The organism is Devosia elaeis (genome assembly GCF_001650025.1).
In the GTDB taxonomy this organism is placed as follows: Bacteria; Pseudomonadota; Alphaproteobacteria; order Rhizobiales; family Devosiaceae; genus Devosia; species Devosia elaeis.
Genome location: NZ_LVVY01000024.1, coordinates 1 through 57,305, shown reverse-complemented (window position 1 = coordinate 57,305; position 57,305 = coordinate 1). Strand labels below are relative to the sequence as shown.

52 protein-coding genes and 1 tRNA gene (1 of these 53 running past the window's edge) are annotated in these 57,305 nt (G+C 65.7%); 29 read left to right on the top strand and 24 right to left on the bottom strand.

Annotation, left to right across the window (positions count from 1 at the left end):
• The 11 genes from A3840_RS01435 to A3840_RS01385 form a co-directional block, all read left to right on the top strand.
• Positions 1-124: the end of a phosphoribosylanthranilate isomerase gene (locus A3840_RS01435; protein ID WP_067450790.1), read on the top strand. It extends 524 nt beyond the left edge of the window; 124 of the gene's 648 nt are visible here — the last part of the coding sequence; its start codon lies beyond the left edge, outside the window; its stop codon occupies positions 122-124.
• A gap of 138 nt (positions 125-262) precedes the next feature.
• Positions 263-1,486, top strand: a complete 1,224-nt coding sequence (gene trpB, locus A3840_RS01430) for a tryptophan synthase subunit beta (RefSeq protein ID WP_067450787.1) — start codon at positions 263-265, stop codon at positions 1,484-1,486.
• Positions 1,483-2,307, top strand: coding sequence for a tryptophan synthase subunit alpha (gene trpA, locus A3840_RS01425; RefSeq protein WP_067450784.1), 825 nt, complete (start codon positions 1,483-1,485; stop codon positions 2,305-2,307). Before trpB ends, trpA begins: the two co-directional genes overlap by 4 nt.
• Positions 2,308-2,419: 112 nt before the next feature.
• Entirely contained in the window at positions 2,420-3,400 is a 981-nt protein-coding gene (locus tag A3840_RS01420; protein WP_067450782.1) for an acetyl-CoA carboxylase carboxyltransferase subunit beta, read from the top strand.
• A gap of 78 nt (positions 3,401-3,478) precedes the next feature.
• Entirely contained in the window at positions 3,479-4,141 is a 663-nt protein-coding gene (locus tag A3840_RS01415; protein ID WP_245676527.1) for a nucleotidyltransferase family protein, read from the top strand.
• Positions 4,138-7,155: a double-strand break repair protein AddB gene (gene addB / locus A3840_RS01410; protein WP_067450775.1), complete on the top strand. Its 3,018-nt coding sequence runs from the start codon at positions 4,138-4,140 to the stop codon at positions 7,153-7,155. The genes A3840_RS01415 and addB overlap by 4 nt, the downstream gene beginning before the upstream one ends.
• On the top strand, positions 7,152-10,589 hold the full coding sequence (addA, locus tag A3840_RS01405; protein WP_067450772.1) for a double-strand break repair helicase AddA: 3,438 nt from the start codon (positions 7,152-7,154) through the stop codon (positions 10,587-10,589). Before addB ends, addA begins: the two co-directional genes overlap by 4 nt.
• 144 nt (positions 10,590-10,733) lie before the next feature.
• On the top strand, positions 10,734-11,057 hold the full coding sequence (gene trxA / locus A3840_RS01400; protein WP_067450769.1) for a thioredoxin: 324 nt from the start codon (positions 10,734-10,736) through the stop codon (positions 11,055-11,057).
• Between the two features lie 909 nt (positions 11,058-11,966).
• Complete coding sequence (locus A3840_RS01395) at positions 11,967-13,637, top strand: glycoside hydrolase family 3 protein (protein ID WP_425388827.1); 1,671 nt, start codon at positions 11,967-11,969, stop codon at positions 13,635-13,637.
• Between the two features lie 221 nt (positions 13,638-13,858).
• Positions 13,859-15,166 carry a nicotinate phosphoribosyltransferase gene (gene pncB, locus A3840_RS01390; RefSeq protein WP_067450763.1) on the top strand — a complete coding sequence of 436 codons (1,308 nt, stop codon included), beginning with the start codon at positions 13,859-13,861 and terminating at the stop codon, positions 15,164-15,166.
• Between the two features lie 215 nt (positions 15,167-15,381).
• Entirely contained in the window at positions 15,382-15,639 is a 258-nt protein-coding gene (locus tag A3840_RS01385; RefSeq protein WP_067450760.1) for a hypothetical protein, read from the top strand.
• A gap of 9 nt (positions 15,640-15,648) precedes the next feature.
• Here the strand turns inward: A3840_RS01385 and A3840_RS01380 are convergent, their stop codons facing one another.
• The 4 genes from A3840_RS01380 to tsaB form a co-directional block, all read right to left on the bottom strand.
• On the bottom strand, positions 15,649-16,452 hold the full coding sequence (locus tag A3840_RS01380; RefSeq protein ID WP_067450757.1) for a lysophospholipid acyltransferase family protein: 804 nt from the start codon (positions 16,450-16,452) through the stop codon (positions 15,649-15,651).
• Positions 16,453-16,467: 15 nt separating this feature from the next.
• Complete coding sequence (locus A3840_RS01375; RefSeq protein WP_067450821.1) at positions 16,468-16,848, bottom strand: Fur family transcriptional regulator; 381 nt, start codon at positions 16,846-16,848, stop codon at positions 16,468-16,470.
• Between the two features lie 90 nt (positions 16,849-16,938).
• On the bottom strand, positions 16,939-17,418 hold the full coding sequence (gene rimI / locus A3840_RS01370) for a ribosomal protein S18-alanine N-acetyltransferase (protein WP_067450754.1): 480 nt from the start codon (positions 17,416-17,418) through the stop codon (positions 16,939-16,941).
• Positions 17,415-18,023: a tRNA (adenosine(37)-N6)-threonylcarbamoyltransferase complex dimerization subunit type 1 TsaB gene (gene tsaB, locus A3840_RS01365; protein WP_067450751.1), complete on the bottom strand. Its 609-nt coding sequence runs from the start codon at positions 18,021-18,023 to the stop codon at positions 17,415-17,417. Before tsaB ends, rimI begins: the two co-directional genes overlap by 4 nt.
• A 297-nt stretch (positions 18,024-18,320) precedes the next feature.
• Between tsaB and lnt the strand changes: the two genes are divergently transcribed.
• On the top strand, positions 18,321-19,937 hold the full coding sequence (gene lnt / locus A3840_RS01360) for an apolipoprotein N-acyltransferase (protein ID WP_067450748.1): 1,617 nt from the start codon (positions 18,321-18,323) through the stop codon (positions 19,935-19,937).
• 11 nt (positions 19,938-19,948) lie between these two features.
• Positions 19,949-20,323, top strand: coding sequence for a VOC family protein (locus A3840_RS01355; protein WP_067450745.1), 375 nt, complete (start codon positions 19,949-19,951; stop codon positions 20,321-20,323).
• 52 nt (positions 20,324-20,375) lie between these two features.
• Here A3840_RS01355 and A3840_RS01350 read toward each other — a convergent pair.
• Positions 20,376-20,460: transfer RNA gene (locus A3840_RS01350), tRNA-Leu, on the bottom strand.
• Positions 20,461-20,517: 57 nt separating this feature from the next.
• Positions 20,518-20,880: a GFA family protein gene (locus A3840_RS01345; protein WP_067450743.1), complete on the bottom strand. Its 363-nt coding sequence runs from the start codon at positions 20,878-20,880 to the stop codon at positions 20,518-20,520.
• A 150-nt stretch (positions 20,881-21,030) separates the two neighbouring features.
• Between A3840_RS01345 and A3840_RS01340 the strand changes: the two genes are divergently transcribed.
• Positions 21,031-22,029: a complex I NDUFA9 subunit family protein gene (locus A3840_RS01340; RefSeq protein WP_067450741.1), complete on the top strand. Its 999-nt coding sequence runs from the start codon at positions 21,031-21,033 to the stop codon at positions 22,027-22,029.
• A 173-nt stretch (positions 22,030-22,202) separates the two neighbouring features.
• Positions 22,203-22,913: a PadR family transcriptional regulator gene (locus tag A3840_RS01335; RefSeq protein ID WP_067450739.1), complete on the top strand. Its 711-nt coding sequence runs from the start codon at positions 22,203-22,205 to the stop codon at positions 22,911-22,913.
• Between the two features lie 176 nt (positions 22,914-23,089).
• On the opposite strand, the gene A3840_RS01330 is transcribed toward A3840_RS01335, so the two are convergent.
• The 4 genes from A3840_RS01330 to A3840_RS01315 form a co-directional block, all read right to left on the bottom strand.
• Positions 23,090-23,779 carry a TetR/AcrR family transcriptional regulator gene (locus A3840_RS01330; protein ID WP_165603100.1) on the bottom strand — a complete coding sequence of 230 codons (690 nt, stop codon included), beginning with the start codon at positions 23,777-23,779 and terminating at the stop codon, positions 23,090-23,092.
• Entirely contained in the window at positions 23,727-25,253 is a 1,527-nt protein-coding gene (locus A3840_RS01325) for a tripartite tricarboxylate transporter permease (protein WP_067450733.1), read from the bottom strand. The genes A3840_RS01330 and A3840_RS01325 overlap by 53 nt, the downstream gene beginning before the upstream one ends.
• A gap of 11 nt (positions 25,254-25,264) precedes the next feature.
• Entirely contained in the window at positions 25,265-25,795 is a 531-nt protein-coding gene (locus A3840_RS01320) for a tripartite tricarboxylate transporter TctB family protein (protein WP_067450730.1), read from the bottom strand.
• Positions 25,796-25,998: 203 nt separating this feature from the next.
• Positions 25,999-27,039 (bottom strand): Bug family tripartite tricarboxylate transporter substrate binding protein, encoded by a 1,041-nt coding sequence (locus A3840_RS01315; RefSeq protein ID WP_067450727.1) that lies wholly within the window; start codon positions 27,037-27,039, stop codon positions 25,999-26,001.
• Between the two features lie 215 nt (positions 27,040-27,254).
• Here A3840_RS01315 and A3840_RS01310 point away from each other — a divergent pair, with 215 nt between their 5' ends.
• From A3840_RS01310 to A3840_RS01295, 4 genes are all read left to right on the top strand, one after another.
• Positions 27,255-28,001: a sulfite exporter TauE/SafE family protein gene (locus A3840_RS01310; RefSeq protein ID WP_165603099.1), complete on the top strand. Its 747-nt coding sequence runs from the start codon at positions 27,255-27,257 to the stop codon at positions 27,999-28,001.
• A gap of 103 nt (positions 28,002-28,104) precedes the next feature.
• Complete coding sequence (locus A3840_RS01305; RefSeq protein WP_067450723.1) at positions 28,105-29,256, top strand: Gfo/Idh/MocA family protein; 1,152 nt, start codon at positions 28,105-28,107, stop codon at positions 29,254-29,256.
• A 155-nt stretch (positions 29,257-29,411) separates the two neighbouring features.
• A complete protein-coding gene (locus A3840_RS01300; RefSeq protein ID WP_067450719.1) occupies positions 29,412-30,581 on the top strand; it encodes a dihydrodipicolinate synthase family protein in 1,170 nt (389 codons plus the stop codon).
• Complete coding sequence (locus tag A3840_RS01295; RefSeq protein WP_067450716.1) at positions 30,578-31,402, top strand: sugar phosphate isomerase/epimerase family protein; 825 nt, start codon at positions 30,578-30,580, stop codon at positions 31,400-31,402. Before A3840_RS01300 ends, A3840_RS01295 begins: the two co-directional genes overlap by 4 nt.
• Positions 31,403-31,473: 71 nt before the next feature.
• Here the strand turns inward: A3840_RS01295 and A3840_RS01290 are convergent, their stop codons facing one another.
• The 8 genes from A3840_RS01290 to A3840_RS01255 all read right to left on the bottom strand — a co-directional run bounded on the left by A3840_RS01290 (position 31,474) and on the right by A3840_RS01255 (position 38,471).
• Positions 31,474-31,857 carry a DUF2147 domain-containing protein gene (locus A3840_RS01290; RefSeq protein WP_131798206.1) on the bottom strand — a complete coding sequence of 128 codons (384 nt, stop codon included), beginning with the start codon at positions 31,855-31,857 and terminating at the stop codon, positions 31,474-31,476.
• Positions 31,858-31,967: 110 nt separating this feature from the next.
• The gene (locus tag A3840_RS01285) at positions 31,968-33,161 is read right to left on the bottom strand and encodes a class I SAM-dependent RNA methyltransferase (RefSeq protein ID WP_067450712.1); all 1,194 of its coding nucleotides are present in this window, start codon (positions 33,159-33,161) and stop codon (positions 31,968-31,970) included.
• A gap of 487 nt (positions 33,162-33,648) precedes the next feature.
• Positions 33,649-34,215 carry a NifU family protein gene (locus tag A3840_RS01280; protein ID WP_067450709.1) on the bottom strand — a complete coding sequence of 189 codons (567 nt, stop codon included), beginning with the start codon at positions 34,213-34,215 and terminating at the stop codon, positions 33,649-33,651.
• 131 nt (positions 34,216-34,346) lie between these two features.
• Positions 34,347-35,855: an RNA polymerase factor sigma-54 gene (gene rpoN, locus A3840_RS01275; RefSeq protein ID WP_067450706.1), complete on the bottom strand. Its 1,509-nt coding sequence runs from the start codon at positions 35,853-35,855 to the stop codon at positions 34,347-34,349.
• Between the two features lie 124 nt (positions 35,856-35,979).
• Complete coding sequence (lptB, locus tag A3840_RS01270) at positions 35,980-36,735, bottom strand: LPS export ABC transporter ATP-binding protein (protein ID WP_067450703.1); 756 nt, start codon at positions 36,733-36,735, stop codon at positions 35,980-35,982.
• Positions 36,732-37,193, bottom strand: coding sequence for an LptA/OstA family protein (locus tag A3840_RS01265; protein ID WP_067450700.1), 462 nt, complete (start codon positions 37,191-37,193; stop codon positions 36,732-36,734). The genes lptB and A3840_RS01265 overlap by 4 nt, the downstream gene beginning before the upstream one ends.
• A 5-nt stretch (positions 37,194-37,198) precedes the next feature.
• Positions 37,199-37,843 carry a hypothetical protein gene (locus tag A3840_RS01260; protein WP_131798205.1) on the bottom strand — a complete coding sequence of 215 codons (645 nt, stop codon included), beginning with the start codon at positions 37,841-37,843 and terminating at the stop codon, positions 37,199-37,201.
• A 13-nt stretch (positions 37,844-37,856) separates the two neighbouring features.
• Positions 37,857-38,471, bottom strand: coding sequence for a ribonuclease D (locus tag A3840_RS01255; protein WP_067450694.1), 615 nt, complete (start codon positions 38,469-38,471; stop codon positions 37,857-37,859).
• A 243-nt stretch (positions 38,472-38,714) separates the two neighbouring features.
• Between A3840_RS01255 and metK the strand changes: the two genes are divergently transcribed.
• From metK to A3840_RS01240, 3 genes are all read left to right on the top strand, one after another.
• Entirely contained in the window at positions 38,715-39,971 is a 1,257-nt protein-coding gene (metK, locus tag A3840_RS01250) for a methionine adenosyltransferase (protein WP_067450691.1), read from the top strand.
• A 178-nt stretch (positions 39,972-40,149) separates the two neighbouring features.
• Positions 40,150-40,854: a tRNA (guanosine(46)-N7)-methyltransferase TrmB gene (gene trmB / locus A3840_RS01245; protein WP_067450688.1), complete on the top strand. Its 705-nt coding sequence runs from the start codon at positions 40,150-40,152 to the stop codon at positions 40,852-40,854.
• Positions 40,855-40,956: 102 nt separating this feature from the next.
• Complete coding sequence (locus A3840_RS01240; protein ID WP_067450685.1) at positions 40,957-41,319, top strand: winged helix-turn-helix transcriptional regulator; 363 nt, start codon at positions 40,957-40,959, stop codon at positions 41,317-41,319.
• A gap of 50 nt (positions 41,320-41,369) precedes the next feature.
• Here the strand turns inward: A3840_RS01240 and A3840_RS01235 are convergent, their stop codons facing one another.
• Positions 41,370-41,651, bottom strand: coding sequence for a hypothetical protein (locus A3840_RS01235; RefSeq protein ID WP_067450682.1), 282 nt, complete (start codon positions 41,649-41,651; stop codon positions 41,370-41,372).
• 242 nt (positions 41,652-41,893) lie between these two features.
• On the opposite strand from A3840_RS01235, the gene A3840_RS01230 reads away from it, so the two are divergent.
• The 6 genes from A3840_RS01230 to A3840_RS01205 all read left to right on the top strand — a co-directional run bounded on the left by A3840_RS01230 (position 41,894) and on the right by A3840_RS01205 (position 49,083).
• On the top strand, positions 41,894-42,559 hold the full coding sequence (locus A3840_RS01230) for a ferredoxin reductase domain-containing protein (RefSeq protein ID WP_067450679.1): 666 nt from the start codon (positions 41,894-41,896) through the stop codon (positions 42,557-42,559).
• Positions 42,560-42,671: 112 nt separating this feature from the next.
• Positions 42,672-43,298, top strand: a complete 627-nt coding sequence (rimP, locus tag A3840_RS01225) for a ribosome maturation factor RimP (RefSeq protein ID WP_067450677.1) — start codon at positions 42,672-42,674, stop codon at positions 43,296-43,298.
• A complete protein-coding gene (gene nusA / locus A3840_RS01220; protein ID WP_067450674.1) occupies positions 43,299-44,903 on the top strand; it encodes a transcription termination factor NusA in 1,605 nt (534 codons plus the stop codon).
• 45 nt (positions 44,904-44,948) lie between these two features.
• The gene (locus A3840_RS01215; protein ID WP_082903558.1) at positions 44,949-45,620 is read left to right on the top strand and encodes an RNA-binding protein; all 672 of its coding nucleotides are present in this window, start codon (positions 44,949-44,951) and stop codon (positions 45,618-45,620) included.
• Between the two features lie 101 nt (positions 45,621-45,721).
• Positions 45,722-48,403, top strand: coding sequence for a translation initiation factor IF-2 (infB, locus tag A3840_RS01210; protein ID WP_425388828.1), 2,682 nt, complete (start codon positions 45,722-45,724; stop codon positions 48,401-48,403).
• 89 nt (positions 48,404-48,492) lie between these two features.
• Positions 48,493-49,083 (top strand): YcxB family protein, encoded by a 591-nt coding sequence (locus tag A3840_RS01205; RefSeq protein ID WP_067450665.1) that lies wholly within the window; start codon positions 48,493-48,495, stop codon positions 49,081-49,083.
• A 653-nt stretch (positions 49,084-49,736) separates the two neighbouring features.
• Here A3840_RS01205 and A3840_RS01200 read toward each other — a convergent pair.
• From A3840_RS01200 to A3840_RS01180, 5 genes are all read right to left on the bottom strand, one after another.
• Entirely contained in the window at positions 49,737-50,384 is a 648-nt protein-coding gene (locus A3840_RS01200; protein ID WP_082903557.1) for a L,D-transpeptidase, read from the bottom strand.
• Positions 50,385-50,610: 226 nt separating this feature from the next.
• Positions 50,611-52,746, bottom strand: coding sequence for a polyribonucleotide nucleotidyltransferase (gene pnp, locus A3840_RS01195; RefSeq protein WP_067450662.1), 2,136 nt, complete (start codon positions 52,744-52,746; stop codon positions 50,611-50,613).
• A 370-nt stretch (positions 52,747-53,116) separates the two neighbouring features.
• Positions 53,117-53,470, bottom strand: a complete 354-nt coding sequence (gene rpsO, locus A3840_RS01190; protein WP_082903556.1) for a 30S ribosomal protein S15 — start codon at positions 53,468-53,470, stop codon at positions 53,117-53,119.
• A gap of 64 nt (positions 53,471-53,534) precedes the next feature.
• Positions 53,535-55,238, bottom strand: coding sequence for a sensor histidine kinase (locus A3840_RS01185; protein WP_067450655.1), 1,704 nt, complete (start codon positions 55,236-55,238; stop codon positions 53,535-53,537).
• Positions 55,239-55,274: 36 nt separating this feature from the next.
• Positions 55,275-55,472, bottom strand: a complete 198-nt coding sequence (locus A3840_RS01180; protein ID WP_067450652.1) for a hypothetical protein — start codon at positions 55,470-55,472, stop codon at positions 55,275-55,277.
• Between the two features lie 91 nt (positions 55,473-55,563).
• Between A3840_RS01180 and miaB the strand changes: the two genes are divergently transcribed.
• Entirely contained in the window at positions 55,564-56,973 is a 1,410-nt protein-coding gene (gene miaB / locus A3840_RS01175; protein ID WP_067450650.1) for a tRNA (N6-isopentenyl adenosine(37)-C2)-methylthiotransferase MiaB, read from the top strand.
• Positions 56,974-57,305: the final 332 nt, after the last annotated feature.

Genomic DNA, 57,305 nt, shown 5'->3' with positions numbered 1-57,305 from the left:
CGAGGCCATAACGAGCGTGCGGCCACTGGGCGTCGATGTGTCCTCGGGGGTGGAAACCGCCCCGGGCGTCAAGGACCGCAAGCTCATCGAGGCCTTCATCCGCAATGCGAGGGCCGCCGGATAGCGGTTGCCACAGATGGGTATGAGGTCTTAAGGAGACCTCATGGTGAGCCTGTCGAACCACGCGGCCGGACTCGCCGGACCTCGTCCATCGACAGGCCGGGATGAGGTCCTCCTTGGACTTCGTGGGAGGACGATTGCCTTGAGCATCCAGAAGACCAATTCCCTGCGCAACGGCCCGGACGAGCATGGCCGCTTCGGCATTTATGGCGGCCGCTTCGTCGCCGAAACGCTGATGCCGCTGATCCTGGACCTCGAACAAGAATATCGCGCCGCCAAGGCCGACGAGGCCTATATCGCCGAACTCAAGGATCTGGCGACCCATTATGTCGGCCGCCCCAGCCCGCTCTATTTCGCCCAGCGCACCACCGAGCATCTGGGTGGCGCAAAGGTCTATCTCAAGCGCGAAGAGCTGAACCATACCGGCAGCCACAAGATCAACAATTGCCTGGGCCAGATTCTCCTGGCCAAGCGCATGGGCAAGACGCGCATCATCGCCGAGACCGGCGCCGGCCAGCATGGCGTGGCCACCGCCACCGTCTGCGCCAAGTTCGACCTGCCCTGCACCATCTTCATGGGCGCCACCGATGTCGAGCGGCAGATGCCCAACGTGTTGCGCATGAAGATGCTGGGCGCCGAAGTCCGCCCCGTCACCGCCGGCGCCGGCACGCTCAAGGACGCCATGAACGAGGCCCTGCGCGATTGGGTCACCAATGTGGAAACCACCTATTACCTGATCGGCACGGCGGCCGGGCCGCATCCCTATCCGGAAATGGTCCGCGATTTCCAGTCGGTGATCGGCACCGAGATCAAGGAACAGTTCCTGGCGCTCGACGGCAAGCTGCCCGATGCGGTGGTGGCCTGTGTCGGCGGCGGCTCCAATGCCATCGGCACCTTCCACGCTTTCCTCGATGACGCCGATGTCACCCTTTACGGCGCCGAGGCCGGCGGCCACGGCATCGAGGTTGAGAACGGCCATGCCGCCTCCATGACCGGCGGCCGTCCCGGCGTGCTGCATGGCAACCGTACCTATCTGCTGCAGGACGATGACGGCCAGATCCTGGAAGGCCATTCCATTTCCGCCGGTCTCGATTATCCCGGCGTCGGTCCCGAACATTCCTACCTGCATGATTCCAAGCGCGTCACCTATGCGCCCGTCACCGACAAGGAGGCGCTGGACGCCTTCCAATTGCTCACCCGGCTGGAAGGCATCATCCCGGCGCTTGAATCGGCCCATGGCCTGGCGCAGCTGATGAAAATCGCCCCGACAATGGGCAAGGACCAATCCATCGTCCTCTGCCTTTCCGGTCGCGGTGACAAGGACGTGGAAAGCGTCGGCAAATATCTGGGAATGCTGAACTCATGACCACCCGCATCGACGCCCGCTTTGCCCAGTGCAAGGCAGAGAACCGTCCGGCCCTCGTCACTTATGTCATGGGCGGCGATCCCGACCTCGCCACCGGCCAGGCCATTCTCAACGCCCTGCCGCAGGCCGGCGCGGACATTATCGAATTGGGCATGCCCTTCTCCGATCCGATGGCCGACGGCGTCGCCATCCAATTGGGCGGCCAGCGCGCTTTGGCGGCCGGGCAGACCATGCTCGGCGTGCTCGGCATGGTGGAGGAATTCCGCCGCAAGGACGAGAATACGCCCATCGTGCTCATGGGCTATTACAACCCCATCTATTCCTTCGGGGTCGACCGCTTCATCGCGGCGGCCAAGGAGGCCGGTGTCGACGGTTTGATCGTCGTCGACCTGCCGGCCGAGGAAGATGCGGAACTCTGCATCCCCGCCCTCAAGGCCGGCCTCAACTTCATTCGCCTCACCACCCCGACCACCGACGACAGGCGCCTGCCGGTCGTGTTGGAGAACACGTCGGGCTTCGTCTATTATGTCTCGATGAACGGGGTGACCGGTTCGGTGATCAAGTCGCGCGGCGCGGTGGGCGAGGCCGTCGATCGCATCAAGGCCCATACCGACCTGCCGGTCGCCGTCGGCTTCGGCATCAAGACGGCCGAAGATGCTGCCGAAATCGGCAAGCATTCCGACGGCATCGTGGTGGGCTCGGTTCTGGTCGATGCGGTTGCCAGATCGCTGGAAAACGGCAAGGCGACCGACAAGACGGTTGCCGCGATCCGTGACATCGTCGCCGACCTGGCCGGCGGCGTGCGGCGGGCCCGGAACTGACGCTGTCCACAGGCGCGCCGGGCCCCGGCTTTGCGGGCCGGCGCGGACCCTGATAGAATTGCCACAATTGAAGATTACGTGATCCCGCACGATCACCGCGAAAGGCCGCGCCATGAACTGGATCGACAATTTCGTCCGCCCCAAGATCCGCTCGATCCTCAATCCCAAGCGGGATACGCCGGAAAATCTCTGGGTCAAGGACCCCGAATCCGGGGAAATGGTGTTCTATCGCGACCTGGAAGCCAATCAATGGGTGGTGCCCAATTCCGGCTACCACATGAAGATCAAGCCGGTGGACCGGCTGGCGACCTTTCTCGACGATGGCAAATACGATCTGGTTCCGGTGCCTTCCGCGCCGCAGGACCCGCTGAAATTCCGCGCCCAGAAGCGCTATATCGACCAGCTCAAGGAAAACCGCGCCAAGACCGGCTATGACGATGCCGTCCTGGTGGCCACCGGCAAGCTCTATGAGCGCGCCGTGACCGTGGCGGTGCAGGATTTCGATTTCCTCGCCGGCTCGCTGGGCATGGCCGCCGGGCAGGGGATCATTACCGGCCTCGAAACCGCCGTGCGCCTCAAGACCCCGTTCATCCTCTTCGTCGCCTCGGGCGGCGCGCGCATGCAGGAAGGCGTCCTGGGTCTGATGCAGATGCCGCGCACCACCGTGGCGGTACTGCGCCTGCGCGAAGCGGGCCTGCCCTTCTTCGTGGTCCTGACCAATCCCACCACCGGCGGCGTCACCGCCTCCTATGCCATGCTGGGTGATGTGCATCTGGCCGAGCCCGGCGCCTTGATCGGCTTTGCCGGCCAGCGCGTCATCGAGCAGACCATCCGCGAAAAGCTGCCCAAGGGCTTCCAGCGCTCCGAATATCTCTATCAGCACGGCATGGTGGACATGGTCGTGCATCGCCACAATCTGCGCTCCACCATCGGCTCGCTGGCGGCCATCCTCACCAAGGCGCCGCCCAATGACGCCATCACCGCGTCCAGCACCAAGGCCATCACCGCCCAGGCCAGCCTGCGCGATGCGGCCATGGCGGCCGAAGGCGACGACGATATCGAGCCGCCCGCCGCTGCCGCTCACGCCGAATAAAGCGCTCCCCGCTGGACAAGAAAGGCTGCGCCCTTTCTTATCCGGCCCATGGAGAAAGCCGCCCGATTCCCCGATGTGATGTTGCTGGCCGCCGGCCTCGGCACGCGATTGCGCCCGCTGACCGAGACGCTGCCCAAGCCGCTCGTGCCAGTGGCCGGCACCCCGCTGATCGAGCGGGTGATGGCCAATGCGCGCGCCGAGGGCGCGACGCGCTTCGTCGCCAATGCCCATTATCGCGCCGATCAGGTCCTGGCCCATTTCGGGGGGCTGCTGAAGGTCAATCGCGAGGAGACGCTGCTGGGCACGGGTGGCGGCGTCAAGGCGGCCCTGCCCATGCTGCATTCCGACCCCGTCCTGGTCGTGAATACCGATGCGTTCTGGCCCGCCGGCGCCGACCAACCCCTGGCGCGCATGCAGGCCCGCTATGGCGGGGAAGGCGATATCGTCCTGCTCTGCGTGCAGCCCCATCGCGCCCATGGCTTTGCGCGCAGCCATGATTACTGCCTCGACCCCATGGGCCGGGTGACGCGCGATTATGGCGCGCCCATCATCTATGGCGGCGTCGCCCTGCTCGGTCGCGCGCTGTTCGCGGACAGTCCCGACGGCGCCTTTCCGCTCGACCTGCTCTTCGATGCCGCGCTGGAAGAGGAGCGGCTTTTCGGCGTGGTGCTCGATGCGCCCTGGTTCCATGTCGGCGATGCCGCCGGTCTGGCGGCGGCCGAACGGGCGCTGGCGCCATGAGCGTTTTTTCCATCGCCCCGGCGACGCCTTTCCTGCCCTGCCTGGCCGATGCGGTGATGGATGGGCGCCTGCTGGGCGATTGGGACCGCTCCGGTCCCTTCTGGCTCAGCGACGTCACATTGATCGTGCCCACCCAGCGGGCCCGGCAGAAACTGGCCGACGCTTTCGCCGCCCATTCCCGCTTCACCGGCCTCCTGCCCGATATCCGCACCTTCGGCGGGGAGGAGGCGGACGAGGAGCCCTTCCTGCCGCCCTTCGATGCCCCGGCCCTGCCACAGGCGGCCAGCGGGCCGATGCGGCGGCTGACGCTGTCGCGCCTCGTCGCGCAATGGGCCCATAGCGAACGCGGGCGGCTGGCCTTTTCCACCCCGCCCAGTGCGGCGGAAATCTTTTCCATGGCCGATTCGCTCGGCCGGGTGATCGACGACCTGCTGATCGAGGAGCGCAGCCCCGCCGACCTGCGCGCCATCGGCGACGGCCTGGCCCAGGAACTGGGCGAATATTGGCAGCAGACCCTGGCCTTTCTCGATATCGCGCTGACCCTCTGGCCCGAAATGCTGCGCAGCGGCAATCTCAGCGATCCGGCGGCGCTGCGCGGGGCCAGGCTCGATCGGCAGGCCCTGGCAGCCCGGCATCTTTACGGCGACAGGCCGGTGATCGCGGCGGGCTCCACCGGCTCCATCCCGGCCACGGCCCGGCTGCTTGCCGCCATTGCCGGCCTGCCGCGCGGCGCCGTGGTGCTGCCCGGGCTCGACATGGACATGGGCGCCGACACCCTGGCGGCCCTGCGCCTTCCGGACCAAAATCCCCATGGCCATCCCCAATATGGCTTGGCCCGCCTGTTGCAGGTGCTGGGCGTGACCCTGGATGCGGTGACCGAATTATGTCCCGCGCCGCATAGGCGCACCGCCCTGGTCAATCACGCCCTGGCCCTGACCGGCGACACCGCCCATTGGGCCCGGAACCGGCCCGGCCGGGACTTCCTGGACGCGGCCTTGTCCGGCGTCTCCATCATCCAGGCGCGCCATGAGGACGAGGAGGCGCGGGCCATTGCCCTGGCCGGCCGCGCGGCCCTGGCCGCCGGCAGGAGCGTCGGCATCGTCACCCCCGACCGCAACCTGGCGCGGCGCATCGCGGCTGAGCTCAGGCGCTTCGCCATCCATGTCGACGATGCTGCCGGTTCCCCCCTGTTCCATGCGCCGGCCGGGCGCCTGGCCCGGCAAATCCTCAGCCTGGCGGCCAACGGTCTGGCGCCGGTGGACCTGATGGCGCTGCTGCGCAACCGGGCCGCCACCTTCGGGCGCGAGCGTGCGGCCATTGCCGAGGCGGCCGGACGGCTGGACCTGCGCCTGTTGCGCGGTCAGCGGCCCGGACCCGGCATGGCCGGTTTGCGGGCGCTCCTGGCCCTGCGCAGCGCCGAGGGGCCCAGAAGCCGACGCCGGCCGCTCGGGGCCGAGGATGCGGAGACCATAACGAGCCTGTTCGATGCGGTGGAGGCGGCCCTGGCCCCGCTTCTGACCCTGTTGCAGCAAAAGGACATGGATGCCGCCCAGCTCGCGGCGGCGCTGCGCAGCGCCCTCGATGCGGTCAGCGCCGGCGCGCCGCTGCACGGCCGCGACGAATTTTCCGCCTGGGCCGCCGAGATGGCGCGGTTGGCGGGGCAGGGGCACCGTTTCGGCCCCTTCGGGCTCGACGAAGTGCTCTTCGCCCTGATGAGCGGTTTCGAAGTCCGCAATCACGAGGAGCGGCGCGACGACATCGCCATCTGGGGTCAGCTCGAGGCCCGCCTGATGAGCCCGGACGTGCTGATCCTGGGCGCGCTCAACGAGGACAAATGGCCCGGCCCGGCCGATCCCGGCCCCTGGCTCAGCCGCGGCATGCGCCTGGCCGCCGGGCTGGAACCGCCCGAGCGCATGCAGGGCCTGGCCGCGCATGATTTCGCCCAGGCCCTGGGCAATGCCGAGGTGATCATCGCCTATGCCGACCGGGTCGGATCGAGCCCGGCTTTGCCGTCGCGGCTGGTGCAGCGGCTCGATGCCTTTATCGGTGCGCCCCATGCCGGCCTCTTGCGGGAGCGGGGTCAGGTCTGGCGCGATGCTGCCCGGGCGCTGGACGCCGTGGCCCTGGTGAAACCCGCGAGCCGGCCGGCGCCCAATCCTGCCTTCACGCCCCGCCTCACGCGCCTCTCGGTCACCGAAATCGAGACGCTGATGCGCTCGCCCTACGATCTTTACGCCAAGCACGTGCTGCGCCTGCGCCCGCTCGACGCCTTGGGCGAGGACCCCGATGCGCGCGAGCGCGGCACCATCATCCACGCCATCTTCGCCCGCTTCGTCAATGAGGGTCATGACGTTCTGGCGCCACAAGCTTTTGATACGATTATGGAAATCGCCAATGCGGAATTTGCCGGGCTCGACATGATCGGCGAGCGCCGCGACATCTGGCTGCGCCGCTTCGCGAGTGCGGCGGCGCAATTTCTCGATTTCGAGCGCGGCCGCAATGCGCGGGTGCGGGCCCGGCATGCGGAAATCCGCGGCGAATGGCGGGTGCCCCTAGGCCCGGGCTTCCTCATCACCGGCGAAGCCGACCGGGTGGACGAACTCCTTGATGGCACTCTGGAAATTCTCGATTTCAAGACCGGCGCGCCGCCCAGTCCGGCCAGCATGAAGGCGTTCGAGGCGCCGCAATTGCCGGTCGAGGCCCTGATGGCGCGGGCCGGGGCCATGCGCGATATCGCGGCCGCCCCCTCCTCGGCGCTGACCTATATCAAGATCGGGCTGGGGCCCGAGGCCTTCAAACCCAGCGGCTTCGCCATGGCCGACGGCATGGATGTGATGGCGGCAGCCGACGAGATCTGGCGGCGCATGCAGGGCCATATCGACTTCTTCCTGCTGCGCGAAAATCCCCTGCCGGCGCGGTTGCTGCCGCTCAAAACCCAAAGATTTCCAGGCCCTTACGACCATCTCGCCCGCATGGCCGAATGGATCGCGGTGGACGGGGAGGACGAGGCATGAGCGAGCGGGGCGAGCTCGATATTCCCTACGATACCCGCAACAGCCAGGCCCGGGCCAGCGATCCGGACTATTCGATCTGGGTGGAGGCCAATGCCGGCTCGGGCAAGACCTATGTGCTAACCCACCGTGTCCTAAGGCTTTTATTGGCCGGGGTGCGGCCGCAATCGATCCTTTGCCTCACCTATACCAAGGCGGCGGCGGCCGAGATGCGCAAGCGCGTCGGGGCGCGGCTGGCGCAATGGGCCTTGGTGGACGATGCCACATTATTCAACGATATCAACGACTTGACGGGATCCGTCCCGAGCCCTGAAATGCTGCGCGATGCCCGCACGCTGTTCGCCCGGGCGCTGGAAACGCCGGGCGGCCTGCGCATCCTGACCATCCACGCCTTCTGCGAGGCGGTGCTGCATCGCTTTCCCATCGAGGCCGGCGTGCCCTTCGACTTCGCCGTCATCGAGGACGAGCGGCAGGTGCAGATGGTGCTTTCGGCGCGGGAAAGCGTGCTGGCGGAAGGACTTAGGGGCGGAGCCCATGCCGAGGCGGTGGAGGTTCTGTTCGGCCTTCTGAGCGACGACGCCATCGCCAAGGCCATCAATTCGGCCCTGGCCGAGGGCGCGCGGCTGAAGCCGGTCCTGGCCGATAGCGCCGGAGCCAAGCGACGGCTGCGCGATCTGGTCGGCCATGACGGCACCAGCGCCGAAGCTATCCTCGAGGGCGTTCTCGCTAACAGACTGTTAACGCCGGAGCGCCTCAAAGAGCTCATAACGTGCCTCAAAGGCGATCCGGCGGGGAATAGCCGCTGCGCCGACCTGCTGGCCCGGCTCGATCCGGACTATCCGAGCGTCGACGGCCTGCGCGCCGCCTTCTTCACCGGCAAGGGCGAGCCGCGATCGCGGCTGATGCTGAAAAAGGAAATCGAGACCTATCCGCACCTCCATGACCTGCTGCGCGCCGAGCAGGAGCGGCTGATCGCCATCGAGGCAAAACTCAACGCGGCGCTGCTGGTGGCGCGCAGCGAGGCGGTGCTGGATGTGGTGGCGGCGATCCGGGGGCGCTACGAGGACGAGAAGCGGCGCCATTCGCTGCTCGATTTCGACGACCTGATCGAAAAGCTCGGCGACCTCTTCGACAACAGCGCCATCGCGCCCTGGGTGCAATACAAGCTCGATGCCGGGATCGACCATATCCTGGTCGATGAGAGCCAGGACACCAATGCGCGGCAATGGCGGGTGGTGCGGGCCCTGGCCGAGGAATTCTTCGCCGGCGCCGGCGCGGTGGAACGGCCTCGCTCCATCTTCGCGGTGGGCGACCAGAAACAATCGATCTATTCCTTCCAGGGCGCCCAGCCCGTCCTGTTCGGGGAAACCGGGCGGGACATGGAGCGGCGCGCCCGGGCCGCGGCAAGACCCTTCGAACAGGTGCGCCTGCATACCAGCTTCCGCACGCTTAAGGCCATTCTGGACGCGGTGGACCGGGTTACCGGGCGCGAGGATATAAGGCAGGCGCTGCTGTCGCTGGACCGGGTGATCCACCAGGCGGCGCGGGTGCAGGACGGCGGCAGCGTGACGCTGTGGCCGCCGCTCCAGGAGGCCAGGACCGAGCGCGATATCAGCCAATGGCCCAAACAGGCCCTCGAGGCCGAGCAGAGCGCGGCCCGGCAGGTGGCGACGCGCATTGCGCGCGAAATCCGCGCCTGGATCGACCAGGGCCGGGTGCTGGGTCAGCGCAACCGCGCCATCGTCGCCGACGACGTGCTGATCCTGGTGCAGAAGCGCGGCGCTTTCTTCCAGGAAATCATCCGCGCCCTGCGCGCCGAGAACCTGCCCACGCCCGGCGCCGACCGGCTGGCGGTGACCGGCCATATCGCCGTGCTCGACCTGCTGGCGCTGATCGACGTGCTGCTCAATCCGGCCGACGACCTGCAATTGGCGGCGCTGCTGCGCTCCCCGCTCTTCGATATTTCCGAGGACGACCTCTATGCCCTGGCCCATGGCCGGGCGGAGGGCGAAACGCTCCATGCCGCGCTCCTTGGTTCCGGCCTGCCGGCGGCGCGGGCGGCGGCCGGGCAATTGGCGCGCTGGCGCGCCCGGCTCGACATGGAGCGGCCCTTCGAATTTCTGGCCGGAATCCTCTATGCCGAAGGCGGGCTGCGGCTGTTCCATGCCCGGCTCGGCACCGAAGTGGACGAGGTGCTGTCCGAATTGCTGGAACTGGCCCTGGCCCATGAGCAGGGCGGGCAGCCTTCGCTGCTGGGCTTTGCCGTGGAAATGCGCCGCCGCTCGGTGACCATCAAGCGCGAACTCGCCGAAAGCGGCGGTGGGGTGCGGGTGATGACCGTGCATGGCGCCAAGGGGCTGGAAGCGCCCATCGTCATCCTCGCCGACGCCACCGCCAAGCCCTCCGCGCAGATGATCGGCAAGCCGGTCTATGTGCTGGAGGCCGCGCCCGGCCCGCTGCTGGTGCATGCCGCGGCCAGGAGCCAGCACGATCCGGCCAGCCTGCCGATCAAGGAAGCGGCCGATGCGGCGCTGGCCGAGGAATATTGGCGGCGGCTCTACGTGGCCATGACCAGGGCCGAGGACGAGCTCTATGTCACCGGCACGCTCAGCGCCGCCTCGGCCATCGACACCCAGCTCGAGGGCAGCTGGTACCAGGCCATCGAACAGGCCCTGCAACCGGACCTGGCCGAACGGCGCGACGATGAGGGCAATCTCCTGGCCCTGGCCTATCCGCGGCTCGAGACGCCGCTTCATGCCGGCGCCGCCTCGGCCGTCGCGGCGCCGGGCGGGGGTTTCGCGGCCGGGCCGGTGCCCGAGCCGGCACGGGAACGGCTGATTTCCCCCTCGCGCGCCGGAACCGGCGCGGGGCCGGCCCCGATCCTGCAGAGCCTGGCCGAGCAGGCGCGCGATGCCGAAGGCGCGCGCAAGGAGGGCCTGGCGCTCCATGCGCTGCTCCAGCATCTGGGCAAGGTGGCGCGGGCGGATTGGGCGCGGGTCGCGCCCCGGGCGCTGGAAACGCTGCTGCCCGACCATCCCCATCGTCACGAAGCCGTGACGGCCCGGGCCCTGTCGCTGCTGTCACGGCCGGACCTGGCCCATCTCTTCGGCCCCGATAGCCGGGCGGAAGTGCCCTTCCTGGTGCCGGCTCTGCAGGATGGCGCGCCGGTGCGCCTCACCGGCCGCATCGACCGGCTGGTGGTTGACGACTCAGCCGTGCTGGTGGTCGATTACAAATCCGACGCAGCGGCGCCCCGGCGGATCGCCGATGTGCCGGGGAACTACCTGACCCAGCTGGCGCTTTATGCACTGGTTGCAGGCCAGCTGTTCCCGGGCCGAAAGGTCTCTGCGGCGATCCTGTGGACCGAGTTGGAATCATTGATGAATCTGCCGCCCGAGCTCTTGGGGACCGCCCGGTCCGGCTTCACCCTCAGGTGATGCCGGCTTGAACCGGGGCTGGACTCTCCCCAGCTTTGGGAGCAAAGACACCGCCGCTTGCCGGAGCCTCTTCCCGGCACTGAAATTTTTGCGCTGTGCCATCCCCGGCGGGGAGAATGCAGCGCCCCAAAGGAAGGCAAGACCATGACCAAAGCCGTTTCCGAAGCCAATTTCGGCCAGGAAGTCCTCAATTCCAGCGAGCCCGTCCTCGTCGATTTCTGGGCCGAATGGTGCGGCCCCTGCCGGGCCATCGCCCCGGTTCTCGACGAGATTTCCACCGAGCTCGAGGGCAAGGTGAAGATCGTCAAGCTCAATGTCGACGAGAATCCCGGCATCGCCGCCCAATATGGCGTGCGCTCCATCCCCACCATGATCCTGTTCAAGGGCGGGGAAGCGGCCGACATGAAGATCGGCGCCGGCACCCCCAAGGCGGGCCTGACCAAATGGCTCGAAGGCCACGCGGCCTAAAGGCCCCGCCGGCCCGAGCCGGTGACCGATAGCGACTGAACAGACACCGCCGGAGCGATCCGGCGGTGTTTTTGTTTGGGGGGTTGAGGGGGCCGACGTCTTAAGGGGGGTTGAGGGGTGGGCATCAGTGGATGCCTCACCCACGGATCGTCACCCTCGGGCCTGACCCGAGGGTGACGAAGTGTGGGGTGGCGATGGCGCATATCGTTCGGCGCTCGCCTCTTGTTCCTCTCCCCCTCGGGGAGAGGGTGGATCGGGCGCAGCCCGAGACGGGTGAGGGGGATGGGCGGCAGGGTGTTTGATTTCTAACGCTGTTGCCTGCCGGCACCCCCTCCCAGCTTCGCTAGGCCTTTGGCCAAGCTGCGCTACCTCCCCCATCAAGGGGGAGGTTGGGGTCGGTGCTTGGGGCGGCTCCCCGCCATTCGCGCATAGCGCTCATGGCCTTCTCGCCTCAAATCTCTCCACGGAGAGATTTGCCCTTCGGGACGGCTCGAAGCCCGTCAGGGGGGAGGTGGGTTCGGTGTTTGCCGCACCCACAGATCGTCAGCTCCATCGCCTCCCTCCCCCTTGAGGGGAGGGAATGAGGGTGGGGGTCCATCAGCGGATCACTGAACGACCCCCACCCCGGCCCTCCCCTCAAGGGGGAGGGGGGCAAAGAACCGGGGCCCGTCGCGCAAGCCGCACCACCCCACCCCCAGCCACAGATCGTCACCATCGGGCTCGACCCCGAGGGCGTTTGCCATGCACCCAAACCGAAGAACCCTCGGGTCAGGCCCGAGGGTGACGATCCGGGTTGGTTAGAGCCCTTAAAACAGTCGGCATGACCGGACCTTCCGCATTGCCTTGTTCCTGTCCCATCCGTGCTGTTAAGCATTGCGGCGATAACGAAACCGTGACGGGAGCCTGTCCTTGGCCGCCATCGATCTTGCCGCCGCCCCCTTCCATCTCGATGATGCGGGCATGGCCTGGGTGCACGAGACGCGGGACCGGCTGTCGCCGCGCGACAAGCTGGCCCAGCTTTTCGTGCTGCTGTCGCGCGAGGCGCCGGAAACGGCCATGGAGGGATTGCGCAGCTTCAAGCCGGGCGGGATCACGCGCCTCTATAGCGGGGATCTGGCCGCCGAAATCGGGCTGATGGGCCAGATCGACAGCGCCGGCCCGGTGCCCATGCTGGTCAGCGCCGATCTCGAAGGCAGCCGCATGAGCCTGCCCTTCGGCAGCGAAGTGCCCAATCCGCTGGGCCTGGCCGCCGTGGATGATGTCGAGGCGACCACGGCGATCTCCACCATCATGGCCGAGGAGGCCCGGGCCGTGGGGCTCAACTGGAGCTTTACCCCGGTCATCGATATCAACCAGGCTTGGCGCAGCGCCATTGTCGGCACCCGGTCCTATGGCTCGGACCCCGAGCGGATCGCCCGGCATGCCCTGGCCCAGATCGCCGCCTTCCAGAAACAGGGCGTCGCCGCCACGGTCAAGCACTGGCCCGGCGAAGGCTATGACGATCGGGACCAGCACCTGGTCACCACGGTCAATCCGCTGACGCTCAAGGAATGGGAAAAGACCTTCGGCCGGCTCTATCGCGCCGCCATCGCGGCGGGGGTGATGAGCGTCATGTCCGCCCATATCGCCTTTCCCGCCTTCGTGCGCGACCTGGATCCCGATGCCGGCGCCGAGGCCTTTCGCCCGGCGACGCTGAGCCCGGTGCTGAACCAGACGCTGCTGCGCGAGAAACTGGGCTTCAACGGCCTCATCGTCTCCGACGCCACGCCCATGGCCGGCTTCGGCGATTGGGGCCCGCGCGAAGAGACCATTCCGCAAGCCATCATTGCCGGCTGCGACGTGATCCTGTTCTCCGACGATCCCAATGCCGACCTCATGTATCTGGTGAAGGCCGTGGCCGATGGGCGGCTGAGCCAGGAGCGGGTGGACGAGGCGGTGACGCGGGTGCTGGCGCTCAAGGCCGCCCTGGGCCTGCATCGGGAGCGCGATCCGCTGTCGCTGAGCCGGGCGGAAGTGATCATGGCCCGGTCGCAGAGCAAGGAGACGACGCGGCAGGTGACGGCGCGCGTGCCCACCCTGGTCAAGGATACCGCCAAGCTGCTGCCGCTGTCGCCGGCGCGGCACAGGCGGGTGCTGATCTTTTCGACCGGCGCGGTGCAGCCCTTCGCGCCCGCCCCGCTGCCGCTCTCCATCCCCGACCTGCTGCGCCAGGAAGGGTTCGAGGTGACCGAATATGGGCCGGGCATGGCGGTCGATCCGAAACAGTTCGACCTGGTGCTCTATCTGCTGGCCGAGGAAACCCTGCTGACCCGGCAGCGCATCTTCCTCAACTGGAAGGACCTGACCGGCTCGGTCTTCGGGGCGATGAAGCGCTATTGGCACGACGTCCCCACTTTGATGGTGTCGCTGGGCTTTCCCTATTACCTCCACGATGCGCCGCGCGTGCCCACCTATGTCAATGCCTATGGCTCCAACGAGGACATGCAGGCCGCCGTCGTGGAGGCGCTGCTGGGCCGGATCGAATTTACCGGCACCAGCCCGGTGGACCCCTTCTGCGGCAGCGAGCAGGGGAAATATTGAGCGTAGAGACGGGGCCAGATGGCGCAACACGCGCGATGGGCACCCTCCCTTGACGGGGGAGGGTTGGGGAGGGATGCTCCCACGCGCGGACATCGAGGCTCCCGCACCCCCTCCCATCCTCCCCCGTCAAGGGGGCGGTGCCGCATCGGGGCGTGTCGAAAGGCCGACCTTCCCAATCCTGATCTCTGCGCGCTACAACATTGGCGCGAAGTGGGGCGAATATGGCTACTTTTACCGATATTGCGCGCCGGGTGTACAACCACACCTGGAAGCTCGATCCGATCATCCGCTCGCTGCTCGATACCGATTTCTACAAGCTGTTGATGCTGCAGATGATCTGGGGGCTCTATCCCAAGGTCGACGCCACCTTCAGTCTCATCAACCGCACCCGCTCGGTGCGACTGGCCGAGGAGATCGATATCGAGGAATTGCGGGCCCAGCTCGACCATTGCCGCACGCTGCGCTTTTCCAAGAAGGAAATGATCTGGCTGGCCGGTAACACCTTTTATGGGTCCAAGCAGATCTTCCAGCCCGGCTTCCTGCGCTGGCTGGAGAATTTCCAGCTCCCCGAATACCGGCTGGAGCAGCGCGACGGGCAATTCGTGCTCGAATTTCCCGGGCTCTGGCTCGAAACCACGATGTGGGAAATTCCCGCCCTGGCCATCATCAACGAATTGCGCTCCCGCGCCGCCATGAAGCGCTACGGCCCCTTCACGCTCGACGTGCTCTATGCCCGGGCCAAGGCGCGGATGTGGGAAAAGGTCGAGCGGCTGCAGAAGCTGCCCGATCTCAAGATTTCCGATTTCGGCACGCGGCGGCGGCATTCCTTTCTCTGGCAGCGCTGGTGCGTGGAGGCGCTCAAGGAAGGGATCGGCGCCAACATGACCGGCACCTCCAATGTCAAGCTGGCCATGGACAACGATCTCGAGGCCCTGGGCACCAATGCGCATGAATTGCCCATGGTGCTGGCGGCCCTGGCGCGCTCGGACGAGGAATTGCGCGAGGCCCCCTATCGGGTGCTGCAGGACTGGAAGAGCTATTATGGGGGCAATCTGCTGATCGTGCTGCCCGATGCCTTCGGCACCGATGCCTTCCTGCGCGATGCTCCCGACTGGATCGCCGACTGGACCGGCTTCCGCCCCGACAGCGCCCCGGCCATCGAGGGCGGCGAGAAGATCATCGACTTCTGGAAGGCGCGCGGCCGCGATCCCAGGGAAAAGCTGCTCATCTTCTCGGACGGGCTCGATGTCGACATGATCGAGGAAGCCTATCTCCATTTCGACGGCAAGGTGCGCATGAGCTTCGGCTGGGGCACCAATCTGACCAATGATTTCGAGGATTGCGCCCCCGAGCCCAATCCCGGCCTCAAGCCCATCTCCATCGTCGCCAAGGTCTCCGAGGCCAATGGACGGCCGGCGGTGAAACTCTCCGACAATCCCGCCAAGGCCACCGGCGATGCGGCCGAAATCGACCGCTATCTGCGGGTTTTCGGCGATACCGGGCGGGTGGAGCATGCCGTGAAGGTGTAAAGACCTTCCGATAGGCGCAGAATCGGACTAAGCGGGGCCCGCTGCGCTTTCAGCCGGCCTCGCCGCATCGTCCCGCCCTCCCGGCTGTGATGCGCTTTCGCAACAGGTTGGACCGACCTGCCCCGCTGTGGAGAACCGCCACGGCTGCACCGACGTTAATGCCACGTGAACCATCCGGGGTCAGTCTGATCGCGGGGGCTCCACGGAGCCATGAATTGAGTCTTGAGTTAATCGATATCGCTCTGGCCGAACGCCAGCCCCATCCCCGCCTCGAACATCGCGTGACCGGCAAGGTGAAGGCCGTGCTGGCCGAGACCATTGGCGGCCAGCAGATCCGGCACGAATTGCTGGTGCCGGTCTGGCTCGACGTGCGCGCCGGCATGAGCGAGGAGGATGTCGAGCTCGGCCTGATGGTCAAGGCGGCCGATATCGTGGGCCGGCTGAAGCAGCACCTGGGTGCGCCGCAAGGGTGAATCCTGCTGCTAGGTCGCGGAGTCAGGCAGCTTGCCGCCGCGATTGAGGGCCACCAGCATGGCGCGGACCTGGATTTCCGCCGCCTTGCTCACCGCCTTGCGATTGTCGCCCTGGTTGAGCGGCATGGGCTGGCCGAAGGCGATGGTGACGTCCTTGACCGGGCCGGAGAGGATGTCGACGATATTCTGCCTGACCGATTTGGACTTGATCCAGGCGATCAGCGAGCGCTCGTTGCGGCTGACCGGCAGGCCCTGCAATTTCGTATAGGCGATGGTGACGGGCTGGATCACCACGTCGCTGGCCCCGGCCTCGATCATGGCATGCTGCGCCGCGCCGATCAGCGCCGAGCGGAAGGGCAGCACATGGGTGCCGATATCGGATTGCCCTTCGGCAAAGAGCAGCACCGCATTGCCGCTCGCCATATGCTTTCCCATGGCCTGGGCGGTGCGCCCGGTTTCCGAGCGGCGGGTGCGATCGGCATAGATGGTGCGCTGCAGATCGGCCATCATGCCCACGAAGGGCCATTGCCCCACTTCGCGCTTGGCCACGAAGGTCACGTCGGCCACCGAGCCCAGCGCCACGATATCGGTCCAGGAGATGTGGTTGGCGACCATCAGGGTCGGCCGCCCGGTCGAGGGCTGGCCGATGACATTGATCCGCAGGCCCAGAAACAGGCAGCCCAGGCGATGGAACAGGCGCGGCAGCACCTGCCAGAACGGCAGGCGCAGCGCCAGGATCAGCGCCTGGAGCGGGATGACGACCACGAGGAAGGGCAGGAAGACCAGGAGGAAGAACAGCGTCCGGAAGATCATATGCAGGCGGCCGCCTCAGGCCTTCTTGTCGCCGATGGGCACGGCATAGAGTTCGAGCCGGTGATCGACGAGCTTGTAGCCCAGCCGCTTGGCGATCACTTCCTGGATGGCCTCGATTTCCTCGTTGCGGAATTCGATGACGGTGCCGCTGCGGATATCGATGAGATGGTCGTGATGCTCGTCCGGGATCAGTTCGAAGCGGGCGCGGCCATCCTTGAAATCGTGCTTGGTGACCAGGCCCGCTTCCTCGAAGAGATTGACCGTGCGGTAGACGGTGGAGAGCGAAATGCGCGGATCGATGGCCGAGGCGCGGCGATAGAGCTCTTCCACGTCCGGATGATCGGACGCGCCCTCGATGACGCGGGCGATGATGCGGCGCTGGTCGGTCATGCGCATGCCACGGGCCACGCAGGCTTCCTCGAGCGTCGGCTCGGATGGGTTCTTGCTCACGCCATCGCTCCCTGGCCTGAATTCGGTCCGACCGGGTTAGCCAAGATCGCGCGCCATGACAAGCGCGGTGGCGCTGGAGCCGTCGGGCCGGGAATAATAGCCTTTTCGCGATGAAATGCGCTCGAAGCCGAGCTTTTCATAGAGGCGGATGGCGGCATGGTTCTGCTCATCCACCTCGAGGAACATGCGCTGGGCCGGCGACAGCATGAGATCGGCGAAGACCGCATCCATCAGCGCCCTGCCCATGCCCTTGCCGCGCCATTTCGGATCGACGGCGATGGTCAGCAATTCCGATTCGTCGGCCACCGTGCGGATCAGCGCGAAGCCGGCAATGCGGCGCCGGGCATCGCAGGCAATATAGGCGGGCGTGGCCTTGTCGGCGAGGAAATGGGCGAATTCCTCCATGGGCCAGCCGCGATAGAAGCCCTGGCGGTGAATGCGGGCCAGTTCCCCCGCATCGCGGGTTTCGCCCGGCTCGATATGCAGGCCCCCCGGGGCCATCCAGAATTTCATCATGGCGCGCGTCTCGCGATCCGCGCCGCGTCCTGCGGCTTGGCATCGGCATCGCGGATATAGGTGGCGTGCGGCGGAAAGGCCAGGGGATCGGCCCCGGCGGCAAAGCGCGCCATGGCGCCGATATCGGCAAAGGGGGTTTGGATCAGCGTGGCATCGGCCGGAATGGCGGCGCGGGCCGCCTCGAGCGGCAGCAGGCGCGGGCCGTCCCCGATCCGGCCCGGCGCCGGAAAAAGCTCGAAATAGGCCTCGTCCCGGCGCGCGTCGATAAAGACGGCAATCGGGCCGGACGGGACACAAAGCGAAATGGCCAGGAGGCTCGGAATGCCCAGAACCGGAATTTTGCGGGCCAGCCCCAGGCCGCGCGCGGCGGAAAGCCCGATGCGCAGCCCGGTAAAGGAGCCCGGCCCGGTGGTGACGGCGACCCGGTCGAGATCGTCGTAGGTGACGTTATTGCGGGCGAGGAGGGTGGCCAGCCGGTCGAACAGGATTTCGGCATGGCCCTTGGCGATGTCCTCCACCAGCACATCGGTGCGGCCATCGGGCAGGGCCAGCGCCAATTGCAGGCGCGGGGCGGCGGTGTCGATGGCAAGGGTGAGGTTGGACATGGGGCCTCGCATCCCCCTCACCCGTCTCGGCCTTCGGCCGATCCACCCTCTCCCCGAGGGGGAGAGGAACAGGCATCGTGCCGGACCGGGCGCCGACCCATTCTTCTCCCCCCTCGGGGAGAAGGTGGCGCCCACGGGTCGCGTGGCGCCCGAGGACAGGCTCCGCGCCGGATGAGGGGGATACCGACGCATGCTCGCACTCCTATCCCCGGCCCGGCGCCAAGTCCACCACCTTGACGCCTATCCCGGCTGCGACCACCTTGCCCGCATGCGCCGTGATTCGTCCCTTTTGCCGCCATGACCTGGCTGGCCGAAACCGCCATGCTGAGCCAGGGCTGGCGCCGCTTCCTGCTGCTGCTGGTGGCGGGCGCGCTGGCGGGCCTGTCGGTGCCGCCCTTCTTCCTGCTGCCGCTCTTGTTCCTCGCCATGCCCGTCTGGGTCTGGGCGCTGGACGGCGCCGAACGCCCCCGGGGCTGGCGGCGGCTTTTCGGGCCGGCCTTTTCCATCGGCTTCGCCTTTGGCTGGGGCTATTTCCTGGTCGCCTTCCACTGGCTGGGCGCCGCCTTTTTCGTCGATGGCGGCTGGGTGCTGTGGGCCATGCCCTTCGCCGTGGCCGCCCTGGCGGCGCTCATAGCCCTGTTCTGGGGCCTGGCCAGCGCCTGCGCGCATCTGTTCTGGAGCCATGGCTGGACCCGCATCCTGACCCTTTCGGCCTGGCTGGCCGCCGCCGAATACCTGCGTGGCCATGTCTTTACCGGCTTTCCCTTCGACCTGCTCGGCTACAGCCTCACCGGCAATGACGCCATGATGCAGCTCGCCTCGGTGATCGGCGTCTATGGCCTGACCTTCCTCGCGCCGCTCCTGGCCATGACGCCGGCCCTGATCTGGCCGGCCGACCAGCGCCCCTGGTCGCGCCGACTGGCGCCGCTCTTTCTGGCCCTGCTCGTCATCGCCGCCCAGCTCGGCTATGGCTGGAACCGGCTCAGCGGCAATGTCTCCACCGAGCGGCAGGACGTGGCCCTGCGCCTGGTGCAGCCGCTGGTCTATGAGCATGCCGATTTCGGCAATGTCGATCCGGTGGCGCTGATCGACCGGCTGATTATGCTCTCGGACATGCGCATGGACCCCTCCGACCAGGGCCTGGCCGACATCACCCACCTGGTCTGGCCCGAATCGAGCCTGCCCTTCTTCCTCGAATCCTATCCCGAAGCTTTGGCCCGCATTGCCCGCATGCTGCCCGAGCAGGCCAGCCTGATCGCCGGCGTGCCGCGCCGGCCGCTGGAGCTGGACGGCGCCCTGCCGGGCGAGCCGCCCTATAATTCGGTGGTCGCCATCAATAGCGACGGCGAAGTGGTCGCCTCCTATGACAAGGCGCATCTGGTGCCCTTCGGGGAATATCTGCCCTTCGCCTCCTTCTTTTCGCGGCTGGGCATTACCCAATTCGTGCCCGGGGCCGAGGGCTGGTCGCATGGCGATGCGCGACGCCGGCTCATGGCCCTGCCCAATGCCCCGGCGGCCCTGGTCCTGGTCTGCTACGAGATCATCTTTTCGGGCGATCTCGGCGAGGTCGCGGGGGCGCAATTCCTGCTCAACCTCACCAATGACGCCTGGTTCGACGCCTCGATCGGCCCGGCCCAGCATGCCCATCATGCGCGGCTGCGGGCGGTGGAGGAGGGCATGAGCCTGGTGCGGGCCGCCAATACCGGGCTGACCTTCGCCACCGATCCCCTGGGGCGCATCACCGCGCAATTGGCGCCGGGGGAAATGGCCGCGCTCGACCTGCGGCCGCATCAGAAACTGCCCGGCACCGTCTTCGCGCAGGTGCGGCACTGGCCCTTCCTCATCGCCGTCCTGGCCGGCATGCTGGTGGGCCTGGTCGCCTCGCGCCGGGGGCGCCGGCGCTTGCCGAGCTAGGGGGCGGGGATATGGGCCGGCTGAAGGATATCGTCATTGATGCCGATCATCCCGCCGGCCTGGCGCGCTTCTGGGCGGCGGCGCTGGAGGGCTATGACATCATGCCCTATGACGCGGCCGAAATCGCCCGCCTGGCCGCGCTCGGCCTGACGCCGGAGACCGATCCCAGCGTCATGATCGCCGGCCCCGGCACCAGGCTCTGCATTCATCTGCGGCGCGGCGACCGTCCGGCGCGCAATCGCGTCCATCTCGATATTGCCGCCGGCGACATCGAGGCGGAGGCCGCCCGACTCATCGGCCTCGGCGCCAGCCTGGTGCGGCGCGGGGTGGGCTATATCGTGCTCAACGATCCCGAGGGCAATAATTTCTGCGTCTGCGCGGAATAGGCTGGCACGAAACAAAAAACCCCGCAGCCTTGCGGTTGCGGGGTTTTGAAATTGGTGCCCAGAAAAGGACTCGAACCTTCACGCCTTGCGGCACACGGACCTGAACCGTGCGCGTCTACCAATTCCGCCATCTGGGCGACGGGCGAGTAACTAGGGTGCCCTCGCGCTAATGTCAATCGCTTTGCAGCGCCTGTTCAGAAGTTTGCACCATCCCAGTGCTTGATGGTGCTGCGATCGACCGGCGGGGCGTCGTCCAGGCAGTTCACATTGACCATGACCAGCTCGTTGCCCTGCCCGTCCGTGCCGCGCGCGAAGGACTGGATGCCGCAGCTCTTGCAGAACAGGTGATCGATCTTTTCGCTGTTGAAATGATAAAGGCTCAGGTTCTCCTCGCCCGTCTGCAGCGCGAACCGGTCCGCCGGCACCGATTGCATGATCCAGCCCAGCCGCCGGCAGCGCGAGCAATTGCAATCGCCCAGGCTGGCGAAATCGGTCTCCACGCTGAAGCGGACGGCGCCGCAATGGCATTTGCCGTGATAAGTCTGCATCTGGGGCATTTCGAGTCTCCTTATTGGAACAAAGAAAGAACAAAAATCCGGAAGGAGTCAAGCCGGGCGCATAAAATGCCGCTCCGGCAAGGCTCGACAGGGGCGAGCCGCTTGCGCTAGAAGCGGCATAGACTTTTTGCCTCTGCTGGAGCCCCCAAGATGGATCGCTACGCCCAAAAGCTCGTCACCATTTTCGGTGGGTCGGGATTTGTCGGCACCCATCTGGTGCAGATCCTGGCGCGCAAGGGTTATCGCGTCCGCGTCGCCGTGCGCCGGCCCGATCTGGCGGGCAAGACCCGCATCTTCGGCACGGTGGGCCAGGTCATGCCCATCCAGGCCAATCTGCGCGACGAGGCCTCGGTGCGCCGCGCCGTGGCGGGCGCCGATATCGTCATCAACCTGGTCGGCGTCGGCCATGAAAAGGGCAAGCAGACCTTCGAGGCCGTGCATGTGGACGGCGCCGCCCGCGTCGCCCGCGCGGCCAGGGATGCCGGCGCCGCTGCCCTGGTGCACCTGTCGGCCCTGGGCGTCGATGCGGCGGCCGGAATCAGCGCCTATGCCGATACCAAGCTGCGTGGCGAGGCCGCGGTGCTGGCGGCTTTCCCCGAGGCGGTGATCCTGCGGCCCTCCATCATGTTCGGCCAGGATGACGGCTTCTTCAATCTCATGGGCACGCTGGCGCGGCTCTTCCCGATCATGCCGCTGATTGCCGGCAAAACGCTGTTCCAGCCGGTCTTTGTCGGCGATGTCGCCGAGGCCCTGGCGCTGGCCGCCGAAGGCCAGGTCAAGACCGGCCGCGTCTACGAGCTGGGCGGGCCGGACGTGGAAAGCCACAAGGCGCTGATGCAGCGCATCCTGCGCGAGGCCGGCCGCAACCGCCCGCTCGTGCCCTTCCCTGCCGGTCTCGCCAAATTCGGCGCCGCACTTATCGGCATCCTGCCGTTCAAGCCGCTGATCACCGCCGACCAGGTGAACCTCTTGGGCGTCGACAATGTGGTCTCCGAGCAGGCCCGCAAGGACAAACGCACCTTTGCCGCCTTCGGCATTGAGCCGGTCTCCATGGACGCGGTCCTGCCCACCTATATGTGGCGCTTCCGCCGCCACGGCGAATTCGACCGCGACAGCAAGCCGGCTGCGCATGGATCGCTTTCGGCCTGAGCGAATAGCCAGTTTGAACGGGGCACCCTCGGACGATCGTCCGGGGGTGTTTTGTTTTGGGCGCCACTTACCGGCCCGGCACAAAGATTCTTCCAAGATATATCTTGAAACTGGTCTCGGGCGCGCCGATCTCCTGGGGCGAAGGGCTTTTGCGATATATCTGGAGATAGATCATGACCTATTGGAAAGACGGCGAGCCCAATTGGCGCAAGCTGGAACAGATGGCGCGGCGCGGCTGGGGCCGCATGCAGCGCATGGCCGATGACGAATTCGGCAATTGGGGCGGCAATGTCCGCGTCGGCCGCATGCTGGCCTCGGGCGACCTGCGGCTGGTGGCGCTCTATTTCATCGAGCAGCAGCCGCGCCACGGCTATGACCTGATCAAGGCAGTGGAGGAACGCTCCAACGGCGTCTATTCGCCCAGCCCCGGCATCGTCTATCCGGCGCTGACCTTCCTCGAGGAAGCCGGCTATGTCACTTCCTCGGCCGATGGCAACAAGAAGCTCTATACCATCACCGACGAGGGCAAGGCGCATCTGGAGGAAAACCGCGACGCGGTGGCCTCCACCCTGGATTTCCTGGCCCGCACCGGCGAGCAGATGAACCGGTTCCGCGAATTCGTCCGCGCCGACTGGCCCTTCGCCGAAGGCCGGCCCGAAGAGGGCAATGTGCCGCCCCATTGGGGCGAGCGCCCCGGCCGTCCGGACCACGACCGGCCCATGCACGACGCCGTGCCGGAGCTGGAAGCGGCCCGCAAGGCGCTCAAGCAGGCGCTCAAGAAAGCCCGCAAGGGCAGCGAGGACCAGCAGCGCCGCGCCGCCGACATCCTCCGCCGCGCCGCCGCAGAGGTGGACGGGCTGGGCGATGACGAGGTGGATATTTAGTCCCGCCTGCGTACCCTCGCCCCTTCAGGGGAGAGGGTAGCGGCGCCGTCGCGCAGCGACTGGCAGAGCTGGGGTGAGGGGTGAAAGCCTGTCGGCGAAGCCGCGATGCTCAACCCCTCATCCGGTCCTTCGGACCACCTTCTCCCCTGAGGGGAGAAGGAAGAGGCCGATCGCCCTCAGGCTCCCGGCTTGGTCTTCAGGAAATCCACCACCATCTGCACGGCATGGGCTTCGCGCTCCTGCACCATGCCGACGCTGGACAGGTCGCGCTCGAAGATCACCGAGAGGGTCGCCGTGTTCGAGACATAGAAGAAGCCGAGCGCCGCCACCGAGATATAGAGCTGCACCGGATCGACATCGCGCCGGAAAATCCCCGCCGCTGCTCCGCGTTCGAGGATGGCGGCGATCTGCCCGACCAGGGGCGAATGCAGCGCCTTGATGTCGGGCAGGGTTTTGAGGAACCGCGCATTCTCGATATTTTCGGTGCCGAGCAGGCGCGGAAACCAGGGATTGGCCAGAAAGTGCCGGAAGGTGAAGCGCACCAGCCGGTCCATGGCCTGCACCGGATCATATTGATCGAGCGACAAGGCCCGCTCGCCGCGCCGGATCTCCTGATAGGCGTCGAGCAGCACCGCCCGGTACAGCTCCTCCTTGTTGCCGAAATAATGGTAGAGCAGGCGCTTATTGGCCTCCGCCCGTTCGGCAATCGCATCCACCCGCGCCCCCTCGAAGCCGCGATCGGCGAATTCCACCCGCGCCGCCGCGAGAATCGAGGCCTTGGTCTTGGCCGAATTGCGCGGACGCCTGGCCGTCTCAGCCTTGGGCTGCGACGTCTCCGCGATTGCGGGGGAAGAGGGCTCGGACACGTCGATTTACCGCCGGGATGGACATGAGGATGGTCAGAATGATGATGAGGCAGATAACAGCGCTGATCGGCCGGGTAAAGAAGGGGCTGGGATCGCCATTGGTCAGCGCCAGGCCCCGCCGCAGGTTGAGATCAAGCAGATCGCCCAGCACGATGCCCAGCACCAGCGGCGCCATGGGATATTTCATCTCGCGCAGGATGAAGCCGACAATGCCGAAGAACAGCATGACATAGACATCGAACATGCGCTGGGTGATGGCGAAGGAGCCGACCACGCAGAGCACGTAGATGACCGCCATCAGCCTTTCGCGCGGCACCGACAGCACCTTGATGAACACCTTGGTGAGCGAGAGCCCGAAGATCAGATTGGCCAGGGTCGCCAGCAGCAGCATGGCCACGACCTGGTAGAGGAAGGGCGCATTCTCGATCATCAGCATCGGGCCGGGGCGGATGCCGTGGATCATCATGGCCGCGATCAGCACCGCGGCGGCGGCCGAGCCGGGCAGGGCCAGGGTGAGCGTGGGGATCATCGAGGCCGAGACCACGGCATTGTCGCCGGTTTCCGCCGCGATCAGCCCTTCCTGGCTGCCCTTGCCGAATTCCTCGGGATGCTTGGAGGCCTTCTTGGCCGCCGCATAGGAGGACCAGGCGCCCACATCCTCGCCGACGCCGGGAATGATGCCGACAAAGGTGCCGATAATGCCCGAGCGGATGATGGTCTTCCAATATTGGAAGATTTCCTTGAGGCGCGGGATCACCCGGTCGTTGACCGGGGCGATATGGCCCACCATGGTCCGTTTCATGGTGGAGAGGATTTCGGCCAGCCCGAACGCGCCCACCATGGCCGGGATCAGGTCGACGCCGGCGCCCAGCGCCGGAATGCCGAAGGTGAAGCGCTGATAGGCATGCAGCGTCTCCATCCCCACCATGGCGACCAGCAGGCCCAGAATGCCGGCGATATAGCCCTTGAGCGGGGTATCCGAGCCGGTCATCTGCCCGGAAATGACCACGCCGAACAAAGCCAGCCAGAAGAATTCATAGGAGCCGAACTTGAGCGCTGCCTCGGCCAGCATGGGCGCGATGATGGCGAGAAAGAAGATGCCGACCAGGGTGCCGAGCGTGGATGAGGTGGTGGCCAGGCCCATGGCGAGGCCCGCCTTGCCCTGCATGGCCAGCGGATGGCCGTCCAGCGTGGCGGCGGCATTGGCCGGGGTGCCCGGGATGTTGAGCAGGATGGCCGTGCGGCTGCCGCCATAGATGGCGCCGAGATAGACGCACATCAGCGTCAGGATCGCCTGGTCGGGCGCCATCTTGTAGGTGAGCGTCACCAGGAGGGCCACGCCCATCGTGGCGGTGAGGCCGGGCAGGATGCCGATGGCCAGGCCCAGCAACGTCGCCCAAGCGACATTGAACAGGCCGGCCGGCGTCAGGAAATGGGCAATGCCCTGGCCGAGGAGAATGAGACCGTCAAACATGGGTACTGGTCCTAGGGCAGTCGCACGAGGAAGATTTGTCCGAAGACGTAATGGATGCCTAGCCCGGCGCCCAAGGCCACGACCAGGGCCCAGAACAGCGTCCAGGGCAGCGATTTGGGCCGGTCCGCCAGCACGGTTTCGAACAGGGTGATGAAGGTGAAGATGAACAGGGCCGAGGCCAGCCAGAACGGCATGCGGCCGACCAGGCCCAGCGTATAGACCAGCGCCATGCCCAGGACGGCCAGCACCCGTACCGATTGCCAGGAGACGAGGACGCGGACCAGCGCCGCCCCGGCATGCCTGGTGTCGAGCCTGGCCGAGCGGAAGGCCAGCAAACCACCGCACAGGGTCAGCGCCACGCCCAGGATGATGGGCACCAGGCCCGGAATGGTCGAGGGATGGATGCGGCGCACTTCCAGCCGGTCCATGGTCCAGGAGAGATAGGTGACCACGAGCCCCAGGCCCACCAGGACGATGCCGGTGATGAGATCGGCGCGAATGCGGGCGGGGTCTTCGGCGGGAATGGTGGGTTCGGTCGTCATGAATGTCTCTTGGAATGAGGAGCCAAAGGCTCCTTCGCCTCCCTCCCCCCTGAGGGGAGGGAATGAGGGTGGGGGTCCATCAATGGTCAACGGACCGCCCCCCTCCCCAGCTTTGCCAGGGCCCTTCGGGCCCAGCGGCGCTACCCTCCCCGCAAGGGGGAGGGTGGGCAGAAACCGAAAGCCCGGCTCCTGCCCCCTCGATCTTACTGCACGCCGACTTCGGTGCGGGTCTCGCAGTCGATGCCGATCGTGGAGGGATCGTTGACCGCCTCGCCGCGTTCCACCGCGTCGCAGGCTTCCAGGATCACCACCGGCATGGCCAGGGCCCGGGCCTCGGCGCCATAGGAGGGCGCGAAGACGGCGCCGAAGGTTTCGGCATAGGTCTTGATGGCCTCCGAATTGGCGACCTCCTCGCCCCAGATGCGGTCGAGCGTGGCCACGACTTCCTCCGGCACGCCGACCGGCAGGAAGATGCCGAAATAATCGGGGGCCAGTTCCATGTCCGGCAGCCAATTGGTGATCGGGGGAATCGGATCGACGCCTTCGAGCACCAGCGGCTGGTCGGACAGCACGGCCAGGGCCTTGAGGCGGCCGCCGCGGATCAGCTCGGTCTGTTCCACCGCCAATTGGGTGGTGACCATGGCTTCGCCCGATGCCGTGGCGATGGCGGCCGGCCCGCCGCCGTCATAGGTGATCATGTTATATTCGAAATTGTCGGCCGCCCCGGACAGGGCCGCGATGGCGGTGCCGCCCGAAGAGGTGATGCCGGCCGTGGCCACGGAAATGCCGCGGCCCATATCGGACTGGAAGGCCTCCAGCAATTGGCCGAAATCGGTGAACTGGCTGTCGGCCGGGACCGAGACCACCGGCACGTTGGCGACCGACAGATAGATGTGCCAATCGTCGATATCGGTATCGGGCAAGAGGCCCGTGACAGAATAGGTCGCATTGTTGGCGATGGCATTGGCCGTCCAGGTATAGCCGTCCTTGGGGGCGTTCAGCACCTCCTGGGTACCGATAGCGCCCGAGGCCCCCGGCTGGTTGACCACCACCACTTCCACGCCCAGCGCCTCGGCCAGGATGGGCGCGGTGACGCGGGTGACCTGGTCGGTCGAGCCGCCGGCGCCCCAGGGCACGATCAGGTTGATCGGCCGGTCCGGCTGCCAGTCCTGCGCGAAGGACAGGGTCGCGCCCAGCGTCATCAGGGCCGTGCCCGACGCCAGGACGAATTGCATAGGCTTCATCGTCGTAATCCTCCCATAATCACGAGGCCGCTTCTTATGGCTCTCATGCCGGAGCTTGCGAGCGATCCGCCATGCTGTCAAGCGAGAAGTAACTGTCTGGTGAGCTTTCGGCTTCGTCGAAATATCGCTAAGCAATTGTCAGTCAGCAAGCTTTCGGACTAAGAATTGAAGCGCTGATGGCGATTGCACCGCATCGTTATCGTTTGGGGGACGCGATGGATTTCGATCTCGGGCGCATGGCGATCATGGCTCTGGCGCTGGCGGCGGGGGCGCTGGTCAAGGGCGCGACCGGCATGGGCCTGCCGCTGGTGGCCCTGCCGGTGCTGACGACCGTGTTCGGATTGCAGCATGCGGTGGGCATCATGGCCATCACGCAGGTGCTGACCAATTCCATGCAGATCTGGCAGTTCCGCGCCGCAAGGCGCGATGCGCGCATGCGCTTCCTGCCCTGGTTCCTGGCGGCGGGCGCCTTGGGGGTGATCCTGGGCACCTGGCTGCTGCGCAACCTGCCCGAACGGGCCCTGGTCTTCTCGCTCGGCCTGCTGCTGCTGGCCTATTTCGTCCTCAAGGTCAGTCGGCCGCATCTCTCGGTCGGCCCGGAAATGGCCATGCGCGCCGGGCCTTTCGCCGGGTTCGGCTCCGGCGTCCTGCAGGGCGCCACCGGCATTTCGGCGCCCATGGGCGTCACCTTCATCCACGCCATGGGGCTCGATCGTCACGCCCATGTCTATGCGGTTTCCGCCATGTTCCTGGCCCTGGGCCTGGTGCAGTTTCCCGCTTTGGTGCTGAGCGGCATCATGCAGCCGCAATGGGTGATCGAGGCGCTGCTGGCCATGATCCCCATCCTGGTCGTCATGCCGATCGGCCAATTGCTGGCCGGCCGACTCAGCCGCAAGGCCTTCGACCTCATGATCCTGATCTTCCTGGGCCTGATGGGGCTCAAGATGGTGCTGGGCCTCTGAGCTGAGTCCAAGGTCGCATCCGCGCCCGCTTGACGCCGCCCCGCCGCTTCATATAGGTAAGTAACTAATCAGTTACACAGACAGCGAGTCTTGGGAGATCTGAATGGCGGAACACCGCATTGGCATCATCATGCATGGCGTCACCGGGCGCATGGGCTACAACCAGCACCTGGTGCGCTCGATCCTGGCGATCCGCGACCAGGGCGGCATCGGCCTTGCCAATGGCGACCGGCTGGTCGTGGATCCCATCATTGTCGGCCGCGACCGCGACAAGATGGAAGCCCTGGCCAAGAAGCACAACATTGCCCGCTGGGGCACCGATCTCGATGCGGCTTTGGCCAATCCGGACGACACGATCTTTTTCGATGCCGGCACCACGCTGATGCGCGCCGGCCTGCTGGAGCGAGCTCTCGCCGCCGGCAAGCATGTCTATTGCGAAAAGCCGACCTCCGACGATCTCGACGTGGCGGTGAAGCTCGCCAAGACCGCCCGCGCCTCCGGCCTCAAGCATGGCGTGGTGCAGGACAAGCTGTTTCTGCCGGGCCTGATGAAGCTCAAAATGCTGCGCGACAGCGGCTTTTTCGGCAAGATTCTGTCGGTGCGCGGCGAGTTCGGCTATTGGGTCTTCGAGGGCGATTGGCAGAAGGCGCAGCGCCCCTCCTGGAATTATCGCAAGAACGATGGCGGCGGCATCATCCTCGATATGCTGTGCCATTGGCGCTATGTGATGGACAATCTCTTCGGCGAGGTGCAGGCCGTGTCGTGCCTGGGCGCCACCCATATTCCCCAGCGCGTCGACGAAAAGGGCAAGGTCTTCGATTGCGATACCGATGACGCCGCCTATGCCACCTTCGAGCTGGAAGGCGGGGTGATCGCCCAGATCAATTCGAGCTGGACCACCCGCGTCCGCCGCGACGATCTCGTCACCTTCCATGTCGACGGCACCCATGGTTCGGCCGTGGCGGGCCTGCACAAATGCTGGACCCAGCATCGCGTCAATACGCCCAAGCCGGTGTGGAATCCCGACCAGCCGCAGACCATGAACTTCTTCGCCGATTGGGAAGAAGTGCCGGACAATTGGCCCGCCGATAACGGCTTCAAGGCGCAATGGGAAATGTTCCTGCGCCACGTCGCCGAGGACGCGCCCTGGCCCTATGGCCTGGAAGCGGGCGCCAAGGGCGTGCAGCTCGCCGAGCTGGGCCTGAAGTCCTGGCAGGAACGCCGCTGGCTGGACGTGCCGAAGCTGGAATTCTGATTGGGCCAAAGGCCCCCTCACCCGGCCCCAAATGGGGCCGACCTCTCCCCCCAGGGAGAGGTGATGCAAGACCAGTCATTGTGCCCTCTTCACCTCTCCCTTCGGGGGAGAGGTCGGCGCGCAGCGCCGGGTGAGGGGGCCTTTTGGAGGCCTCGATGCCCATAATCAACCTGCCCAATCCCGACCGTTCCGTCAGCCCTTACACGCTGACCGGTGATCCCATTCCCTTCGTGAAATTCAAGGCGGCCGATTTTCCGCGCATTGCCTTTGCCGCGGCCCATGTCGTGGCCGATCCCCTGGCCTCGAACGATCCCTGGCTGACCCCGGCCATTGATTGGGACAAGACCCTGGCCTTCCGTCATCGCCTCTGGGATCTCGGCCTTGGCGTCGCCGAAGCCATGGATACGGCGCAGCGCGGCATGGGGCTCACCTGGACCGAAGCCAGGGAGCTGATCCGGCGCGCCCAGGCCGAGGCCCGCACGCGCGACGATGCGCTCATCGCCTATGGCGCCGGCACCGATCACCTGGCGCCCGGCCCCGATGTCAGCATCGACGATATCCTCAGGGCCTATGACGAACAGGTCGGCTTCGTCGAAGGCGAGGGCGGCCGCGTCATCCTCATGGCCAGCCGCGCGCTCGCCGCCGCGGCCAGGTCGCCGGACGATTATGCCCGCGTCTATGGCCATGTGCTCGCCAATGTGAAGCAGCCGGTGATCCTGCACTGGCTGGGCGAGATGTTCGATCCCGCGCTGCAGGGCTATTGGGGCGATATCGACCACGACAAGGCCATGGACGTGTGCCTGGACGTCATCGCCGCCCATGCCGACAAGGTCGATGGCATCAAGATTTCCCTGCTTTCGGCGGAAAAGGAAATCGCCATGCGCCGCCGCCTGCCGGAAGGGGTGAAGATGTATACCGGCGACGATTTCAACTATGCCGAACTGATCGCCGGCGACGCCGAAGGCTATTCCCATGCCCTGCTGGGCATTTTCGACGCCATCGCGCCCGCCGCCTCGGCCGGCCTGGCGGCCCTGGGCAAGGGCAATAACAACGAATTCTTCGATATTCTCGAGCCCACCGTGCCGCTCAGCCGCCATATCTTCGCGGCGCCGACGCGCTTCTACAAGACCGGCGTGGTGTTCCTGGCCTATCTCAACGGGCTTCAGGACCATTTCACCATGATCGGCGGGCAGGAATCGGCCCGCTCGCTGCAGCATCTCAGCGAATTGTTCCGCCTGGCCGACAAGGCCCGGGTGCTGGCCGATCCGGACCTGGCCACGGCGCGCATGAAGCAGGTCCTGGCCGTGCATGGAGTGGCGTCATGACCGAGCGCGCCATTTCGCTGAACCTGGCCACCACGCGCCAGCAATGGGGCTTTGCCGAAGCGGTGGATGGGTGCCTGCGGGCCGGCATCACCGCCATCTCCCCCTGGCGCGACCAGATCGCCGCCATCGGCCTCGACGAGGCCGCGCGCATCGTGCGCCAGAACAAGCTCCAGGTTACCGGCGTGTGCCGGGGCGGCATGTTCCCGGCAGCCAGCGCCGAAGGGCGCAAGGCCAATATCGATGACAATCTGCGGGCCATCGACGAGGCGGCGGCGCTCAATGCCGATTGCCTGGTCCTGGTGGTGGGCGGCCTGCCGGAGGGTAGCCGCGATATCGGCGGCGCCCGGCAGATGGTGGCCGACGGCATCGCCGCCATGCTGCCCCATGCCAAGGCATCGGGGGTGAAGATCGCCATCGAGCCGCTGCATCCCATGTATGCCGCCGATCGCGCCTGCGTGAACACGATCGACCAGGCGCTCGATATCTGCGAAATGCTGGGCGAGACCGTGGGCGTCGCCATCGACGTCTATCACGTCTGGTGGGACCCCAACCTGGCCCGCGCCATTGCCCGGGCCGGCCGCATGAAGCGCATCTTCGCCCACCATATCTGCGACTGGCTGGTGCCGACCAAGGACATGCTGCTCGATCGCGGCATGATGGGCGATGGCGTCATCGACCTGCCGGGCATCCGCAGGATGATCGAGGAGGCCGGCTTTTTCGGTCCCCAGGAAGTGGAAATCTTCTCCCAGGACAATTGGTGGAAGCGTCCCGGCGACGAGGTGCTGGCGGTGATCAAGGAGCGGGTCGCGACGGTCTGCTGAATTGCCCCGATGGCGGCCAAAACGAAAAACCCCGGACTTGCATCCGGGGTTTTTGCATGCGTCAGCGTAAATTACTGGCGATGATAATCGATGCTCGAGCACAGGATCACGGCGCGGCAGCCGGTGATCTTGAGCGTGTCGGGCCCCGTCAATTCCACGGTGGCTTTGGCATTGCCGCCATTGAGCGCGATATTGCCTTCCCACTTATTGGGCCCGGTCTGGGTGCCGCGCACCACTTCCTGGTTGACGAATTTGAGGTTTTCCTCGGTGCGGCTGTCGCCCTGGATGTCGTTCAGCACCCCGCACAATTGAGTGCCGTCACCGCATAATTCGAAGGTGAAGCTGGTGCCCCAGCGATCCACCCAGGTGCCGTTGGGGCTGGCGTCTTGTGCTATGGTGGGCACCGCCAGCGACAAGGCAATTGCGGTGGCAGCAACAAGAGATTTTGCAAGCATTGATGGTTCACTCCATACATCGTCACGCTCGATCTCTGCCTTGCGCGAATGTAAATGACTTATACGCCTGATCCCATGAACGCTCCGTGGGGCATTTGGGTTGCCACATGTCACCGCTCGAAGGTGGCCGCCACTTCAATGTGGGTGGACCAGGCGAACTGATCCACGATTATTAGGTCGCGCAAGATGAACCCGGCTTGAACGAGCTGTTCAGCGTCGCGGGCAAAGGTCTTCGGGTCGCAGGCCACCATCACCACGCGCGGCACTTTGGAAACGGCGATTTCCCGGACCTGCGCTTCGGCGCCGGCCCGTGGCGGATCGAGCACCACGCAGTCGAAATCGAGCTCGAACCGGGTCAGCGGATCGCGGAACAGGTCGCGCGCCTTGCCGGTAATGGCCTTGAGGCCCTTGGTATGGCGCGCCGCCTTGTCCAGCGCGGCAATGGCGGGGCGGTCGCTGTCGGCGGCATAGACCCGCGCCGTTTCCGCCAGCCGCAGCGCGAAGGGACCGATGCCGCAGAACAGGTCGGCGACCGATTTCGCCTTGCCCACGGCGGCGATGACGTAATCGGCCAGCACCTGTTCGGCCTCGGCCGTCGCCTGGAGAAAGCTGCCGATGGGCAGCTCGACCTCCGAGCGGCCCATGCTGACGCTGGGCTGTTGGCGCAGCAGGATCATTTCATTGCCCAGAGCCAGCCGGGCCAGGCCGAGTCGATTGGCCAGCGGCACCAGGGCCTCGGCGCGCACAGCGCGGGGCGCCTTGCGGATGCCGACATCGATCCCCGCATTGGTGGCGGTAAAGGCCAGGTCGCATTCCCCGATCGCCGCGCCCAGGGCACGGGCGATATCGGGCGCCCGCGCCAGGGCCGGCACCAGGATGGGGCAGGCATCGAGGTCGAGCAGGTCATGGCTCCTGAGCCGCATATAGCCGGCGCCGTCCCTGCGGGCATGCAGCGTCGCGCGGCGGCGGCCGGCGCCATGGGCGGTGACGAAGCGGGAGACCTGGACATCGAGGCCCGCCTGGCGCAGCGGATTGACCACGAGGCCGGTCTTGAATTGGGCATAGCCGGCCGCATCCATGTGCTGCAATTGGCAGCCGCCGCAACGGCCGAAACGCGGGCAGAAGGGTTCGGCGCGGTTGGGGGCAGGGGCCAGCACTTCGAGCAGCGTGCCGCGCTCGCCTGCGGTGTCGATCAGCACGTCCTCGCCCGGCAGCGCGAAAGGCACGAAGACGCGCTTGCCCTCGACAAGTGCGATGCCTTCGCCCTTGTGGCCAAGGCTTTCGATATGGGCGGTAACGGGCATATTGAATCCGGGGCTTGCTGGGCTTGCAGGTAGCGGGTTTGCGGCGATGGGGCAACTCTACCTCTCCCTTGGGGGGAGAGGTCGGTCCGAAGGACCGGGTGAGGGGGCCTTCAATTCGCTCGGCGTTTGCCCGAAGGCCCCCTCACCCCAACCCTCTCCCCCAAGGGAGAGGGGGCGCAGCAACCGAAGCGCCAAAAAAACCGGAGCCCGATGATCGCTCATCGGGCCCCTGACTTGCTGCTTAACTGTTTGCCGCGAAAGGCCCCCTTCCTTCTCCCCTGAGGGGAGAAGGTGGCCCGAAGGGCCGGATGAGGGGTTCACTGTCGCGGTCCCCGGGGGCTTCACCCCTCACCTCGCCCCTCTCCCCTGAGGGGCGAGGGGGCGATGGAGCCGACGGCCCCGAAGTGCGGCCGGCCATTCGAGCGTAGCTCTCATGGCTTTGCGGCCCAAAATCGCTCCACCGGAGCGATCTGCCTTTCGGCCGGCCTCAAACCTGCTGAACCGCCTCGACGCCGGGCACGAAATGGCGGAGCAGGTTTTCGATGCCGCTCTTGAGCGTGGCGGTGGAGGAGGGGCAGCCCGAGCAGGCGCCCTGCATGTGCAGGAATACCGTGCCTTCCTTGAAACCCTTGAAGATGATGTCGCCGCCATCCATGGCCACGGCCGGACGCACGCGGGTGGCCAGAAGCTCCTTGATGACTTCCACCATTTCCTTGTCGTCTTCTTCGTAGAATTCCTCGATCTCGTCGAAGGCGATGGGCGCGGCGCCGTCTTCCACGATCACCGGCTTGCCGGAGAGGAAATGATCCATGATCACGCCGAGAATGGCCGGCTTGATATGGGCCCAATTGGTGTCGTCCTTGGTCACCGAGATGAAATCGGCGCCCAGGAACACCCCGGTCACCCCGGAAATGGCGAAGAGCCCGGTGGCCAGCGGCGAAATCGCCGCCGCTTCGAGGGAGCGGAAATCGCGCGGTTCGCCGGTCACGACATCGCGGCCCGGCAGGAATTTCAGCGTCGCCGGATTGGGCGTGGCTTCGGTCTGGATGAACATGGGAAATCCCTGCGCGATTAACAATTAGAATGCTTCTAAAATAGACTTTTAAGCCGCGATTGCAAGCCCTACTTCGCCTTCCCCGAGGGCAGGGCGATCACGGATCGTCATCCTCGGGCCGATGCCGGACCTCACGCGATCCTGGCCAAATCCTTCTTCTGGCGGCGCCGGATCACCGAGGAGGGAATGTTCATGGCTTCACGATATTTGGCCACGGTGCGGCGGGCCACGTCGATCCCCTGCTCCTTGCGCAGCATTTCGGCGATGGTGTCGTCCGAAAGGATGTCATTGCCCGGCTCGGCATCGATCAATTGGCGGATGCGGTGGCGCACCGCTTCCGCCGAATGCTCGCCCCCGCCATCGGCCGAGGCGATGGCGGTGGTGAAGAAATATTTCATCTCATAGAGGCCGCGCGGCGTGGCCATATATTTGTTGGCGGTGACGCGGGAGACGGTGGATTCGTGCATGTCGATGGCCTCCGCCACGATCTTGAGCGTCATGGGCCGCAAATGCGCCACCCCATGGGTGAGGAAACCGTCCTGCTGGCGCACGATTTCGGCCGCCACCCGGGTGATGGTCTGGGCGCGCTGGTCGAGGCTCTTGGTCAGCCAATTGGCATTGGCCAGGCAATCGGAGAGGAAGGCCTTCTCGCCCGGGTCGCGCGTCTTCGTCGAGACGCTTGCATAATAGACCCGGTTGACCAGCACGCGGGGCAGGGTGTCGGAATTGAGCTCCACCTGCCAGGCGCCGTCCGGCCCGGACCGCACGAAGACATCGGGCACCACCGCCTCCACCGGGCCGGTATCGAAGGCCAGGCCGGGCCGGGGGTCGAGCAGGCGCAGTTCGGCCAGCATGTCGGCCAGGTCCTCGCGGTCGCAGCCCACCGCCTTGAGCAAGGCCGGCATATTGTGCTCGGCCAGAAGGTCCAGATTGGCCAGCAGCTTCTGCATGATCGGATCGAGCCGGTCGCGTTCGCGCAATTGGATGGCAAGGCATTCGGCCACGTCGCGGGCAAAGATGCCGGCCGGCTCGCAGGTCTGCAGCACGCCCAGCACCGCCTCGACATCCTCGATCTCCGCGCCCAGCATTTCGGCCACCGCATCGAGTTCGACAATGAGATAGCCCGCCTCGTTGATCCCGTCGATCAGGTGCCGCGCGATCAGCCGGTCGGCCGGATTGCGCAGCAGCATCTGCGCCTGCGCCTCCAGGTGGTCGGACAGGCGCGGCCGGCTGGCGACATATTGATCGAGGTCGGGCGCCTCGCCGCCCTCGAACGATCCATTGCGGTCGGGGCCGGCGGTCTGGCCGATATCCTGGGGAATGGCGTCGGGAAAGACGTTTTCGACCGCAGTATCGTAGCCCTCGGCGATCTCGCCGGCATCCTTGACGCGCTCGCCCGAGGTAAAAGTGTCCTCATAGGCGCTCATCTCGGTCTGCCGCTCGGGCATCTCGGCCGGCTCGCTCCGCTCCTCGTTCCCCGCCTCCTCGCGCTCCAGCAGCGGATTGCGCAGCAATTCGGCATCGACGAAGGTGTTGAGCTCGAGATGGCTGAGCTGCAGCAGCCGGATCGACTGCATCAGCTGCGGGGTCAGGGTCAGGCTCTGCGACTGGCGGAATTCCAGCCTTGGCGTAAGCGCCATGGATGATCGTCTCTAATTGCAAATTCGGCCTTGCCGGCCGCTTCCCGCGCGCAACATGACTGAGTTTGCCCGCCTCGGCAAGTTTCGTGCCAGACGGGGCGGATAGGGCGGGCAATGCCACGGGCTAGATCGAAAAGCTCTCGCCCAGATAGACCCGCCTGGCCTCGGGATCAGCGGAGATGGTTTCGGGCTTGCCCTGGATCATCACCTTGCCACCATGGATGAGATAGGCGCGGTCGACCAGGCCCAGCGTCTCGCGCACGGCATGGTCGGTGATGAGTACGCCGATGCCGCGCTGGGTCAATTGCCGCACCAGGCCCTTCACCTCCGCCACCGCGATCGGATCGACCCCGGCAAAGGGTTCGTCGAGCAGCATGAAGGCCGGATCGGCGGCCAGGGCCCGGGCGATCTCGACGCGGCGGCGCTCGCCGCCCGACAAGGCCAGGGCATTGGACTTGGCCAGGTGCTGGATGGAAAACTCCTCGAGCAGCGATTCCAGCCGCGCCTTGCGCTCCGCCCGCCCGCTCACCGCGTTTTCCAGCACCGCCATGATATTGCCGGTCACGGTCAGGCCGCGGAAGATGGAGGGCTCCTGCGGCAGGTAGCCGATGCCCAATTGCCCGCGCTGGAACAGCGGCAGCCGGGTGATGACCTGCCCGTCGAGCAGGATCTTGCCGGCATCGGGTTTGACCAGGCCCATGATCATGGTGAACACGGTGGTCTTGCCCGCGCCATTGGGGCCGAGCAGGCCCACCGCCTCCCCGCGCCGCACCGCGAGGGACACGTCGCGCACCACGGCGCGCTTGCCGAAGCTCTTGGCCAGGCCATGGGCGACCAGCCAGCCGCTCTGGTCGATGCGGGGGCGGGATTCGGCACTCATTGCGAGGTGAAGATCCCGGTCACCCGCCCGCCACCGCTGCTGGTGAAGGTGGAGACATTGGTTTCAAGGTTCACCACCAATTCGCTGGCATCCACAGTGCCGCTGGCATTGGTGACCTTCACATTGCCGGTGAGGCGCAGCAATTGATCGGCCGGGGTGAAGACGGCGCGGTCGCCGGTGGCGTCCTGGTCCTCGGTCTTGAGGCGCACATTGCCCCCCGAGGCCTCGAAGGTTTCAATATCGGTGGTGCCGCCTTCGCCATAGGTTGCCACCACTTTGGGCGCCCAGACGGTGACATTGGGATGGACGACAACGACATTGCCGGTGAACACCGCTTCGCGCACCGCCTCGTTCATCACGAACAGGTCGGAGGTGATTTCCACCTTGTTCTGCGCCCAGGCCATGGGCGCGGGCAGCAGCAGGGCGGCGAAGACGAGCAGGGTCCGAACGGGGCGCATCAGGGTCAATCTCCAGAACCGGAACGGACATCTTCACCCGGGGTTGCCGGCAAGGTGACCACGGAACGCGAAAATGTCCAGACCTTGGCGGCGGCGTCATAGACCAGACCCTGTGCCCGCACGGTGGAGCCATCGGCATAATCGATGCTCACCGCGCCCCGGGTGGTCAGCACCTGCGCCTGCCAGTCGAAGATCGAATCGGCGAGCGTGCCGACCGTGCCGGTGGAATCGGCGATATCGGCCTGCCCGGGCACCAGGGTGAGCTGTTCTGTGGTTTCCAATTGCGCGTCCTGCGCATCCACCTGCATCTGCACGCCATCGGGCCGGTCCACCACCAGATGGGCGCCGCTCAGGTCGATCAAATCGGTGCGGTCGGTCGCCGCCCAGGCCCGCGCCGCCCAGACCCGATAGGCCGATCCGTCGTCCAGGGTGCCGGCATATTCGGGTGCGTCGACCAGGATGGATTCGGGGCTGACCTCGATGCGGCCCACCCCGAACCGCCCGGTAAAGCTGGCGACATAGATCTGCGCCAACAGGCCCGCCAGCACGATGAGCCCCATGCCCGGCAGGGCGATGCGCAGCACCGCCACCAGCCGGTTCCGCCGCTCCAGGCGGCGATGGATCCGCAATTGTCCCGGCAGGGCCGCCATGGGCATTTTCCGCTCAGCTATGGGCGAAAATATCGGTCTCGTCCCAGCCCAGCAGATCGAGCGCGCAACGCGTCTCGAGGAAATCGAAGCAGGACCGGGCCAGCTCGGTGCGGCCCTCGCGGGCCAGCATGCGGTCGAGATGGCGCTTGAGATCGTGCAGGTAGAGCACGTCCGAGGCGGCGTAATCGAGCTGGGCGTCGCTCAGTTTTTCCCCGCCCCAATCCGAACTCTGCTGCTGCTTGGACATGTCGATATTGAGCAATTCGCGCACCAGGTCCTTGAGCCCGTGGCGATCAGTATAGGTGCGCACCAGCTTGGAGGCGATCTTGGTGCAATAGACCGGGCCGGTCACCACGCCGAAGCGGTTCTGCAGCACGGCGACATCGAAACGGGCATAGTGGAAGATCTTGGTCACGCCCGGATCGGAGAGCAGCTTGACCAGGTTCGGCGCCTCGGACGCATCCTGGGGGATCTGCACCACATCGGCGCTGCCGTCGCCGGGCGAAAGCTGCACCACGCAGAGCCGGTCGCGATGCGGGTTGAGGCCCATGGTCTCGGTGTCGATCGCCACTTCGCGGCCGTAATTGGAAAGATTGGGCAGGTCGCCGCGATGCACTCTGATGGCCATGGAAAAAGTCCAGATTTTGTGTCCCGCCCTTCATTGGCACAGAGCGATGGCCAAGGAAAGGCATGCGCGCCGGCACCGCGGCAATTGCGGCTTCCCTGCAAGGGCTTCCGATATAAAGCTTCCTTTATATGGCTATTGCTTTCCCCCGCCGGACCTGCGAGAAGCGGAGCTGAAAGTGTGGAGGAATGTGTCTCCACACGCGCACTCCCGCGTGCGCCCTCGCCACTTGCAAAGAGGTTTAACGTGGCCCGATCTTCCTATCTGTTCACTTCGGAATCCGTTTCCGAAGGCCATCCCGACAAGGTCTGCGACCGGATTTCCGACGAAATCGTCGATCTGGTGTTCAAGGAGGCCAAGAAGGCCGGCATGGATCCCGCAAGCGTGCGCATCGCCTGCGAAACCATGGCGACCACCAATCGCGTCGTCATTGCCGGCGAAGTGCGCGTGCCCGAAACGCTGCTGAAAAAGGGCAAGGACGGCAAGGTGCTGCGCGATGCCGCCGGCGCGCCCCTGGTCAATCCGTCCAAATTCCGCACGGCCGCCCGCAAGGCCATCCGCGCCATCGGTTATGAGCAATCCGGCTTCCACTGGAAGAATGCCAAGATCGACGTGCTGCTCCATGGCCAGTCCGCCGATATCGCCCAGGGCGTGGACGAGGCCGGCAACAAGGATGTCGGCGCCGGCGACCAGGGCATCATGTTCGGCTATGCCGCCCGCGAGACCCCCGAATTGCTGCCCGCGCCGATCTATTACGCGCACAAGATCCTCGAAACCCTGACCCAGGCGCGCAAGGCCAATAACGGCCCGGCCGGCAAGCTCGGCCCCGATGCCAAGAGCCAGGTCACGGTGCGCTACGAAAACGGCAAGCCGGTCGGCGTCACCCAGATCGTGCTCTCCACCCAGCACCTGGACGAGAACCTGACTTCCGCCGATGTGCGGGGCATTGTCGAGCCCTATATCCGCCAGGCCCTGCCCGAAGGCTGGATCGACGAGAACACCGTCTGGCACGTCAACCCCACCGGCAAGTTCGTGGTCGGCGGCCCCGATGGCGATGCGGGCCTGACCGGCCGCAAGATCATCGTCGATACCTATGGCGGCGCGGCCCCCCATGGCGGCGGCGCCTTTTCGGGCAAGGACCCCACCAAGGTGGACCGCTCGGCCGCCTATGCGGCGCGCTATCTCGCCAAGAACGTGGTTGCCGCGGGCCTGGCCGATCGCGCCACCATCCAGCTCTCCTACGCCATCGGCGTCGCCAAGCCGCTCTCGATCTATGTCGACCTGCACGGCACCGGCAAGGTGGACGAGGCGCGGCTGGAAACGGCGCTGAGCGAGGTGATGGACCTGACGCCACGCGGCATCCGCACCCATCTCGACCTCAACAAGCCCATCTATGCCAAGACCGCCGCCTATGGCCATTTCGGCCGCAAGGCCGGCCGCGACGGTTCTTTCTCCTGGGAGAAGACCGATCTGGTCAAGGCATTGAAGGACGCGGTGCGGTAGTCACGCCTAGCCGAATGTAATATTGAGGCGCGACGACGCCCCCTTCTCGGCTCGTCACCCTCGGTCGACCCGAGGGCTCTTGCCGAAACCGACAAAGACAACGCCCTCGGGTCAAGCCCGAGGGTGACGAGCGGTGGATGGGGAATAATCGATGGCCCCTCACGAGCAATACGATTCAATGACCGACCACGAACTCCCCAAGACCCGCTCCGGTGAGCCGCGCGCCTTTTTCGGGCGCCGCTCCGGCAAGAAGCTGCATGGGGGGCAGAAGGCGCAGGTGGCCGAAAAGCTGCCGCAGGTGGAAATCCGGCTCGAAGGCGCGCTCGATCCGCGCGACCTTTTCCCTGCGGCGGGACGCATCGTCATCGAAATCGGCTATGGCGGCGGCGAGCATCTCGCCCGCAAGGCCGCGGAGGAGCCCGGGACCGGCTTTATCGGCTGCGAGGTCTTTACCGGCGGCATCGGCAAGATGGTGCAGGCCATCGACGCGAAAGGCCTCGCCAATGTGCGCCTCTTCACCGACGACGCGCTCAAGCTGCTGCTGGCCCTGCCCGAGGCCTCGGTGGATGCGGTCTATCTGCTCTATCCCGATCCCTGGCCCAAGACGCGCCATCACAAGCGCCGCTTCGTCTCCCCGGTGACGCTGCGGGAATTGGCGCGGGTGATCCGGCCCGGCGGCAGTTTTCACTTCGCCACCGATATTGAGGATTACGCCGATTGGACCCTCGCCCATATCCTGCGCGAGCCCGCGTTCATCTTCGCCCCCCAGGCGCCCGGCGCCTGGCATCAGCCCTATCCCGGCTGGCAGCCGACGCGCTACGAGCAGAAGGCGCGGCGCGAGGGGCGGATGGTCAGTTTCTATTTCAGCTTTCTCCGGCGCTGAGCCGGTTCTTCGCGGCATCCTGTCCAGGCTTTAATGCATGGCGCCTCTGGACCTGGGCGAACTACGCCCCATATCCGTGCTTTACGCCGCCGGAGAATTTTCATGACCAGCCCCTCTTCCGAAACGCGCCACGATCTTCTGGTGGTGCGGCCGAGCAAGTGGACGCTGGTGGTGATCGTGCAATTGCGGCAGGGCACGATGCGGTTCAATCAATTGCGCCGCAATATGGGTGGCGTGCCGCAGAAATCGCTGAGCCAGACCCTGCGCGAACTGGAGCGCGACGGCTTCGTGACGCGCCGGGCCTATGCGACCATTCCGCCGCGCGTCGAATATGAGCTGACCGATCTGGGGCGGGAATTGCTCGCCCTGGCCGATGACTGGCAGCAATTCGCGCTGCGCAACCGGCGGGCGGTGGAGGAAGCGCGCCGGCGCTTCGATGATCTGGCCGGCGAAATCCTGCATTGAACCTGCAAGGGTTCGGGCGCCGTCATTGCTGACGGCGCCAGGCTTGGTAGTCAGATATTGGCCGGCTGCAACGTATCGGCGTTGAACAGGCGCATGGTCTGGCGACCATCTTCGCCGATCACGAAGGCGCGGACATGGGTGCCCCAGGTTTCCACGGACGTGGCATTCACGCCCTGGGCCTGCAACTGGTGCAGCACGTAATCGGCATCGAAGGAGCTCGTGTCGGAATCGCTTTCGATCGAGGTGGCCGGTGCTGCGGCAGCCATGGCGGGCATGGCAATGCCGGCAAGGGCGGCTGCGGTAACAAGGGCGACGACGCTGTTCTTGATCATGGGAGGTGATCCTTTCTGTTTCAGACCAAACGGAAATGCGCACCCGCCCCGCAGCCCGCAACGGCCTCAAAACAAGTTTTTCGATCTTGAAATCCGCGCGGCACCGCCGACGGTTTTTCCAGGGAAATCAAGGATTTTGCACGTGCCTTGGTTTCGCGGGGGAAACCGGCCGCGCTTTGTCGGCGCCCCTTGTGCAACCGCCCGCGCGGGCTGATGGTTGAAGCGGAAAGGAGAGCGTCACCATGCAGACCTTCGTGCGAATTCTCGACACCGTTCCCGTCACCCACAATGTCCGCCATTACCGCCTCGAGCGCCCGGCGAATTATCGGTTCAGCCCCGGCCAGGCCACCGAGGTCAGCATCGACCGCGACGGCTGGCGGGACGAGAAGCGCCCCTTCACCTTCACCTGCCTGCCCGATGCGGACGAGCTCGAATTCACCATCAAGAGCTATTTCGACCATTCCGGCGTCACCAACGAGCTCTGGTCGCTGGGCGCCGGCGACCGGTTGATCCTGCGCGATGTCTGGGGCACCATCCAATATAAGGGCAAGGGCACTTTCATTGCCGGCGGGGCCGGCGTCACCCCTTTCATCGCCATTCTTCGCCATCTCAATGCCAGCGGCAAAATCGCCGGCAATCGGCTCATCGTCTCCAACCGCACCGAGAAGGACATCATCCTGCGCGAGGAATTCGAGGCCATGGAGGGGCTCGACGTGCTCTGGACCCTGACCGACGATCCCGGATCCGGCTTGCTGCAGGAGCGGATCGATGCCGGCTTCCTCGAGCGGCACGTCCCCGACCTCGCGCAGAACTTCTATCTCTGCGGTCCCGACGCCATGGTCGGCGACCTGCGCGGCCTGCTCGAGGCGGCGGGGGCCGATGTCGCCAATGTCACCTGGGAGCGCTAGCGGCTCCCTTGCCTTTCCCGGCATGGCCGTCTATATGAAGGCAACATCATTGCTCTCATTCGAGAGTGGGTGCCCTGACCGGCCCCCGCTCTTTTTGTTATCGGGACATCAATTGGCTTTCGATCTCGCTGAAAGGCGCTATATCAAGGAAACCGGGCTCGAGGCCCGGATTTCCCGCATCGTCGAACCGGTGGCCAACGATCTCGGCTTTGCCCTGGTGCGGGTGAAGATCACGCCGGAAAACGGCTGCACGCTCCAGATCATGGCCGAGGACGAGAACGGCCGCTTCACCATCACCGATTGCGAGACCCTGAGTAAGGACCTCTCGCCGATCCTGGATGTGGAAGATCCGATCGACCGCGAATATCACCTGGAAGTCTCCTCGCCCGGCATCGACCGGCCGCTGGTGCGCAAGCGCGACTACGAGCGGTTCATCGGCCACGAAGCCAAGGTCGAGCTGGCCGACATGATCAATGGCCGCAAGCGCTTCCGCGGCGAAATCGGCCCCGTCGACGACGAGGGGGTCATCATTATCCTGCCCGATACGCCGGGCGGCACCGATCCCAATCACAAGCTCGCCTTCGCCGATATCGCCGAGGCCAAGCTGGTGATGACCGACAAGCTCATGGACATGGCCCGCGCCGACCAGGAGCTGCATCCGATCGACGACGACGAGACCGAAACGGTCGAAAATGCCGACGCCGACAACGACGATAATCCTTCCGAGGAGAAGAACTAAATGGCCGTTAGTGCGAACCGCCTTGAGCTGTTGCAGATCGCCGACGCTGTCGCCCGCGAAAAGAACATCGACCGCATGGTCGTGATCGAGGCGATGCAGGACGCCATGGAAAAGGCCGCCAAGGGCCGCTACGGCGCCGAAACCGAGATCAAGGTCGAGATCAATCCGCGCTCCGGCGAAACCCGCATGTGGCGCCTGCTCGAGATCGTCGACGAGGTCGAGGAGCCCTCCCGCCAGGTCAATCTCAAGCTCGCCCAGGTCAAGAACCCGACCGCCAAGGTCGGCGACTTCCTGACCGAGCCGCTGCCGCCCATGGAATTCGGCCGCATCGCCGCCCAGTCGGCCAAGCAGGTCATCGTGCAGAAGGTGCGCGATGCCGAGCGCGACAAGATGTTCGAGGAATATACCGGCCGCGTCGGCGAAATCGTCAACGGCAGCGTCAAGCGCGTCGAATATGGCAATGTCATCGTCGATCTGGGCCGCGGCGAAGCCATTATCCGCCGCGACGAGCTGATCCCGCGCGAAATGTTCCGCTACGGCGATCGCGTCCGCGCCTATATCTATGACGTGCGCCGCGAGCAGCGCGGCCCGCAGATTTTCCTCAGCCGCACCCATCCGCAATTCATGGCCAAGCTGTTCATGCAGGAAGTGCCGGAAATCTACGATGGCGTCATCACCATCCGCTCGATCGCCCGCGATCCGGGTTCGCGCGCCAAGATCGCCGTCACCTCCAACGATTCCTCGATCGATCCGGTCGGCGCCTGCGTGGGTATGCGCGGTTCCCGCGTCCAGGCCGTCGTCGCCGAACTCCAGGGCGAAAAGATCGACATCATTCCCTGGACCGACAATATCGCCGACCTCGTGGTGTCCGCCCTGCAGCCGGCCGACGTGGCCAAGGTGGTGCTGGACGAGCAGGCCGAGCGCATCGAGACCGTGGTGCCCGACGAGCAGCTTTCGCTGGCCATCGGCCGCCGGGGCCAGAATGTGCGCCTGGCGTCGCAGCTCATCGGCTGGGATATCGACATCCTGACCGAGCAGGAAGAGAGCGAACGCCGGCAGAAGGAATTCACCGAACGCTCGACCCTGTTCATGCAGGCCCTTGACGTCGACGAGATGGTTGCCCAGCTATTGGCTTCGGAAGGCTTCTCCTCGGTCGAGGAACTGGCCTATATCGAGAGCAATGAAATTGCCTCGATCGAGGGCTTCGACGAGGAAACCGCCGCCGAAATCCAGAATCGCGCCGCCGAATACCTGGCCGAGATCGACCGCAAGCATGACGAGGAGCGCACCGCGCTCGGCGTTTCGGACGATCTCTACGAGATTGCCGGGCTCAATGCGGCCATGCTGGTGGCCCTGGGCAAGGAAGATATCAAGACCGTCGAGGATTTCGCCGGTTGCGCCGCCGACGACCTGGTCGGCTGGACCGAACGCAAGGATGGCGAAACCAAGCGCTTTGAAGGCACCTTCAAGGATTTCCCCATTTCCCGCGAGGAAGCCGAGGACATGATCATGCAGGCCCGTATCAAGGCGGGCTGGATCAGCGAAGACGACCTGCCCGCCGCCGATGAGGGCGAAGAGGGCTATTCCGAGGAGGAGGCGGTCTAAGGGCCGCCTTCAGGGGAGCACCCGGCTTTGGCCCGGCGCGCGGACATGGTTAGGACCTGTGCCTTGACCCGGACGGAAAAGCCGGTCGAGGCGCTGGTGCGTTTCGTGGTCGGCCCCGACGGCGTGCTGGTGCCCGATGTCGAGGCCCGCGCCGAGGGGCGCGGCGTCTGGATCACGCTGAGCCGCGCGGCCGTGGCCGAGGCGGTGAAGAAGAAGGCCTTTGCCCGCTCGCTCAAGGCGCCGGTCGTCGTGGCCGAGGATCTGGCGGCGCTGACCGAATTGCGGTTGCGGCAGCGCCTGCTGTCGGCCTTGGGCATGGCGCGCAAGGCCGGCCAGTTCGTCACCGGCGCCACCAAGGTGAAGTCGGCGCTCGAAGGCATGCAGGTGATCGCCCTGCTCACCGCGACCGACGCGGCCGAGGATGGGCGCAACAAGATGGCCGGCACGCTCAAGGCCCTCAATTATGCCCGGCGCGAGCAGGATATAGGCGGCCCGGACGTGCCGCATTTCGAATTGCTTCAAAGTGCCGAAATGGGTTTGGCACTTGGACTGGAAAATGTGATACATGCTGCCCTGACGACAGGGGCGGCAGCCCAATCGGCGGTGGACAAGGCCCACAGACTGGCCCGATACATCGCCCAACCGATGGAAGAGTACACCGACCGCAATGCGGCGTCCGGTGTGCTTTTGTCCGCGGATCAGGACGAAAGACGATAGGAAGTATGGCTGATAACGACGACAAGCGCACTGACGATACCGGCGCCAAGAAGACGCTGACCCTCAAGGGCGGCGCCGGCCTGGGCAATCGCCCCGGCGGGATGTCGCGCGGGCCGTCGCGCTCGACGGTGGTCGTGGAAAAGCGCACCCGCATCGTGCCCAAGCCCAATGCGGCTCCGGGCGGCGGCTCGGGCGGGCGTCCGGGCGCTTCCGGTCAGGGCCGTCCCGGCCAGGGCCGGCCGATGCAGCAGCAGAACCGCGCGCCGCTGGGCCTCAGCGCCGCCGAAGCCGAGGCGCGCCGCCAGGCGCTGGCTCTGGCCGGCGCCCGCCAGGCCGAGGACCGGGAACGTTTCGCCGCCGAGGAAGCGCGCCGCATCGAGGAAGACAATCGCCGCCGCCAGGTGCGCGAGGAAGCCGCGCGCCAGGAAGAAGAGCGCCGCAAGGCCGATGAAGCCCGTCGCGCCGAGGAAGAAGCGGCCCGCCAGGCCGAGCCCGAGCCGCAGCGCGAGGAATTCGTGCCGGCCAGCCAGCGCAATGCCGGTCCCTCCAGCGTGCGCACCGTGGCCGGCCGTCCCGGCCAGCCGCCGCGTCCGCAGCGCAGCGCCAATGAGCGGCCCACGGGCCGCCCCGGCGAAGGCGAGCGGCCTGCCGCCGGCGCCCGTCCGGGCGAACGGCGTCCGGGTGGTCCTGGTGCGCGTCCGGCCGGCGATCGCCGGCCCGGTGGCGGCATGGCGCCGATCGGCAACATGCCTCCGGCCCCGCCCAGCGAGGCCGATGGCCGCCGCACCCGCACCGGTGCGCCCCAGCATCGTCCGACCACCGAGGCGGAACTGGAAAATGCCCGTCGCGCCAGCCGCGCCCAGCCCGAACGTCCGACGCGCCGCGTCGATGACGGCTCGGCCCGCGGCCGCCTGACCCTGTCCAGCGCCACCACCGAGAGCGATCGCGATCGTGGTCCCTCGCTGGCCGCCATGCGCCGTCGCCGCGACAAGAAGATGGGTCGCAACCAGCAGGATGCGCCCAAGCTCAGCCGCGAAGTGACCATTCCGGAAGTCATCACGGTGGGCGAATTGGCCAACCGCATGGCCGAACGTTCGGTCACCGTCATCAAGATGCTGATGCAGCAGGGCCAGATGGCCAAGATCACCGACGTGATCGACGCCGATACGGCCGAGCTGATCGCCATCGAGCTGGGCCATACGGTCAAGCGCGTGTCGGAAGCCGACGTGGAAGAAGGCCTGTTCGACATCGCCTCGGACGACAAGGCCGAGGACCTGACCGATCGCGCCCCCGTCGTGACCATCATGGGTCACGTCGACCACGGCAAGACGAGCCTGCTCGACGCCATCCGCGAAGCCAATGTGGTGTCCGGCGAAGCCGGCGGCATCACCCAGCATATCGGTGCCTATCAGGTCGAGAAGAACGGCCAGAAGATCACCTTCCTCGATACGCCGGGCCACGAGGCCTTCACCGCCATGCGCGCCCGCGGCGCCCAGGCGACCGATATCGCGGTGCTGGTGGTGGCGGCCGATGACGGCGTCATGCCGCAGACCATCGAATCCATCAAGCATGCCAAGGCGGCCGGCGTGCCGATCATCGTGGCCATCAACAAGATGGACAAGCCGGAGGCCAATCCCCAGCGGGTGCGCACCGAATTGCTCCAGCACGAAGTCTTCGTGGAATCCATGGGCGGCGACGTGCTCGACGTGGAGGTCTCGGCCAAGACCCAGGCCGGCCTCGACAAGCTGCTCGAAACCATCCTGCTGCAGGCCGAAGTGCTCGAGCTCAAGGTGGCCCGCGACGGGCGCGCCGAGGGCCTGGTCATCGAAGCCAAGCTCGATCGCGGCCGCGGTGCGGTGGCGACGGTTCTGGTGCAGCGCGGCACGCTCAAGATTGGCGACATTCTCGTGGCCGGCACCGAGTTTGCCCGCGTCCGCGCGCTGATCAACGATCAGGGCGGCCAGGTCAAGGAAGCCGGGCCGTCGGTGCCGGTGGAAGTGCTGGGCTTCAACGGCGTGCCGAGCGCCGGCGACCGCTTCTCGGTCGTCGAGACCGAAGCGCGCGCCCGCGAGGTGACCGAATATCGCCAGCGCGCCATCCGCGAGAAGACGGCCGGCGGCGGCGCCACCAGCCTCGAGCAGATGATGAACCAGCTCAAGATCGCGGGCATTTCCAAGTTCCCGCTGATCATCAAGGGCGACGTGCAGGGCTCGGTCGAGGCCATCGTGGCGTCGCTCAACAAGCTCTCCACCGATGAAGTCTCCGCCCAGATCCTGTTCTCGGGCGTCGGCGGCATCACCGAATCCGATGTCACCCTGGCCTCGGCGTCGAACGCCATCGTCATCGGCTTCAATGTCCGCGCCAACAAGCAGGCCAGCGAGCTGGCCAATCGCGACGGCATCGAGATCCGCTATTACAACATCATTTACGACCTCATCGAGGACGTGAAGAATGCCATGAGCGGCCTGCTCGCGCCGGAGCGCCGCGAAACCTTCATCGGTTACGCGGAAATCCTCGAAGTCTTCCAGATCACCAAGGTCGGCAAGGTCGCCGGCTGCCGGGTCACCGAGGGCATCGTGGAACGCGGCGCCGGCGTCCGCCTCCTGCGCGACAACGTCGTCATCCACGAAGGCAAGCTCAAGACGCTCAAGCGCTTCAAGGACGAAGTCAAGGAAGTGGCCATGGGCCAGGAATGCGGCATGGCCTTCGAGAATTACGAGGACATCCGCGCCGGCGACGTCATCGAATGCTTCCGCGTCGAGACGGTGCAGCGCACCCTCTGATCGCCTCGGATATCACCTTCAGGAAAGGGCGCGGCCATGGCTGCGCCTTTTTCGTTTGGCACTGCTGGCGTCACTGAAAGAGGATCGGAATGCCGGATCTCCGCCTGACCTATCGGCCCGATTACCGCCATGTCTACGACGCGGCGGCGGTGCTGCACCACCAGCGGTTCAGCCGGGCCCAGAACCGGCGCGCCCGATTGGTGATCTTCGGGTCGATGTTCGGCGGCGGCATGCTTGCCGCGGCCATTGGCATCGGCCTCAATATCTGGAACCCGGCCATTCCCGCGCTGCCGGTCATCCTGGCCCTGCTGTTTCTGGTCGCCTTGTTCCATGCCGGGGTGATTGCCCCCTGGCAGCGGCGCATGTCCATCGCCGCCATCGAAGCGGCCAGCCCCACCACGCCCATGGACTTCGTCGCCGACGACCAGGGCCTGCACTGGCGCGGCGCGCATATGGATTTCACGCTGGGCTGGAGCGGCGTGGAGGCGGTTTTCCTGACGCCGGGCGCCCTGGCCTTCATGCATGGCGCCCTCGCCCTGGTCCTGCCGCTCGATGCCTTTGAGAGCGATGCGCAGCGGCGCGAACTGGTCGAACTCTGCCTTGCCCGCATGCCGGAGGCGGCGGCGCGCAAGAGTCGCGATGACAAGAAGCTGCGCCAGCTTCTGGCCGGCCCGGGCTAGATCGTTTCCGTGTTAGTCCACCCGGATTGGGTTAGATGCTCTTAAAGCAGCCCACATTTAGCCGGATCACGGCTCCTTCGCCTCCCTCCCCCTTGAGGGGAGGGAATGAGGGAGGGGGTCCATCAGCGGATCACTGAACCACCCCACCCACAGCTCGTCACCCTCGGGCCTGACCCGAGGGCGTTCGCGATGCACCCGAAACCAAAGACCCCTCGGGTCAGGCCCGAGGGCGACGATCGAGCATGGGTGAGATGCCCTCAAAGCAATCCGCATTGAGCTGGATCACGGCTCCTTCGCCTCCCTCCCCCTTGAGGGAAGGGAATGAGGGAGGGGGTCCATCAGCGGATCACTGAACGCCCCCCACCCACCGATCGTCACCCTCGAGCTCGACCCGAGGGCGCTTGCGATAGACCCAGAAACAAAGACCCCTCGGGTCAGGCCCGAGGGTGACGATCCAGATTGGGGGAGGCCGCTTCCCTCAAGGCCGAACCGCTCGAGAGCTGAACAGTAAAAAGGCCCGCCCCTTGCGGAACGGACCTTTTTGATGCCGGAAGCGGGTGACTACGGTATGGTCCGCTCCCGGCAATTCCTTGAGATGTGACGCTCACTTAGGAAGCCTCGGGCTCCGGCGCAAGCCACATCTCGACGAATTTTTAATTGATCACCGTGACGCGCGCGCCGACCGGCACGCGGGCATAGAGATCGATGATGTCCTGGTTCATCAGCCGGATGCAGCCCGAGGACACATTGGTGCCGATCGTATAGGGTTCCGTGGTGCCGTGGATACGGAACAGAGTGTCGCGGCCATTCTTGTAGAGATAGAGCGCGCGCGGCCCCAACGGGTTTTCCGGGCCGGGCTCCATGCCGCCGGCATAGGGACCGTAGCGATCGGGCTCGCGGCGGATCATGGATTGCGTCGGCGTCCAGCGCGGCCAGGCCGCCTTGCGGCCGATCGTGGCCTCGCCGCGGAACACCAGGGCCTCGTCCTTGCCCACGCCGATGCCGTAGCGCAGGGCGCGATTGTTCTCGAGCACCAGGTAGAGGTAATGGGCGGGCGTATCGACCACCAGCGTGCCGGGGCGCTCATTGGTGTAATAGGGCACTTCCTGGCGCCACCATTTCGGGTCGACGACCCGCAGGTCCATGGCGGCGATCGGATAGGGCTCGTTCAGCACCGCGCCATACATGCGCTGGTAATAGGGGTCGATAACGGGTTCCTGCACGGCGGGTTGCCGGGTGGTGGAACAGGCCGAAAGGGCGGTGGCGGAAAGGCCGAGCAGAAACAGGCGGCGGGAAATCAATAGAAAACCTCAGGAACAGGTATTTCGGGAACTCGCGCACAGATTTGCCGCGCACTTACTTCATGGATAGCCATGTTATCCTTAACGTGGCACGAATGGGGCAGTTCCTCGCCACAATGTGATGGCGATCCCAAGTGTTGCCGGAACAACACAACTCTGCCTGAGGTCAGGAAAAAAGGGCCGGTCAGCGGACCGGCCCTTCTACAAATGTGGCGGAAAGAAGGCCTTATTCGGCCGCTTCTTCCTTGGCGATTTCCTTGCCGGTCGCCTGGTCGAGCACCTTCATAGACAGGCGGACCTTGCCGCGCTCGTCGAAGCCCAGCAGCTTCACCCAGACCTTGTCGCCTTCCTTGACCACGTCGGTGGTCTTGGCGACGCGCTGTTCGGCCAGCTGCGAAATGTGGACCAGGCCGTCCTTGGCGCCGAAGAAATTGACGAAGGCGCCGAAATCGGCGGTCTTGACCACGGTGCCCTGATAGATGGCGCCCACTTCCGGTTCATCGGTAATGGAGCGGATCCACTTGATGGCGGCGTCGATCTGGCTGCCGTCCGAGGAGGAGACCTTCACGGTACCGTCGTCTTCGATATTGATCTTGGCGCCGGTCTTTTCCACGATTTCGCGGATGACCTTGCCACCGGTGCCGATCACTTCGCGGATCTTGTCGGTGGGGATCTTGAGGGTCTCGATGCGGGGGGCGAATTCACCCACTTCGCCGCGCGAGGCCGACAGCGCCTTGGCCATTTCACCCAGGATATGGATGCGGCCGTCCTTGGCCTGGGCCAGGGCGATCTTCATGATCTCCTCGGTGATGCCGGCGATCTTGATGTCCATCTGCAGCGAGGTGACGCCCTCGTCCGTGCCGGCCACCTTGAAGTCCATGTCGCCCAGGTGATCCTCGTCGCCCAGGATGTCGCTGAGCACGGCGAATTTCTCGCCTTCCAGGATCAGGCCCATGGCGATGCCGGCCACCGGCTTCTTCATCGGCACGCCGGCATCCATCAGCGCCAGCGAGGTGCCGCAGACCGTGGCCATCGAGGAAGAACCGTTGGATTCGGTGATCTCGGAGACCACGCGGATCGTATAGGGGAATTCCTCGATCGTCGGGCGGATCGGGTTGATGGCGCGCCAGGCCAGCTTGCCATGGCCGATTTCGCGGCGGCCGGGCGACCCCATGCGGCCCGCTTCACCCACCGAATAGGGCGGGAAATTGTAGTGCAGCAGGAAGTTTTCCTTACGGGTGCCTTCCAGGCTGTCGATATATTGCTCGTCCTCGCCGGTGCCCAGCGTGGCGACGACCAGGGCCTGGGTTTCCCCGCGGGTGAACACGGCCGAGCCATGGGTGCGCGGCAGCACGCCCACTTCGGCCAGGATCGGCCGCACGGTCTTGAGGTCGCGGCCATCGATGCGGCTGCCGGTATCCAGGATGTTCCAGCGGACGATCTTGGCCTGCAGGTTATGCACCACCTCGCCCAAATCTTCCTTGGAAATCTCGCCGGCCTCGATCTTGGCGGCGAAAGCCTCCTTGACCTTGGCATTGGCGGCATCCACGGCGCTATAGCGGGCCTGCTTGTCGGTCAGCTTGTAGGCGGCGCGCAGGTCGGCCTCGGCAATGGCCAGCACTTCGGTTTCCAGCGCCGAGAAATCGGGCGGGGTGAAGTCGCGCGGTTCCTTGGCGGCCAGCTCGGCCAGCTGGATGATGGCTTCGATCACCTGGGCGGACGCCTTGTGGCCGAACATGACGGCGCCCAGCATCACCTCTTCGGAGAGCTCCTGGGCTTCCGATTCCACCATCAGCACGGCGTCCTGGGTGCCGGCCATGACCAGGTCGAGCTTGCTGTCGCTGCGGCGGTCGACCGGCAGGTTGAGCACATATTCGCCGTCCACGTAGCCGACGCGGGCCGCGCCGATCGGGCCCATGAAGGGCACGCCGGAAATGGTGAGGGCCGCCGAGGCGGCGACCATGGCCAGCACGTCCGGATTGTTCTCCATGTCATGCTGGAGCACGGTGACGATGACCTGGGTCTCGTTCTTGTAGCCATCGGGGAAGAGCGGGCGGATCGGGCGGTCGATGAGGCGCGACACCAGGGTCTCGTTCTCGGTCGGGCGGCCTTCGCGCTTGAAATAGCCGCCCGGGATCTTGCCGGCGGCGAAGTATTTTTCCTGGTAATTGACGGTCAGCGGGAAGAAGTCCTGGCCCGGCTTGGGCGACTTGGCGCTGACCACGGTGGCGAGCACGACGGTTTCGCCCAGGCTGGCGAGCACGGCGCCATCGGCCTGGCGGGCCATCTTGCCGGTTTCGAGCGTCAGCGGCTGGCCGCCCCAATTGATCTCGACCTTGTGGTGATCAAATTTGATCGACATGAATTTCGTCTTTCCATTCTGGCGGATGCGCGGGAACGCGAGGCCTAGGCAGGGACTCACGAACGTATCCGGTGTGCCCGCACCGGCACCGCACCCCATGTGCGCACCAGCTCAAAATCAGGCACGGGTTCTGTTTGGCGGGACAGAACATGGACAAGACAATGAGCCTCTCCACCGCGGAAGAGGCCGATAATCCTGCCATGCCCCGGCTCGCCGGCCTGGGGAATGCTCGGCCATGCCGGCCGCATTCCGCATGACATGCCCTGTTCCCTGGGCCGCTGGCGGACCGGAAAGGCATTCCGCTCCCCAAAGCGCCCCCGGGAAGGGCAACCGGCGCGGAAGAGGCCTCCCGCGCCGGAAACTTATGCGCCTAGCGGCGCAGGCCGAGCTTTTCGATCAGCACCTTGTAGCGGTTCTCGTCCACCTTCTTGAGGTAGTCGAGAAGGCTGCGGCGGGTCGAAACCAGCTTCAACAGGCCACGACGGGAATGGTTATCCTTGTTGTGGCCCTTGAAATGTTCGGTGAGGTTGGCAATCCGCTCGGACAGGATGGCGACCTGGACTTCCGGCGAGCCGGTATCGTTGGCCTTGGTCGCATATTCCTTGATGAGTTCGGTCTTGCGTTCCGCAGTAATCGACATCGGGCATATCCTTTCGAAAAATGAGGATGTTGGCCGCCCCAGCCGGGATGTCGTCCAGGTGGGGCCGTGTATGGCTGGCGGGATCGGAACAAAGTCCCGGCCCGCCGGCTGGCGCTCCTATAGTGCAAACGCGCCCGGAACGCCAGAACTATTGGTTTTCGGCGTCCTCGTCGGGCCGGGTGGCGGCGAAGGCGGGGTCGAGCGCGGCCAGGGGCACGTTGAACACCCATTCCACCCCGTGCTCATGGGCAATGCGTTCCACCTGCGCCCCCAGGGCCCCGCCCACCATGGTGCGCAGCACGATGGTGCCGAAGCCGGAGCGGTCGCTGTCCTCCAGGCGCCGGCTCAGCGTCTCGCGCCAGCGCATCTGCAATTCCTCCTGGTGCAGCATCCAGGTGAGGTCGAGCCGGCCTTCCGGATCGGCGAAGGCGCCATAGCGGGTGGCATTGGTGGCCAGCTCGTGCAGCGCCATGCCCAGGATTTGCGCGCCCTGCGGATTGATGCGCAGGGTCGGCCCCTCGATCCTTGCCCGGTCGTCGGGCGGGCGGAAGGGGGCAAGCTGCTCCTCGATCAGCTCATGCAGCATCACCCCGGCCCGCCCATGGGCCAGGAGCAGGTCGGTGGAGCGCGCCAGGCCCATGATGCGCCGCTCCAGCGCCTGCACATAGGAGGGCACGTCCTTGGCGCCGCGCGCCGTCTGCTTGGCCATGGCGGCGATCACCGCCATCTGGTTCTTGGAGCGATGCGCCAGTTCGCGCATCAGGAAGCGGATGTCGCGCTCGGCGATCTGCCTCTGCTCGGAGGCCTCGGCCAGGGCCTGGGACACTTCGGCGATCTCGGTGACGGGATAGGAGCGCGGATAGACCGCCTCGCCCCGCCCCATCCGCGCCGCATCCAGCCGCAGGCCCTTGACCGAGCGGCCGATGCGCTGGGCGATGAAGAAGGCGACCGCCGAGGCGGCCAGGGCGATGGCCAGGCCCCAGGCGGCCAATTGCAGCAGCGATTCCTGCAGGGGTTTCTGCACCTGCCCCGCCGAGGCCCAGGCGACGATGCGCCATCCGGTCAGCCCCGAACGCCATTCAGCGGTCACCACCGCCTCGCCATCGAGATTTTCCTCGCCCCATTCGGTGCTGGTGCCCTGCTCGATCTGCCGCAGGGGCAGGGTGCTCCCGGTCGCCAGTTCCGCCTCGGGCGTGGCGGCGATGACCAGGTTCTGGCGGTCGATCAGCGCCGCATGCCAGCCGGCCGGCAATTGCCGCGATTGCAGCGCCGGCACCAGGTTGCGCGCATTCTGCGTCAGCGCGATGGCCCGCACCGGCTGCTCGTCGGCCAGCGGCAGCCAGACATTGAAGGCATAGGCCCGCGCCGTCTGCCCGTAAAACAGGCCCGAAATGGTGACGAGGCCCCGCTCCAGGGCCTGCTGCACGGTCTCCGGGTCGGAAGTGGGGCCCAGCGGGGTGCCGAATTCGACGCGGGTATTGAGCAATTGCCGCATATCGGCATCCACCGCGATGAGATAGGCGCCGGTGCCGGCCAGGGCCTGCATGGAGCGATCGTTGAATTCGCCCAGATTGCCGCTGCGCAGGAAGCCGGAGGTGGACAGCACGCGCAAGGTGGTGGCCATGCCGGAAATCTCGCGATCCACCGATTGGCCCATGGCCTGCACCGTGGCATTGGTCAGGGCATGCAGCACGTCCTGCTGGGCATCGTTGGTGCGGTTCAGCAGCACCAGGGAAACGGCAAAGGCCGGGATCAGGATGGCGAGGACCAGCGCGATGAGATAGAAGGCGACCGGGCGCGAGCGGCCGTTCACGCTCCCCGTGCCGTCTTCTCGGACTTCCGCGTCCGCCATGCCCCAATTCCCTTCGCAGTCTGGCCTTGCGGCCGGTCAGTATTTGGCGCTGGCGTCGCTGGCCGGGAAACTTTCGTCCACGGCTTCGTCAATGTCATCCCAGTTTTCGGGGCGGTCGGCCATGGAATCGGGCCCGGCCGGCCGCACCTGCACCGGTGCGTCGCTCGGCCCGGGCTTCTTGCCGTCGCGCATGGCGGCGGCCGAATCCGGCTTTTTGGGCTTGTCTTGTGTCATGGGCTAGTCCTTTTCGTCTCCTACAACCCGCGAGAGCGGACGTGGTTGCAGGGCATGGCATAGCGGCTTTGGCTCTGGTAAATAGCCGGTCATGACCGATATGGAAACCATGCCCCGGACCGCGCCGAAGCGCGTCTTCATCAAGACCTATGGCTGTCAGATGAATGTCTATGACAGCGACCGCATGGCCGATGCGCTGGCGCCGCACGGCTATGTGCCGACCCAGGACGCGGCCGAGGCCGATCTGGTCCTGCTCAATACCTGCCATATCCGCGAAAAGGCCTCGGAAAAGGTGTTTTCCGAGCTGGGCCGGCTCAAGGAAATCCAGGGCGAGCGCCGGGCCATGGGCGCCGACATGATGATCGGCGTCGCCGGCTGCGTGGCCCAGGCCGAAGGCGAGGAAATCGCCCGCCGCGCCCCGGTGGTCGATCTGGTCTTCGGCCCGCAGGCCTATCACCGCCTGCCCGACATGCTGGAAAAGGCCCGGGGCCAGCGCCACATGCATCCCAGCCTGAAAAAGGCCGTGATCGACACCGATTTCCCCGAAGAGGACAAGTTCGCCCACCTGCCGGCGGCGAAAAAGGACGTTACGCTTGCCCGCGGCCTCACCGCCTTCCTCACCGTGCAGGAAGGCTGCGACAAGTTCTGCTCCTTCTGCGTGGTGCCCTATACGCGGGGCGCCGAAGTCAGCCGCCCCGTCGCCCAGGTGCTGGACGAAGCCCGCCGCCTGGTCGATGCCGGGGTCAAGGAGATCACCCTGCTCGGCCAGAACGTCAACGCCTATCATGGTCTCGACGCGGCCGGGCGCCCGGTCGGCCTCGGCCAGCTCGCCTTTCTCCTGGCCGAAATTGCCGGCCTCGAACGGCTGCGTTACACCACCAGCCATCCCCGCGACATGGATGACGCCCTGATCGCCGCCCATCGCGACCTGCCGCTGCTCATGCCCTATCTGCATCTGCCGGTGCAGTCCGGTTCGGACCGGATTCTGAAGGCCATGAACCGCAAGCACACCGCCGCCGAATATCTGGCGCTGATCGACAAGATCAAGAAAGCCCGCCCCGACATGGCGCTGTCCGGCGATTTCATCGTCGGCTTTCCCGGCGAAACCGACCAGGATTTCGAGGATACGCTGACCATCATCCGCGAAACCGGCTATGCCTCGGCCTATTCCTTCAAATATTCCACCCGCCCCGGCACGCCGGGCGCCAATCTGGGCGACCAGATCGCCGAAGCGGTGAAGACCGAACGCCTCCATCGCCTCCAGGACCTGGTCAACCAACAGACCGCCGATTTCCATGCCTCCTGCGTCGGCCGGACCCTGCCGGTCCTCATCGAACGCGTGGGCCGCCAGCCCGGCCAGGTCGGCGGCCGCTCGCCCTATCTGCAAGCCGTCCACCTCGATGGCAGCCCCGACCTCATCGGTGCCATCCACGAAGTCGAGATCATCGGCACCAGCACCAATTCGCTGGTCGGGCGCCTGCAACAAGCCGTCGCGGCCTAACCGGCAAACGCCGCCCCCCACCTCCCCCTTGACGGGGGAGGTAGCGCAGCTTGGCCGACAGGCCTAGCGAAGCTAGGAGGGGGTGCCGGCGGGCGCAGACGTTAGAAATCAAACACCCTGCCGCCCGTCCCCCACCCCAGCCAGCCATTCGAGCATAGCTCTCATGGCCTTCCCGCTTAAATTCGCTCCACTGGAGCGAATTTGCCTGCGGCCAGCGGGAAGCCCGCAAGGGGGAGGGTGCTGCATCGCGTCCCAGGAAAACTTATCCCCGCCCCCACCACCTCCCTTATCCTCCCCCATCAGCCGGGTGGAGATGGGGTTGCAACGATCAA

Bases quoted from the DNA above. Each gene is read 5' to 3' on its own strand.
- trpA (WP_067450784.1), top strand. From the start codon at position 1,483: ATGACCACCCGCATCGACGCCCGCTTTGCCCAGTGCAAGGCAGAGAAC.
- A3840_RS01420 (WP_067450782.1), top strand. From the start codon at position 2,420: ATGAACTGGATCGACAATTTCGTCCGCCCCAAGATCCGCTCGATCCTC.
- A3840_RS01415 (WP_245676527.1), top strand. From the start codon at position 3,479: ATGTTGCTGGCCGCCGGCCTCGGCACGCGATTGCGCCCGCTGACCGAG.
- addB (WP_067450775.1), top strand. From the start codon at position 4,138: ATGAGCGTTTTTTCCATCGCCCCGGCGACGCCTTTCCTGCCCTGCCTG.
- addA (WP_067450772.1), top strand. From the start codon at position 7,152: ATGAGCGAGCGGGGCGAGCTCGATATTCCCTACGATACCCGCAACAGC.
- trxA (WP_067450769.1), top strand. From the start codon at position 10,734: ATGACCAAAGCCGTTTCCGAAGCCAATTTCGGCCAGGAAGTCCTCAAT.
- pncB (WP_067450763.1), top strand. From the start codon at position 13,859: ATGGCTACTTTTACCGATATTGCGCGCCGGGTGTACAACCACACCTGG.
- A3840_RS01380 (WP_067450757.1), bottom strand. From the start codon at position 16,452: ATGATCTTCCGGACGCTGTTCTTCCTCCTGGTCTTCCTGCCCTTCCTC.
- A3840_RS01375 (WP_067450821.1), bottom strand. From the start codon at position 16,848: ATGCGCATGACCGACCAGCGCCGCATCATCGCCCGCGTCATCGAGGGC.
- rimI (WP_067450754.1), bottom strand. From the start codon at position 17,418: ATGATGAAATTCTGGATGGCCCCGGGGGGCCTGCATATCGAGCCGGGC.
- tsaB (WP_067450751.1), bottom strand. From the start codon at position 18,023: ATGTCCAACCTCACCCTTGCCATCGACACCGCCGCCCCGCGCCTGCAA.
- lnt (WP_067450748.1), top strand. From the start codon at position 18,321: ATGACCTGGCTGGCCGAAACCGCCATGCTGAGCCAGGGCTGGCGCCGC.
- A3840_RS01355 (WP_067450745.1), top strand. From the start codon at position 19,949: ATGGGCCGGCTGAAGGATATCGTCATTGATGCCGATCATCCCGCCGGC.
- A3840_RS01345 (WP_067450743.1), bottom strand. From the start codon at position 20,880: ATGCCCCAGATGCAGACTTATCACGGCAAATGCCATTGCGGCGCCGTC.
- A3840_RS01340 (WP_067450741.1), top strand. From the start codon at position 21,031: ATGGATCGCTACGCCCAAAAGCTCGTCACCATTTTCGGTGGGTCGGGA.
- A3840_RS01335 (WP_067450739.1), top strand. From the start codon at position 22,203: ATGACCTATTGGAAAGACGGCGAGCCCAATTGGCGCAAGCTGGAACAG.
- A3840_RS01325 (WP_067450733.1), bottom strand. From the start codon at position 25,253: ATGTTTGACGGTCTCATTCTCCTCGGCCAGGGCATTGCCCATTTCCTG.
- A3840_RS01320 (WP_067450730.1), bottom strand. From the start codon at position 25,795: ATGACGACCGAACCCACCATTCCCGCCGAAGACCCCGCCCGCATTCGC.
- A3840_RS01315 (WP_067450727.1), bottom strand. From the start codon at position 27,039: ATGAAGCCTATGCAATTCGTCCTGGCGTCGGGCACGGCCCTGATGACG.
- A3840_RS01310 (WP_165603099.1), top strand. From the start codon at position 27,255: ATGGATTTCGATCTCGGGCGCATGGCGATCATGGCTCTGGCGCTGGCG.
- A3840_RS01305 (WP_067450723.1), top strand. From the start codon at position 28,105: ATGGCGGAACACCGCATTGGCATCATCATGCATGGCGTCACCGGGCGC.
- A3840_RS01300 (WP_067450719.1), top strand. From the start codon at position 29,412: ATGCCCATAATCAACCTGCCCAATCCCGACCGTTCCGTCAGCCCTTAC.
- A3840_RS01295 (WP_067450716.1), top strand. From the start codon at position 30,578: ATGACCGAGCGCGCCATTTCGCTGAACCTGGCCACCACGCGCCAGCAA.
- A3840_RS01290 (WP_131798206.1), bottom strand. From the start codon at position 31,857: ATGCTTGCAAAATCTCTTGTTGCTGCCACCGCAATTGCCTTGTCGCTG.
- A3840_RS01285 (WP_067450712.1), bottom strand. From the start codon at position 33,161: ATGCCCGTTACCGCCCATATCGAAAGCCTTGGCCACAAGGGCGAAGGC.
- A3840_RS01280 (WP_067450709.1), bottom strand. From the start codon at position 34,215: ATGTTCATCCAGACCGAAGCCACGCCCAATCCGGCGACGCTGAAATTC.
- rpoN (WP_067450706.1), bottom strand. From the start codon at position 35,855: ATGGCGCTTACGCCAAGGCTGGAATTCCGCCAGTCGCAGAGCCTGACC.
- lptB (WP_067450703.1), bottom strand. From the start codon at position 36,735: ATGAGTGCCGAATCCCGCCCCCGCATCGACCAGAGCGGCTGGCTGGTC.
- A3840_RS01265 (WP_067450700.1), bottom strand. From the start codon at position 37,193: ATGCGCCCCGTTCGGACCCTGCTCGTCTTCGCCGCCCTGCTGCTGCCC.
- A3840_RS01260 (WP_131798205.1), bottom strand. From the start codon at position 37,843: ATGGCGGCCCTGCCGGGACAATTGCGGATCCATCGCCGCCTGGAGCGG.
- A3840_RS01255 (WP_067450694.1), bottom strand. From the start codon at position 38,471: ATGGCCATCAGAGTGCATCGCGGCGACCTGCCCAATCTTTCCAATTAC.
- trmB (WP_067450688.1), top strand. From the start codon at position 40,150: ATGACCGACCACGAACTCCCCAAGACCCGCTCCGGTGAGCCGCGCGCC.
- A3840_RS01240 (WP_067450685.1), top strand. From the start codon at position 40,957: ATGACCAGCCCCTCTTCCGAAACGCGCCACGATCTTCTGGTGGTGCGG.
- A3840_RS01235 (WP_067450682.1), bottom strand. From the start codon at position 41,651: ATGATCAAGAACAGCGTCGTCGCCCTTGTTACCGCAGCCGCCCTTGCC.
- A3840_RS01230 (WP_067450679.1), top strand. From the start codon at position 41,894: ATGCAGACCTTCGTGCGAATTCTCGACACCGTTCCCGTCACCCACAAT.
- nusA (WP_067450674.1), top strand. From the start codon at position 43,299: ATGGCCGTTAGTGCGAACCGCCTTGAGCTGTTGCAGATCGCCGACGCT.
- A3840_RS01215 (WP_082903558.1), top strand. From the start codon at position 44,949: ATGGTTAGGACCTGTGCCTTGACCCGGACGGAAAAGCCGGTCGAGGCG.
- infB (WP_425388828.1), top strand. From the start codon at position 45,722: ATGTCGCGCGGGCCGTCGCGCTCGACGGTGGTCGTGGAAAAGCGCACC.
- A3840_RS01205 (WP_067450665.1), top strand. From the start codon at position 48,493: ATGCCGGATCTCCGCCTGACCTATCGGCCCGATTACCGCCATGTCTAC.
- pnp (WP_067450662.1), bottom strand. From the start codon at position 52,746: ATGTCGATCAAATTTGATCACCACAAGGTCGAGATCAATTGGGGCGGC.
- A3840_RS01185 (WP_067450655.1), bottom strand. From the start codon at position 55,238: ATGGCGGACGCGGAAGTCCGAGAAGACGGCACGGGGAGCGTGAACGGC.
- A3840_RS01180 (WP_067450652.1), bottom strand. From the start codon at position 55,472: ATGACACAAGACAAGCCCAAAAAGCCGGATTCGGCCGCCGCCATGCGC.
- miaB (WP_067450650.1), top strand. From the start codon at position 55,564: ATGACCGATATGGAAACCATGCCCCGGACCGCGCCGAAGCGCGTCTTC.